The 57,671-nt window shown below is 35.2% G+C and carries 54 protein-coding genes (2 of these 54 cut by a window edge); 46 read left to right on the top strand and 8 right to left on the bottom strand.

Annotation, left to right across the window (positions count from 1 at the left end):
• On the top strand, positions 1–498 hold the 3' portion of the coding sequence (gene mazG / locus GA0061081_RS01970) for a nucleoside triphosphate pyrophosphohydrolase (protein ID WP_209435340.1). The gene continues 306 nt to the left of window position 1, outside the view; the window shows 498 of its 804 coding nt (coding positions 307–804); its start codon lies beyond the left edge, outside the window; the stop codon is at positions 496–498.
• Positions 491–931, top strand: a complete 441-nt coding sequence (locus GA0061081_RS01965) for a phage holin family protein (RefSeq protein ID WP_091346579.1) — start codon at positions 491–493, stop codon at positions 929–931. Before mazG ends, GA0061081_RS01965 begins: the two co-directional genes overlap by 8 nt.
• A 168-nt stretch (positions 932–1,099) precedes the next feature.
• Here GA0061081_RS01965 and GA0061081_RS01960 read toward each other — a convergent pair whose 3' ends face one another.
• A complete protein-coding gene (locus GA0061081_RS01960) occupies positions 1,100–1,588 on the bottom strand; it encodes a hypothetical protein (RefSeq protein WP_091346577.1) in 489 nt (162 codons plus the stop codon).
• Between the two features lie 983 nt (positions 1,589–2,571).
• Between GA0061081_RS01960 and GA0061081_RS01950 the strand changes: the two genes are divergently transcribed.
• Positions 2,572–3,963 (top strand): hypothetical protein, encoded by a 1,392-nt coding sequence (locus GA0061081_RS01950; protein WP_091346573.1) that lies wholly within the window; start codon positions 2,572–2,574, stop codon positions 3,961–3,963.
• A 181-nt stretch (positions 3,964–4,144) separates the two neighbouring features.
• Here the strand turns inward: GA0061081_RS01950 and efp are convergent, their stop codons facing one another.
• Entirely contained in the window at positions 4,145–4,711 is a 567-nt protein-coding gene (gene efp / locus GA0061081_RS01945; protein WP_091346571.1) for an elongation factor P, read from the bottom strand.
• 34 nt (positions 4,712–4,745) lie between these two features.
• Between efp and epmB the strand changes: the two genes are divergently transcribed.
• The 6 genes from epmB (at position 4,746) to nudC (ending at position 9,277) form a co-directional block, all read left to right on the top strand.
• Positions 4,746–5,777, top strand: a complete 1,032-nt coding sequence (gene epmB, locus GA0061081_RS01940; RefSeq protein WP_091346570.1) for an EF-P beta-lysylation protein EpmB — start codon at positions 4,746–4,748, stop codon at positions 5,775–5,777.
• Between the two features lie 217 nt (positions 5,778–5,994).
• On the top strand, positions 5,995–6,135 hold the full coding sequence (rpmH, locus tag GA0061081_RS01935) for a 50S ribosomal protein L34 (protein WP_025314679.1): 141 nt from the start codon (positions 5,995–5,997) through the stop codon (positions 6,133–6,135).
• A gap of 11 nt (positions 6,136–6,146) precedes the next feature.
• Complete coding sequence (rnpA, locus tag GA0061081_RS01930) at positions 6,147–6,503, top strand: ribonuclease P protein component (RefSeq protein ID WP_091346568.1); 357 nt, start codon at positions 6,147–6,149, stop codon at positions 6,501–6,503.
• A 47-nt stretch (positions 6,504–6,550) separates the two neighbouring features.
• Entirely contained in the window at positions 6,551–6,793 is a 243-nt protein-coding gene (gene yidD / locus GA0061081_RS01925; protein WP_091346565.1) for a membrane protein insertion efficiency factor YidD, read from the top strand.
• On the top strand, positions 6,793–8,421 hold the full coding sequence (yidC, locus tag GA0061081_RS01920) for a membrane protein insertase YidC (RefSeq protein ID WP_091346563.1): 1,629 nt from the start codon (positions 6,793–6,795) through the stop codon (positions 8,419–8,421). The genes yidD and yidC overlap by 1 nt, the downstream gene beginning before the upstream one ends.
• A 52-nt stretch (positions 8,422–8,473) precedes the next feature.
• The gene (gene nudC / locus GA0061081_RS01915; protein WP_091346561.1) at positions 8,474–9,277 is read left to right on the top strand and encodes an NAD(+) diphosphatase; all 804 of its coding nucleotides are present in this window, start codon (positions 8,474–8,476) and stop codon (positions 9,275–9,277) included.
• 32 nt (positions 9,278–9,309) lie between these two features.
• Here nudC and GA0061081_RS01910 read toward each other — a convergent pair whose 3' ends face one another.
• The 3 genes from GA0061081_RS01910 to hemB form a co-directional block, all read right to left on the bottom strand.
• Positions 9,310–10,128 (bottom strand): hypothetical protein, encoded by an 819-nt coding sequence (locus tag GA0061081_RS01910; protein WP_141683314.1) that lies wholly within the window; start codon positions 10,126–10,128, stop codon positions 9,310–9,312.
• 63 nt (positions 10,129–10,191) lie between these two features.
• Complete coding sequence (locus GA0061081_RS01905) at positions 10,192–10,962, bottom strand: transposase (protein WP_091346557.1); 771 nt, start codon at positions 10,960–10,962, stop codon at positions 10,192–10,194.
• 301 nt (positions 10,963–11,263) lie between these two features.
• The gene (gene hemB, locus GA0061081_RS01900; RefSeq protein WP_091346555.1) at positions 11,264–12,274 is read right to left on the bottom strand and encodes a porphobilinogen synthase; all 1,011 of its coding nucleotides are present in this window, start codon (positions 12,272–12,274) and stop codon (positions 11,264–11,266) included.
• Between the two features lie 184 nt (positions 12,275–12,458).
• Here hemB and rpsU point away from each other — a divergent pair, with 184 nt between their 5' ends.
• The 15 genes from rpsU (at position 12,459) to GA0061081_RS01825 (ending at position 30,070) form a co-directional block, all read left to right on the top strand.
• Positions 12,459–12,674: a 30S ribosomal protein S21 gene (gene rpsU / locus GA0061081_RS01895; RefSeq protein ID WP_091346553.1), complete on the top strand. Its 216-nt coding sequence runs from the start codon at positions 12,459–12,461 to the stop codon at positions 12,672–12,674.
• A gap of 142 nt (positions 12,675–12,816) precedes the next feature.
• Complete coding sequence (gene dnaG, locus GA0061081_RS01890) at positions 12,817–14,598, top strand: DNA primase (RefSeq protein ID WP_091346551.1); 1,782 nt, start codon at positions 12,817–12,819, stop codon at positions 14,596–14,598.
• An 81-nt stretch (positions 14,599–14,679) separates the two neighbouring features.
• Positions 14,680–16,521, top strand: coding sequence for an RNA polymerase sigma factor RpoD (rpoD, locus tag GA0061081_RS01885; RefSeq protein ID WP_091346550.1), 1,842 nt, complete (start codon positions 14,680–14,682; stop codon positions 16,519–16,521).
• A 63-nt stretch (positions 16,522–16,584) separates the two neighbouring features.
• Positions 16,585–17,556 carry a bile acid:sodium symporter family protein gene (locus GA0061081_RS01880; protein ID WP_091346548.1) on the top strand — a complete coding sequence of 324 codons (972 nt, stop codon included), beginning with the start codon at positions 16,585–16,587 and terminating at the stop codon, positions 17,554–17,556.
• Between the two features lie 69 nt (positions 17,557–17,625).
• Positions 17,626–19,140, top strand: a complete 1,515-nt coding sequence (gene pitA, locus GA0061081_RS01875; RefSeq protein WP_091346546.1) for an inorganic phosphate transporter PitA — start codon at positions 17,626–17,628, stop codon at positions 19,138–19,140.
• A 65-nt stretch (positions 19,141–19,205) separates the two neighbouring features.
• On the top strand, positions 19,206–19,658 hold the full coding sequence (gene uspA / locus GA0061081_RS01870) for a universal stress protein UspA (RefSeq protein WP_091346543.1): 453 nt from the start codon (positions 19,206–19,208) through the stop codon (positions 19,656–19,658).
• Positions 19,659–19,832: 174 nt separating this feature from the next.
• Positions 19,833–20,588 carry an SDR family oxidoreductase gene (locus GA0061081_RS01865; protein ID WP_091346541.1) on the top strand — a complete coding sequence of 252 codons (756 nt, stop codon included), beginning with the start codon at positions 19,833–19,835 and terminating at the stop codon, positions 20,586–20,588.
• A gap of 141 nt (positions 20,589–20,729) precedes the next feature.
• The gene (locus GA0061081_RS01860) at positions 20,730–21,059 is read left to right on the top strand and encodes a hypothetical protein (protein WP_091346539.1); all 330 of its coding nucleotides are present in this window, start codon (positions 20,730–20,732) and stop codon (positions 21,057–21,059) included.
• Positions 21,060–21,412: 353 nt separating this feature from the next.
• A complete protein-coding gene (gene thrA, locus GA0061081_RS01855; protein WP_091346537.1) occupies positions 21,413–23,869 on the top strand; it encodes a bifunctional aspartate kinase/homoserine dehydrogenase I in 2,457 nt (818 codons plus the stop codon).
• Positions 23,870–24,808, top strand: a complete 939-nt coding sequence (gene thrB / locus GA0061081_RS01850; protein WP_091346535.1) for a homoserine kinase — start codon at positions 23,870–23,872, stop codon at positions 24,806–24,808.
• An 85-nt stretch (positions 24,809–24,893) separates the two neighbouring features.
• Positions 24,894–26,183: a threonine synthase gene (thrC, locus tag GA0061081_RS01845; RefSeq protein ID WP_091346533.1), complete on the top strand. Its 1,290-nt coding sequence runs from the start codon at positions 24,894–24,896 to the stop codon at positions 26,181–26,183.
• Positions 26,184–26,497: 314 nt separating this feature from the next.
• The gene (gene nrdR / locus GA0061081_RS01840; RefSeq protein ID WP_091346531.1) at positions 26,498–26,950 is read left to right on the top strand and encodes a transcriptional regulator NrdR; all 453 of its coding nucleotides are present in this window, start codon (positions 26,498–26,500) and stop codon (positions 26,948–26,950) included.
• A gap of 8 nt (positions 26,951–26,958) precedes the next feature.
• Complete coding sequence (ribD, locus tag GA0061081_RS01835) at positions 26,959–28,074, top strand: bifunctional diaminohydroxyphosphoribosylaminopyrimidine deaminase/5-amino-6-(5-phosphoribosylamino)uracil reductase RibD (RefSeq protein WP_091346529.1); 1,116 nt, start codon at positions 26,959–26,961, stop codon at positions 28,072–28,074.
• Positions 28,075–28,268: 194 nt separating this feature from the next.
• The gene (locus tag GA0061081_RS01830) at positions 28,269–29,084 is read left to right on the top strand and encodes a DeoR/GlpR family DNA-binding transcription regulator (RefSeq protein ID WP_091346527.1); all 816 of its coding nucleotides are present in this window, start codon (positions 28,269–28,271) and stop codon (positions 29,082–29,084) included.
• A gap of 11 nt (positions 29,085–29,095) precedes the next feature.
• Positions 29,096–30,070, top strand: coding sequence for a sugar kinase (locus tag GA0061081_RS01825; protein ID WP_091346525.1), 975 nt, complete (start codon positions 29,096–29,098; stop codon positions 30,068–30,070).
• A 236-nt stretch (positions 30,071–30,306) separates the two neighbouring features.
• Here GA0061081_RS01825 and hemW read toward each other — a convergent pair whose 3' ends face one another.
• Entirely contained in the window at positions 30,307–31,434 is a 1,128-nt protein-coding gene (hemW, locus tag GA0061081_RS01820; protein WP_091346524.1) for a radical SAM family heme chaperone HemW, read from the bottom strand.
• A gap of 196 nt (positions 31,435–31,630) precedes the next feature.
• Here hemW and GA0061081_RS01815 point away from each other — a divergent pair, with 196 nt between their 5' ends.
• From GA0061081_RS01815 to pgl, 4 genes are all read left to right on the top strand, one after another.
• The gene (locus GA0061081_RS01815) at positions 31,631–32,503 is read left to right on the top strand and encodes a D-hexose-6-phosphate mutarotase (protein WP_091346522.1); all 873 of its coding nucleotides are present in this window, start codon (positions 31,631–31,633) and stop codon (positions 32,501–32,503) included.
• 181 nt (positions 32,504–32,684) lie between these two features.
• On the top strand, positions 32,685–32,969 hold the full coding sequence (rplY, locus tag GA0061081_RS01810; RefSeq protein WP_091346520.1) for a 50S ribosomal protein L25: 285 nt from the start codon (positions 32,685–32,687) through the stop codon (positions 32,967–32,969).
• 169 nt (positions 32,970–33,138) lie between these two features.
• Complete coding sequence (zwf, locus tag GA0061081_RS01805) at positions 33,139–34,599, top strand: glucose-6-phosphate dehydrogenase (RefSeq protein ID WP_091346518.1); 1,461 nt, start codon at positions 33,139–33,141, stop codon at positions 34,597–34,599.
• 13 nt (positions 34,600–34,612) lie between these two features.
• Entirely contained in the window at positions 34,613–35,311 is a 699-nt protein-coding gene (pgl, locus tag GA0061081_RS01800; RefSeq protein ID WP_091346517.1) for a 6-phosphogluconolactonase, read from the top strand.
• 251 nt (positions 35,312–35,562) lie between these two features.
• Here the strand turns inward: pgl and GA0061081_RS01795 are convergent, their stop codons facing one another.
• A complete protein-coding gene (locus tag GA0061081_RS01795; RefSeq protein ID WP_091346515.1) occupies positions 35,563–36,927 on the bottom strand; it encodes an MFS transporter in 1,365 nt (454 codons plus the stop codon).
• 1 nt (position 36,928) lies between these two features.
• The gene (locus GA0061081_RS01790; protein WP_091346513.1) at positions 36,929–37,591 is read right to left on the bottom strand and encodes a cytochrome P450; all 663 of its coding nucleotides are present in this window, start codon (positions 37,589–37,591) and stop codon (positions 36,929–36,931) included.
• Between the two features lie 253 nt (positions 37,592–37,844).
• Here GA0061081_RS01790 and GA0061081_RS01785 point away from each other — a divergent pair, with 253 nt between their 5' ends.
• The 18 genes from GA0061081_RS01785 to lpxC all read left to right on the top strand — a co-directional run.
• Positions 37,845–38,666 (top strand): AraC family transcriptional regulator, encoded by an 822-nt coding sequence (locus GA0061081_RS01785; protein WP_091346511.1) that lies wholly within the window; start codon positions 37,845–37,847, stop codon positions 38,664–38,666.
• Positions 38,667–38,781: 115 nt separating this feature from the next.
• The gene (locus GA0061081_RS01780; protein WP_141683313.1) at positions 38,782–39,543 is read left to right on the top strand and encodes an IS5 family transposase; all 762 of its coding nucleotides are present in this window, start codon (positions 38,782–38,784) and stop codon (positions 39,541–39,543) included.
• Between the two features lie 416 nt (positions 39,544–39,959).
• Positions 39,960–40,406 (top strand): division/cell wall cluster transcriptional repressor MraZ, encoded by a 447-nt coding sequence (gene mraZ, locus GA0061081_RS01775; protein ID WP_091346510.1) that lies wholly within the window; start codon positions 39,960–39,962, stop codon positions 40,404–40,406.
• A 16-nt stretch (positions 40,407–40,422) separates the two neighbouring features.
• On the top strand, positions 40,423–41,358 hold the full coding sequence (rsmH, locus tag GA0061081_RS01770; protein WP_091346508.1) for a 16S rRNA (cytosine(1402)-N(4))-methyltransferase RsmH: 936 nt from the start codon (positions 40,423–40,425) through the stop codon (positions 41,356–41,358).
• Positions 41,351–41,734, top strand: coding sequence for a cell division protein FtsL (gene ftsL, locus GA0061081_RS01765; protein ID WP_091346506.1), 384 nt, complete (start codon positions 41,351–41,353; stop codon positions 41,732–41,734). The genes rsmH and ftsL overlap by 8 nt, the downstream gene beginning before the upstream one ends.
• Positions 41,734–43,512, top strand: coding sequence for a peptidoglycan glycosyltransferase FtsI (gene ftsI / locus GA0061081_RS01760; protein WP_091346504.1), 1,779 nt, complete (start codon positions 41,734–41,736; stop codon positions 43,510–43,512). The genes ftsL and ftsI overlap by 1 nt, the downstream gene beginning before the upstream one ends.
• A 13-nt stretch (positions 43,513–43,525) precedes the next feature.
• Positions 43,526–45,076 carry a UDP-N-acetylmuramoyl-L-alanyl-D-glutamate--2,6-diaminopimelate ligase gene (gene murE / locus GA0061081_RS01755; RefSeq protein ID WP_091346502.1) on the top strand — a complete coding sequence of 517 codons (1,551 nt, stop codon included), beginning with the start codon at positions 43,526–43,528 and terminating at the stop codon, positions 45,074–45,076.
• Positions 45,073–46,449: a UDP-N-acetylmuramoyl-tripeptide--D-alanyl-D-alanine ligase gene (gene murF, locus GA0061081_RS01750; RefSeq protein WP_091346501.1), complete on the top strand. Its 1,377-nt coding sequence runs from the start codon at positions 45,073–45,075 to the stop codon at positions 46,447–46,449. Before murE ends, murF begins: the two co-directional genes overlap by 4 nt.
• A gap of 4 nt (positions 46,450–46,453) precedes the next feature.
• Positions 46,454–47,536, top strand: coding sequence for a phospho-N-acetylmuramoyl-pentapeptide-transferase (gene mraY / locus GA0061081_RS01745; RefSeq protein WP_091346499.1), 1,083 nt, complete (start codon positions 46,454–46,456; stop codon positions 47,534–47,536).
• 25 nt (positions 47,537–47,561) lie between these two features.
• Positions 47,562–48,896, top strand: a complete 1,335-nt coding sequence (gene murD / locus GA0061081_RS01740) for a UDP-N-acetylmuramoyl-L-alanine--D-glutamate ligase (RefSeq protein ID WP_091346497.1) — start codon at positions 47,562–47,564, stop codon at positions 48,894–48,896.
• Positions 48,893–50,044 (top strand): cell division protein FtsW, encoded by a 1,152-nt coding sequence (gene ftsW, locus GA0061081_RS01735; RefSeq protein WP_091346495.1) that lies wholly within the window; start codon positions 48,893–48,895, stop codon positions 50,042–50,044. The genes murD and ftsW overlap by 4 nt, the downstream gene beginning before the upstream one ends.
• A complete protein-coding gene (murG, locus tag GA0061081_RS01730; RefSeq protein ID WP_091346492.1) occupies positions 50,044–51,096 on the top strand; it encodes an undecaprenyldiphospho-muramoylpentapeptide beta-N-acetylglucosaminyltransferase in 1,053 nt (350 codons plus the stop codon). The genes ftsW and murG overlap by 1 nt, the downstream gene beginning before the upstream one ends.
• 163 nt (positions 51,097–51,259) lie before the next feature.
• Complete coding sequence (murC, locus tag GA0061081_RS01725) at positions 51,260–52,708, top strand: UDP-N-acetylmuramate--L-alanine ligase (RefSeq protein WP_091346490.1); 1,449 nt, start codon at positions 51,260–51,262, stop codon at positions 52,706–52,708.
• Positions 52,709–52,710: 2 nt separating this feature from the next.
• Positions 52,711–53,619, top strand: a complete 909-nt coding sequence (locus GA0061081_RS01720; RefSeq protein ID WP_091346488.1) for a D-alanine--D-alanine ligase — start codon at positions 52,711–52,713, stop codon at positions 53,617–53,619.
• Between the two features lie 15 nt (positions 53,620–53,634).
• A complete protein-coding gene (locus tag GA0061081_RS01715) occupies positions 53,635–54,468 on the top strand; it encodes a cell division protein FtsQ/DivIB (protein WP_141683312.1) in 834 nt (277 codons plus the stop codon).
• 21 nt (positions 54,469–54,489) lie between these two features.
• Positions 54,490–55,743 (top strand): cell division protein FtsA, encoded by a 1,254-nt coding sequence (gene ftsA / locus GA0061081_RS01710; protein ID WP_091346484.1) that lies wholly within the window; start codon positions 54,490–54,492, stop codon positions 55,741–55,743.
• An 81-nt stretch (positions 55,744–55,824) separates the two neighbouring features.
• Positions 55,825–56,964: a cell division protein FtsZ gene (ftsZ, locus tag GA0061081_RS01705; protein ID WP_091346482.1), complete on the top strand. Its 1,140-nt coding sequence runs from the start codon at positions 55,825–55,827 to the stop codon at positions 56,962–56,964.
• Positions 56,965–57,031: 67 nt separating this feature from the next.
• On the top strand, positions 57,032–57,671 hold the 5' portion of the coding sequence (gene lpxC / locus GA0061081_RS01700; protein ID WP_091346480.1) for a UDP-3-O-acyl-N-acetylglucosamine deacetylase. It continues 275 nt past the right edge of the window; the window shows 640 of its 915 coding nt (coding positions 1–640); it begins with the start codon at positions 57,032–57,034; its stop codon lies beyond the right edge, outside the window.

Below are 57,671 nucleotides of genomic sequence, written 5' to 3'. Positions count from 1 at the left end.
AATAAGGTTGAAAAACCTAACTGGGAACAACTTAAACAAAAAGAGCGCGATCAAAAAGCACAATACTCATTGCTTGATGATATTCCCCAAGCAATACCCGCCTTAATGCAAGCTGAAAAAATTCAAAAACGCTGCGCCTCGGTTGGTTTTGATTGGCATGATATAAAACCTGTGCTTGATAAGGTAAAAGAGGAAATTGGTGAAGTTGAGCAAGAGCTTGAACAAAACAAACAAGATCCACAAAAAATTGAAGAAGAGTTAGGAGATTTATTGTTTGCTACCGTCAATTTAGCTAGGCATTTAAAGATTAAATCAGAACTCTGTTTACAGCAAGCTAATAAAAAATTTACTCGGCGATTTCAGCAAGTAGAATCGATACTTAAACAAAAAAATTTGTCTTTAATTGATGCAACGCTTGAACAAATGGAAGACGCGTGGCAAAGTGTTAAACAATTAGAACAGATTAAACTCAATAGCGAAGTGGATAAAAATGACTGAACAAAAAAATGAACTGTATCAAGAAATCGAAGCTTGGGCACAAAATGCCATTTTAAATAGCCCGACTTGGAGTATTAATCAGCTCGATTATTCTGAAAAGAGCATCACTGTTGTTGAAATGATCATCAGTGAACTGGCTGAAAAGAACTTCAGCATATCAGAAGAACAACTCAACATGATATCGCAAGAATACGGATGTTATTTATTACTCACCGCCCATAAATTATATGGTGGCGAGTTTTATTGGAACGAAGAGTTTGAACAACCCATGTTAATTTGCTGTGAACCTGATGCCATGATAGTCCTTATGACATGGAACAAGGTCAAAGGGCGCCTAGTGGGGGATAAAGCCGATCATATTGCCTATTTCCTAGATGAGTTTGGTAAAGCTACCTTTCAACCAGAAAAAGGCACTCATATAGTTTATTTATAATAAAAGTAATTATTTTTAAAGTTATTTACCAAGAAAACTAAGAAAGCAGATAAATATTAACAAACTCTAAAATATTGCTGAATTAGTTGTGTGATAGCCTCGAGCCTGTGAGGCTATACTAATACTTGGCACACTAAAAGCAACGTTATTACTGTCTAAATAACTTAATTATTCATAAATAGTTGTTAATCGAGAAAATCTTGTTCTTAATGAAATATAATCTTTTGAAAAATAATCAAATTTAACTTTAATTTCTTGGTTTATTAATTTAAATTTCATGATAACATAAGGATTAGAACTAAATTTAGCAGATAATAAATCATCATAATTAAGCCTTGATACAATTTTATTTGTATCTTGATCTGTAAAACAGATTTGTTTATTTATTCGATCAAAATACATAAAATTTTCATAGGCTCTATCGCAATAAAAATTCGAACGCACAAACTCATCCTTAAACTCACTTTTAAAAATTGTAATATGTTTATTAATAATAATATTTGTGTATTTAATAAATACCAGATAGTAAGCTAAAACGCCAATAATGATAAATGTGAGTCCAATATAATAATTTTTGAAGAAAAAGCTACAAACAGAAATAGCCCACAAAAGCACAAAACACCCGCTAGTAACTGATCTTATAATTGAAAATAACACTGACATCTCCTTTGTCTTTTGTATAGATTATATTTTGTAAGGAATATTCAATATAATCAATCTATAATTTTTATACTTAATCGTATAATAGCCTAAATATTTTGTTTTTTTTCAATGTCTACTAAGAGCGGTAAGGTTTCCAATGTTTTGAGATTTTTTGGGGGAAGGGATAAATAATATCAGTGATAATGTCCAAGTTATGTTATTTTTATGTAAAATCTTATAACGCCTAACCACATATCTCTGATTGATATGCGAACCTACTTCAGTTGTCGGCACATTCTGACGCCGGAATAATACAAATAAACATAGCATTAGGTGATAATTGAGTTTCTTTTTTTGTTAAAAGCAACTCAATTACCACCCAAAAATCGGTCAGGAAAGGTATTGATTTTATTGAAGTTTTTATTTATCTGTTTTCAAGAAAATCAACAACTTATATTACTTTGACAAAGTGCCGAAAACTAACAAACCAGCAAAACCGAAAATAGCATGCCCTATAGCAGTCATTTAACACCCAAAAATCGGTCAGAAATGGTATTGATTTTATTAGATTTTTTATTTAGTAGTTTTTATTCAAAAAAACACCACCAAAACTATTCCCCAAAACACGCCAACAAAAGCTTAACCCATCTTATTAACAAAACTTTACAAATTTTTAACAAAAAAACTGGCGCATTATTATTCAACAGGTTATAATTTCACCGCTTTTAAAGCAAGGGAACGCTCATTAGTTGAGTGAATAATTATAAAAAATTGAAATAAAACAAAAAATTAATTGACAGGTTAATCGTTATGCGCTATCATAATCGGCATCTGGCATCTGGCATCTGGCCTGCCAAACCTATGTCTTAAATCTACTTCAATTTCACCGTAGTCTAAATCAGACTCAATTCTCATTTTTATCATCGAAGTTACCGAAATCATCGAGCTTAGCGAACTCGCCAAGGCCGAAACTTTTATCTTCCTTATCAAAGTCATCGTTGCTCTTTGCACCGTTGTTGCTATTGCCGTATTCGTTTGATTCACAGGCGTTATCGGCTTATACCTCAAGGGTAATTGAAGGCTCTGCACCGTATTTAACGTATGATAACGGTAGAACCAAAGCGACAACAACCGCTGATTTACTCAGTATTACATTATCAGATAATCGAACATTTACGCCATCCAATGGTTCAAGTGCGACCAACCCCATTGTATTACCCGTCGCAGGTCAAAGTTTTACTGATATTCATATGATGGTGCCACCATCAACCAATTCTGTTAGTTTAAATGATTTAGTGACAAGTTATCATTATTGGGGCGATGATGATGGGGATGGGCAGGGAGCAAATGGCGTTACGGCAACAGGCAGTTTATCGGTTGCTATCACCGATAAAAACAACCGAACTGTGGGGCGTGGTACCGTTTTAAGTCTTTGTCATGCTCCTTATAGAGTCGTATTAAGTAGTAGTGCGGGGAGTTTAATCACACAGTACGGCGTACCTAATAGCAGTACATTCAGTGGTAGCTCGGCAACCTATTATATCACTCCACCACCATCGCCTACTATCTGTTATGCAAGGCCGAATCTGATATTTGGTGGACAAGACACCAATACATCAACTTGGGACCCAACAAAAGGTCATCTTACTCAGTCTACCGATCCTGCATCTTACAATCGTAACTTTCCTACAACGGGTGCGGATGGTTTATATTTTGATTTAAATATTGCTGGGATTGATGCAAGTCAGCTCACTTGGGTGCCTGTCACTCATGAGGGCATTACAGCAACAGTGACAAGGGTAACCGCAAATGATAGTTGGCTTCCTAATGGTTCAGAAGTCGTCACGCGTGTAACGCTAACAGGTCCAGAGGCAAGAAGTCAAAATTATATTGTTAGCTATGGCTCAATTGGCAAACCACATTTACCTGCGACATTTGAGTTAGTAGGTAGAGATAGTGGTGGTAGAGCGGTAATCAAATATGGGTTTGTATTGAGGATGTGGTTTGTTCACCGAGGATCCGTACAAGAAAACTATCAGGGTCACGCGATTAAACCTTGGTGTAGTAGTTTTGGATATAGGATTCCAATGTCAACTGAACTGGCAGGAACCCGCGGTAAGTACGGGAGTATTTCTCATCGTGTAATAGGAGGTTTATTTAATGAGTGGGGTAATGTAAGTCATTACGGCGTAGGCTTTAGTAGCGGCCGATATTGTACTTATAATAGAACCGACTCGCCTCGGATATATATTTCTCCTTCAGGCAGTATAAGTAATACTATGTTGAGATCCATTAGTAACCCTAATGATTGCTATGCCCGCCGCTATCCCGGTGGCATTAATCTTAGTGGGGTTTGTGTTTACCCTACCACTTACTTATCCCTTCAATGAGGGGAACTTTTATATGACGAAAAATAATGGGAAAACTATTAAGGCAAGTAGCCCCTAAATCTGTAGGGAGGGCATTAAGCCGATGAAGTTGGTGTATTTGGGCTGCTAAAAGTAGCCAAAAAAAGAGAGGCCAAAACCCTCTCTTTTTTTACGATAAATGCTAACTTACGCTGTGCGTTATTTATTTAACGCGTGATACATATTCACCTGAACGAGTATCCACTTTAAGCACTTCACCAATTTGTACAAATAAAGGTACACGAACAACCGCGCCAGTTGATAATGTCGCTGGTTTGCCGCCAGTTCCGGCTGTGTCACCTTTTAAACCTGGATCGGTTTCGATCACTTCAAGTTCAACAAAATTCGGTGGTGTAACTGCAATCGGTTGGCCATTCCATAATGTTAAAATACATTCTGCTTGATCAACTAACCATTTTGCATTGTCGCCAACTGCTTTGGCGTCAGCCGATAGTTGTTCAAATGTGTCGTTATTCATAAAATGCCAAAACTCGCCATCGGTATAAAGGTACGTTAAATTCATGTCAATAACGTCAGCCGCTTCAACTGATTCGCCAGATTTGAACGTTTTGTCGACTGTTTTGCCTGAAAGTAATTTTTTAATTTTTACGCGGTTAATAGATTGCCCTTTACCCGGTTTATAAAATTCATTTTCAACAATGACACACGGCTCGCCATCTTGCATTATTTTAAGACCAGCTTTAAACTCATTAGTACTATAAGATGCCATAAAAGCTCCAACTAAAATTCTGAATTACAAAAAAATGAACCACATTATACAGCAAAAAATTGAACCACAAAATAATAAAGATAAATGGATTGTTGATCTTGCCAATGTTGTGACCGATATCAATATTCTATATTCTTATTTAGAGTTGGATGCGGATACGATTTCGAGCCTGATGCAGCAGGCAAGAAAGCAGTTTCCTCTTCGAGTGCCGATGGCGTTTATTCGCCGGATGAAAAAGGGCGATAAATCAGATCCACTTTTGTTACAAGTACTTTGTCATGATGACGAGATGCTAAACGTGGATGGCTATAGCCACGATCCCTTGCAAGAGCAGGATAATGTCATTCCGGGATTGTTGCATAAATACCATAACCGTGCGTTATTAATTACGAAGACAGCCTGTGCGATTAATTGCCGTTACTGTTTTAGGCGGCATTTTCCTTATCATGATAATCAAGGCAGTAAACAGAATCTTGCTGTGGCGCTTGAGTATATTGCTAATCATCCTGAACTTGACGAGATTATTCTGTCAGGAGGGGATCCGTTAATGGCTAAAGATCATGAAATGGCTTTTTTGATCGACGAATTAGAAAAAATCCCTCACGTTAAGCGGTTGCGGATTCATACCCGTTTAGCGGTGGTAATTCCGTCGCGCATTACACCTGCGTTATGTCAGTTGTTTGCTAAAAGTCGGTTGCAATGTGTAGTGATTACTCACATTAATCACCCAAACGAGATTGATGATGATGTCGCTCAGGCGGTTTCGTTATTGAAACAACACGGTGTGACGATGCTTAATCAGAGTGTTTTGTTAAAAAACGTTAATGATAATGCCGATGTGTTGGCGATGTTAAGTGATCGGCTTTTTGATGTTGGTATTTTACCTTATTACATTCATTTGTTAGATAAAGTACAAGGTGCAGCTCATTTTTTTGTGGATGATGAGTCCGCCAAAGTTATTATGAAACAACTTGCCGAGCAAGTATCTGGCTATTTAGTGCCTAAGTTGGCACGCGAAATCGGTGGCGAAAAAAGTAAGCGTGTACTTGCTTTTACTGATGAGTGAATTGAGTTTGTTTTTGTAAGTTGTTGTTTTGTAATGTGTTTACTTTATTTAGTTTTGTCGTATCACAATAAAGTGCTAATCGAATTTATTCGTATTTATCTGTTAAAATCTCATTGACGAGAAATAAAATAGGCACTATAATTCCGACCTCTTTAATTAATGCTGTGGAGTTTTACTCTGCAACTTGTTGATAAATTAGATTTGGATATAAATCGTCATGAAACGCACATTTCAACCATCAGTATTAAAACGCAATAGAACTCACGGTTTCCGTGCTCGTATGGCAACTAAAAACGGTCGTCAAGTTCTTGCTCGCCGTCGTGCTAAAGGCCGTGTTCGTTTAACTGTTGCTAGCTGATTTAAAGTTGGGTGATTAAGCTCGCTTTTCCTCGGGAGTTGCGCTTGTTAACTCCCTTTGATTTTAATCATGTCTTTCAAGAGTCTATTCGAGTTGGCTCCCCCTTTCTTACCTTAGTTACACGAAGAAATAGCTTAGATCATCCTCGGTTAGGGTTTGCTATAGCTAAAAAGCAGGTGAAACGAGCTCATGAGCGTAATCGTATTAAACGACTGGCTAAAGAGTATTTTCGTCATCATCAACATCAGCTTCCTAATATCGATTTTATTCTGATGGCTAAACAGCCTGTTGTAGACTTAGATAACCAACAAATCGTTGAGACACTTAATCAATTATGCCAACGGATCATCGCCAAACAAAAGGGTTAAATAAATTTATATTGATTATCAAATTGCATGTTTGTGCATGTAAGGATATGATAGTTAATGTTTTTGTGTTTTTGATTCGTGTATATCAGCGTGTTATTAGTCCTTTACTGGGTCCTAAATGCCGCTTTACGCCGACATGTTCGCAATACGCAATAATTGCACTAAGACGCTTTGGGTTAATAAAAGGTGGTTGGCTAACAGCTAAACGTGTATTAAAATGTCACCCTTTACATGAAGGAGGAGAAGATTTTGTTCCTCCCAAAACTAAAACCAATAGAGAAAAACACTAATGGGATCGCAACGTAATATTTTAGTCATTGTTTTACTTTTTTTATCTTTTTTTATTTGGAAAGCGTGGGAAGAAGACCATGCACCAAAACCCCCCGTCGCTAATCAGTTGACACAATCAGTCAGTGAAGATGATTCAACCGATGGTTCAGCACAAGGTAAAACAATTACCGTTAAATCTGACGTATTGTCACTCACTATTAATACCTATGGTGGTGATGTGCAAGCTGCTCAATTGCTAAAATATGAGCAAACACTTCACTCAGGTACACCTTTTCAATTATTAACATCACGCCCTGATTTTGTTTATATTGCTGAAAGTGGTTTAACCGGTAAAGATGGTCCTGATAATGCGACTCAAGGCTCAAAACGCCCTGTCTATCAAACCGCGCAAACCGAATATGTTTTAGCTGATGGGCAAGATGAATTGCGAGTACCACTAACTTATCAAGTTAACGGCGTTACTTATACTAAATATTATGTATTGCATCGTGGTAATTATGCTGTTGATGTTCAATATGATATTAATAACCAAAGTGGTGCGCCAGTTGAAGTGTCAATGTACGGTCAATTAAAACAAACCGTTAAATTACCAGATGATATTCCAACTGAAGGCGGTAATGGGTTAGGGCAAAGTGCATTCCGTGGTACTGCTTATTCTAGTTCTAGTACTAATTATAGCAAATATAGTTTTGATGAAGTTAAAGATAAAGCTTTAACCGTTGAAACGCAAACAGGTTGGGTTGCGATGTTGCAGCACTATTTTGCATCGGCATGGGTGCCAGCGCAGGAGCAAAATAACTTGTTTTATACGCGCTCAACCGCTAAAAACTCACAAGCAACCATTGGCTTTAAAGGTGAGCCAACGGTTATTCAAGCTGGTGGTAATCAGTCTATTACTGCAAAACTATGGTTAGGACCAGAAGTTCAAAGCCAATTGAAAGAAACCGCTAATCATCTTGATTTAATTGTTGATTATGGTTGGTTATGGTTCTTGTCTCAACCGTTATTTTACTTGTTGAATTTTATCCATAGTTTTATTGGTAATTGGGGCTTTTCAATTATTGTTATTACATTTATTGTGCGTGGCCTTTTGTTCCCATTAACGCGAGCCCAATATCGTTCTATGGCTAAGATGAAGCTATTGCAACCTCGCTTACAGGCTTTGAAAGAGCGTTATGGTGATGATAGACAAAAAATGAGCATGGAAACAATGGCGCTTTATAAGCAAGAAAAAGTGAATCCATTGGGTGGCTGTTTGCCTTTAATTATTCAAATGCCGATTTTCTTGTCATTGTTCTATATGTTAGGCAATACAGTTGAACTACGTCATGCTCCATTTGCTCTTTGGATTCATGACTTGTCAGCACAAGACCCATATTATATTCTGCCATTATTGATGGGTGGTACCATGTTCTTAATTCAGAAGATGTCACCAACACCAGTCACAGATCCGTTACAACAAAAATTGATGACTTATATGCCATTAATCTTTACGGTATTTTTCTTGTGGTTCCCATCGGGATTGGTTTTATATTATATCGTTAGTAACTTGTTCACAATTGCTCAGCAACGTATTATCTACTGGGAACTTGAAAAAAAGGGACTTCACGAGAAGAAAAAGAAATAGTATAAATAAAGGAGGGGTAAAATCCTCCTTTTTTATTTTGGGTGTTAATAGTATGAATATACAGCAACAATTTAATTTAACGGGTAATGAAACCGGCTACTGGTTTGTTAGTGCCAATGGTCGGTTATGGTTGCCTAATGGCGAGGTGCCTGTTGGTTGTGCTAGAGAATTTGGTTTTACTAACCAACTTGCTCAGCCAATCGGTGAATGGAATGGGCAAATAGCTTGGCTGATTTGTCATGAAATAAAAAATGCGATGAGTTCAATTCGTCCATTACTTAATAGCACTGATCCCTCATTATTTAATATGGCTGGTCGGGCTGTGCAACTTGCTGAGTTTTACCGCTCACATAAATATTGTGGATATTGTGGGCATGAAATGTATCTCAGTAACACGGAATGGTGCTGTATGTGTGACCATTGTAAAGAGCGTTATTATCCACAAATTTCGCCATCGATTATTGTGGCAATTCGTCATAATAATAGAATTTTGTTAGCTAAGCACGTTAGGCATAATCAAGATAACTTATATACTGTTTTGGCTGGTTTTACTGAAATTGGTGAAACCATGGAAACGGCAGTTGAACGTGAAGTCTTTGAAGAGTCGAAGATTAAAATTAAAAATATTCGCTATGTTGGCTCACAACCTTGGCCTTTTCCAAATTCGCTTATGATGGCTTATTTAGCTGATTATGATAGCGGTGACATAGTGGTAGATAAAAACGAGCTTATTGAAGCAAACTGGTACCATTATACACAGTTACCTAAAATCCCAGAGTATGGCACCATTGCAAGACGTTTAATTGAAGATACGATTGTTCTATGTCGTGAATATGATGAATTCGGTGAAAATTAACCATATTCACTTAAGTATCAATAGGCGTAGGTCTATTGATATTCAATCGTACGAGTTAGCTCAACCGTTTCGGATTCAACCCCTGTTTTGACACAAACAGCCTTGGTCCAATCTTGATTTTCATTGTAGTTAGTGTAAGTACAGGTTTCGGTTAATTCGACTTCTTGTTCATTTTTATTATTAATGATGATCTCACCATTTGATGTTAACTTGTATGTTTTGAGAATGGTTTTTTCTATTTGGTTGTTTTCGTTATAAATGATCTCTTTTTCTTGCGCTAAAATTGGGAATTTTGTTTTCTCATCGACTGGAACATATGCATTATATAAAATAAGCTCTACATGGTCATTTTCATAAATAATTTTGTTGTTAAAAATGACGTTATTTTCTGCAAAATGGGACAAAGTTGTTTCAACTAAATGGCCTTGTTCATCAAACTCAGAATTTTCGACAATATCACCGTCATTGTTTTTCATTCCAAGAATATTTTTTTGTGCATCAAAAATAATATCGTATTGCTCTCGGTTATTACCATAAATGTATTTAGCTGTATCATAATTGACTTCGCCATACAGTCCGTCTAAATCATAATTAGCAACATAACCTTGTGCGTTATAGTTAATGACTTTATTTGATGAGGCTCCCGTTATTTTTTGTTGTTTAATTAATTTGCTATTTGGTAATAGCTCGGGTTCAGTATGAAAAAGATAACTATTAATGACAGTTGTTGCTAACTGCTGAGATGATTTTTCTGATATTTTTTCATCCGGTTTTTTTTTATCGTCACAACCGCTAATTAATAATGTACTGCTAATAACGCATATGTATAAAAATAGACTATTCTTTTTCATAAAGCTCATCCCTATTTATCCTATTGTTTGAAAATATTAATAATAAAACGTTAAACTAAGTAGTTATTTATGCCTACACCAAATGGCAAGTGCTTCACAATGCCAATCTTTCATCATGTTGCACCAAATGTAACGCCATTTACGAATAGTATCGTTGTGAAAATTGAGCGTTTTTTCTATTTGTACGTTATTAGCACCAGAAACCAGAAGTTCAATAAATTGTAACCATAATTCAGGTTTTGGCATGCGGTTCAAACGAGTATTGCTTAAAGTGTTAAAACTATGTCGGCAGCGTTTACAGCGATAGCAAGTTCGAGATCCGACTTTGGTTGTTTCATTGGAACCACAATGTATGCAAATTGGATTTTGCTCATTTAATAAAGTGGTTACTTTTTCTTTTATGGTTTTATATTGTTCTGCTAAAGTTGGAATTAATGTAGTTTGCTTTTGATGAGTATACCACTTCTGTAATGAAGGGTAGTGGATCTGAAGATAATTAATTATTGCACGCTCTCGACGCATTACTTTTTCGATTGAAATTTCAAGACTTTTAGCAATATTGGGATAACTAATATTTTTTATACGACTAGTGAAAATCACTTCTAACCAATTAAATGGTGCAAGGCGATTGAAAGGAGTATTGGTTGAAACGGTAAAATATTTATGACAGTCTTTACAGCGGTATGTTTTAGTCGGTTGTGAACGGATTGAATAAAACTTTGTATTTTTGCAAAACGGACAAACGTCTACATGTTGTGATATTATTTTTTCTAGGACATGATGAAATGCTTTTAATTCGTCATGTAATTCGTTTGGTACAAGTTCATAAATCATTTTTATTCTCTTATTACTTATCCTAGCAAATGTTATCAACACTTTACTATAAACATATGGCTTTCTTGATGCTATTCTACACGTTTTACGGAAAACGTATTCTTAAAACTGTTTTAATATTAACCTATTTTTAAATTTTTGAAATTAATAAAAATGGGTAAATGCATGAATGCTAAATACGTTTATATAGCAATTAAATTGCCTCCTTACTTATTTTTTGCTTATAGTCTTAGGCGCACGTTTATTTAGGTGAAGCTTATTAAAATAAAAAGCGCCTTTTCCATTATTTAAATAAACTTTGTTATTGTTGATGTAACCATTCAGCCACTTGTTTGGCAAAATAAGTTAAAACACCATCGGCTCCAGCACGTTTAAAGCAAAGTAAAGATTCCATAATGGCTGACTTTTCATTTAACCAACCGTTTTGAATTGCTGCTGTTAACATGGCATACTCGCCAGAAACTTGATAGGCAAAAGTAGGAACAGCAAAGGTTTCTTTCACTCTTTGCACGATATCAAGATAAGGCATGCCTGGTTTAACCATGACCATATCTGCACCTTCGCTTAAATCTTGATAGATTTCTTGTAATGCTTCATTGCTATTAGCGGGATCGAGCTGATAAGTTTTTTTATTGCCACCTTTAATATTTTTGGCAGAGCCGACAGCATCACGGAAAGGACCGTAAAAACAAGAGGCATATTTGGCTGAATAAGCCATAATTTGGGTGTTAACAAAACCGTGTTTTTCTAGTTCATGACGTATTGCTCCAATGCGTCCATCCATCATATCGCTTGGCGCAATAATATCCACTCCAGCTTCTGCTTGCATTAAAGCTTGCTTCACCAGTGTTTCAACAGAAATATCATTTTGCACATACCCTTGCTCGTCAATAATACCGTCTTGCCCATGCGTTGTATAAGGGTCAAGTGCGACATCTGTAAGTATGCCAAGCTCAGGAAATTCTTTTTTTAATGCTCGAACAGCTTTTGGTACTAAGCCATTTTTATTATATGACTCTTGTGCAAGTAATGATTTTTTTTCCGATTCAATAGCTGGAAATAAGGAAAGAACAGGAATTCCTAATTTTGCGATTTGTTCTGCTTCTTTTAATAATACATCAATACTCATTCGGTTAACGTTTGGCATTGAGGTAATCGGCTGTGTAATATTATTACCTTCAACAATAAAAACTGGATAAATTAAGTCATTGACTGTCAAGTTATGCTCTGCAACCATTCGTCGACTAAAATCATGGGCACGATTACGGCGTAAGCGACGATTTGGATATAGGCCAGTAATTAATGAAGGCATGAAAAACTCCTGTTTATTCTTAATAGCTATGATTTATTATCTGATGCTATATGTTGATTAGCAAATTAATTTTCTCTCTTACAATAATTCTATTTTTTACTTTACAAAATATATTAATTAGAGGTAAAATTGCGCACTAATTTTAATCCCTTGTGATATTAAACAAATTTGAGGTGAGAGGCACATGCCAGTAATTAAAGTACGTGAAAATGAACCTTTCGATGTAGCGTTACGTCGTTTTAAACGTTCTTGTGAAAAAGCAGGAGTTTTAGCTGAAGTTCGTAATCGTGAATTTTACGAAAAACCAACAACTGTTCGTAAACGCGCAAAAGCGGCCGCTGTTAAACGCCATGCTAAAAAATTAGAAAGAGAAAACGCTCGTCGCACTCGTCTATATTAATATTTTAAGATTATTTATACTGAAAACTTGAATTGATATTAAAATCAATTTGCTATATTTTTAATATAAAGAATTCTAACAAGCCGTATTTTTGATACGGCTTGTTTTCTTTCTATAACGCAAAAATTGGTTAAAATTCATAATGAAAGGTCATATTCCTCGCGATTTTACTTTAGATTTGATAGCTCGCACAAATATTCTTGATGTGATCGGCAAACGCGTAAAAATGAAAAAAAAAGGAAATAATTACTTTGGTTGTTGTCCTTTTCATGATGAAAAAACCGCTTCTTTTTCGCTAAGTGAAAAAAAACAAATTTATTATTGCTTTGGCTGCGGAGTATCTGGCTCAGTAGTGAATTTTTTAATGCAATATGAGCATTTGTCTTTTCCTGAAGCAATTGAAGAATTAGCTAGTATGCAGGGGATTCGAGTTCCTTATATAGACAGCGATAATAATCAAATCGATCAATCTAAACAAATTGAATCTCGAAATGTTCGTCGTGATCTATATGCATTAATGGCTAAAATCACCAATTTTTATCAACAACAATTAACATTACCAACATCGACAGAAGCCCGTAAATACCTTGAACAACGAGGATTGAATGCTGAAATTATAGCCAGGTATAAAATCGGTTTTGCACCTAATGAATGGCGGCTAACATCACAAAATGTGGTTAAAAGTCATTCTGAAACAGTGCTTTATGAGCGAGCTGGCATGTTAGTGATCAACGATAGCGGTAATCGATATGATCGTTTTCGCGGGCGGATTATGTTTCCTATCCGCGATAGACAAGGTAATGTGATTGCATTTGGTGGGCGAACCATTGTTAATGATTCAGCTAAATATATAAATTCACCTGAAACACCGATTTTTCATAAAGGATATCAGTTGTATGGCCTTTATGAGGCTCAAGAGATTAATCGTAATCCTCAGCAACTTGTAGTGGTTGAAGGGTATATGGATGTTGTTTCTTTAGCTCAATATGGTATTGATTATGCTGTTGCCGCGTTAGGCACGGCAACATCAGAAGAACATATTAAATTATTATTTAGGGCAACAGATTCTGTAATATTTTGTTATGACGGTGATAACGCTGGAAGAAGTGCAGCTTGGCGAGCACTTAATGTTCTCTTGCCTTGCTTGATAGATGGCAAAAAAATTGCTTTTGCTTTTTTACCGCAAGATGAAGATCCAGATAGTCTTGTTCGTAAAATTGGTAAAGACGGTTTTGAAAATTATTTAAGTGAAGCTTCAAATTTATCAAAATTTTTATTTGATGAGCTTTTGAAACAAGTTGATTTAAAAACACCTGAAGGAAAAGCTAAATTGAGCTCATTAGCTTTACCGTTGTTTGATCAAATTAAAGCAAAGGCATTTAGATTAAATTTATTACAACAACTTGGCAATTATTTAGGTTTACTTGATGTTTCTCAACTAGAGCAATTATTGAGTACGATTCGTTCTAAAGGCGATGAAAGAGTAAATGAAAACGTTCCTGCATCACGCATCAAATTAACTACGATGCGAGTGTTAATCGGTTTATTACTTCAATATCCTAATCTTGCTACGCAGGTTTCTGATATCAATGTGATTCGTCAGGTTAAAATGGCAGGTATTGATATTTTTATTGAATTACTTGAATTATGTCAACGTTACCCTAATATAACGACAGCACAAATATTAACAGAGTGTATAGATAGGCCTTTTTATAAGCAGTTAAGTCGCTTGTCTACATGGGATTGCCATTATCAAGATGATGAAATAGATTCAATTTTTTCACATACTTTAAAAGAGTTATATGATAATATACTCGCCCAAAGGCAAGATGAACTGATCGCAAAAGAGAGAGTCTCTGGTTTAAGCACTGCAGAGAAAAAAGAATTGGCGACCTTAATACTTGTTTTATCAAAAAAAGACTAAATATATAGGGTATATGTAGAACCCAACTAGTACTTTACATATATAATATAGATGACCAAATAACTAAAGTGGATACCTTTTATGGAGCAAAATTCTCAGTCACAGTTAAAACTCCTGATCATCCGAGGTAAGGAGCTAGGATACCTGACCTATGCAGATGTCAACGATCACTTGCCTGAAGAGATTATTGATTCAGATCAGATTGAAGATATTATCCAAATGATTAATGATATGGGGATTCAAGTTCTTGAAGAAGCCCCAGATACTGATGAGTTATTACTTTCAGATAATGTCCCCGATGAAGAAGCCGTTGAAGCAGCAACAGCATTAGTATTATCTAATGTTGAGTCAGAAATTGGTAGAACAACCGATCCAGTTCGTATGTATATGCGTGAAATGGGAGCGGTTGAACTGTTAACACGTGAAGGCGAAATCGATATCGCTAAACGTATTGAAGATGGCATTAATCAGGTTCAAACTTCAGTATCAGAATATCCGGAAGCCATTACTTATCTTTTAGAGCAATATAATTTAATCGAAAGTGGGCAAGTTCGTTTATCTGATTTGATTACAGGTTTTGTTGATCCAAATGCTGAAGAAGCTGCTGATGAACTGCCTGAAGATTTAGTGGTTAGTGAAGCCGAAATCGAAATTGATGATAGCGATGATGAAAACGAGGATGAAGAAAGTGATGCTTCAACTGATGATGACGTTTCTATCGATCCTGAAGTTGCAAAAGCTAAATTTGCTGAATTAAAAGAGCAACATGATAAAACTTCCGCTGCTATTAAAAAATATGGACGAGCTCATAAAAAAGCACAAAAAGAGATCGAGAATTTATCTGAAATCTTCAAACAATTCCGTTTAGTTGCTAAGCAGTTTGATATTCTTGTCAATAACATGAGAAGCATGATGGAGCGCGTTAGAACTCATGAACGTGCGATTATGAAAATTTGTGTTGAACGATGCAAAATGCCGAAAAAACAATTTATGACTTATTTTACCGGCAACGAAAATAACATGGATTGGTATAAGAAAGCATTAAATTCTAAAAATGCATTTGCGGTTAATTTAAAAGATTTTGATGAGCAAGTTGCTGCTCAAGTAAATTTGTTACAACAAATAGAAACCGAAACCAATCTATCTATTGAGCAAATCAAAGATATTAATCGACGCATGTCTATTGGTGAAGCTAAAGCTCGCCGTGCTAAGAAAGAAATGGTTGAGGCTAATTTACGATTAGTTATCTCTATTGCGAAAAAATATACCAACCGCGGATTACAATTTTTAGATCTTATTCAAGAAGGTAATATTGGTTTAATGAAAGCGGTTGATAAATTTGAATATCGCCGTGGCTATAAATTTTCAACCTATGCAACTTGGTGGATTAGGCAAGCCATTACCCGCTCTATTGCTGACCAAGCGAGAACAATTCGAATTCCTGTGCATATGATTGAAACAATTAATAAGTTAAATCGTATTTCGCGTCAAATGTTACAAGAAATTGGCCGTGAACCAACGCCTGAAGAATTGTCTGAACGTATGCAAATGCCAGAAGATAAAATTCGTAAGGTACTTAAGATTGCTAAAGAGCCTATTTCAATGGAAACACCTGTTGGCGATGATGAGGATTCTCATTTAGGTGACTTTATTGAAGATACGGCTCTCGAACAACCGTTAGATGCGGCAACTTCTGAAAGTTTACGTAGTGCAACGCGTGACATTTTATCTGGATTAACACCAAGAGAAGCAAAAGTGTTGCGTATGCGATTTGGTATTGATATGAATACAGATCATACGTTAGAAGAAGTCGGTAAACAATTTGATGTAACCCGTGAACGTATTCGTCAAATCGAAGCTAAAGCATTACGGAAATTACGTCACCCAAGTCGTTCCGATGTGCTTCGTAGCTTTTTGGAATAAACTTTTACATCTAAATATATCGCCACTTTTGTGGCGATTTTTTTAATTCATGACGCGAACACTATGAATATACTGCAACGTTTTAAAATTGATCCATTTTTGTTGGTACTTATTTGTGTTGTGGTTACAGCAAGTTTGTTTCCTTGTGAAGGACAAGCTAAAATCATTTTTGAACACCTTACTACTTTTGCCATTGGTCTGCTATTCTTTATGCATGGCGCTAAGCTGTCCTTGCAATCCATTGTTTTAGGTATTAAAAATTGGAGATTACATTTGTTAATTTTTGCAACGACATTTGTGATTTTTCCTCTATTAGGCTTGATGATGAAATTTCTTGTACCCTCTTTTTTATCTCAAGAACTTTATTTAGGATTTGTATATCTATGTGTTTTACCTGCAACAGTTCAATCTGCGATAGCGTTTACTTCAATTGCCAAAGGCAATGTGGCTGCTGCAATTTGTAGTGCCTCAGCATCAACATTATTGGGTGTGTTTATTTCTCCTGTTTTAGTAGGTTTATTAATGAATACCCAATCTTCTGGTGCTATGAATATGTTAGACGCTATTACATCTATTATGCTAAAGCTAATGTTACCATTTGTGCTTGGTCATTTATCTAGGCGCTTTATTGGTAAATGGGTTGATAAATATAAAAGTGTCATTTCTAAAACCGATCGACTTTCGATTCTATTAGTTGTATATGTTGCCTTTAGTGATGCCGTTGCAAACGGCATTTGGTCTCAAATTAGTTTGTTATCACTTCTAGAAATTGTTTTGTACTCTATTATGTTATTAACTATTGTTTTATTAATAACAACTTATGGTTCAAGATTATTTGGCTTTAGCAAAGAAGATGAAATTACTATCGTGTTTTGTGGTTCGAAAAAAAGTTTAGCAAGCGGTATTCCTATGGCTAGTGTTATCTTCCCAATATCAATAATGGGAGTCATTATTTTACCATTAATGATTTTTCATCAAGTTCAATTAATGGTTTGTGCTGTGTTAGCAGCCCGTTATGCAAAACGAAAAATGTAAAAATTTGTTTTGCTCATTGCTCTATTCTCAAGGATAATAGGCACGCTATTAACAACAGAGAGATATGTTATGTTACATCTATTTGCTGAATTAGAATTTTCGACCATTATGCTATTGGTTTTGGCGCTGTTTTTTGTTCTCTTTTATGAAGCAATTAATGGATTTCATGACACAGCTAATGCTGTTGCAACAGTAATTTATACAAGAGCATTAAAAGAACAACTTGCTGTTTTTATGGCTGGTATGTTTAACTTTTTTGGCGTTTTGCTTGGCGGTCTTAGTGTGGCTTATGCTATCGTTCATTTGTTACCTACTGATTTATTACTCAATGTAGGTTCATCACATGGGCTTGCTATGGTCTTTTCTATTTTATTTGCGGCTATCATTTGGAATCTTGGAACATGGTATCTTGGTATTCCAGCGTCAAGTTCCCATACCCTGATTGGTTCAATTATCGGTGTGGCACTTACTAACGCATTTATTATGGATACATCAATAATAGAAGCGCTTAATATTCCTAAGATGATTCATATCTTTTTATCATTAATTGTGTCCCCTATTGTTGGTCTTGTGGTTGCGGGCTTGATGATCTTTTTGCTGCGGAAATATTGGACACGTAAAAGCCAAAGTAAAAAAAGTAGTAAAAAACGAGAACGTATTTTCATGACGCCAGAGCAACGTGAAAAACTCTATGGTAAAAAGAAACCTCCTTTTTGGATTCGTATTATGCTTATAATTTCAGCCGCTGGTGTGAGTTTTTCGCATGGTGCTAATGATGGTCAAAAAGGTATCGGCTTATTGATGTTAGTATTAATGGGGATTGCACCTGCTGGCTTTATTGTTAACATGAGTGCTTCTACTTATGATATTGCAAATACGCGCAATGCAATTCACAATATTCAAGAGTACTTTGTTACTCATAACGATGACTTAAATACGATAATTGGTACTCAACCTGCGTTAGACACCAGTATTCCAGAAGGTGATTTGAATAAATATCATTGTGATTATTCACGTTCATTTGTCACATTAGGGATTGCTAATCATTTATTTAACAAAATAAATGATTACGACTCGCTAACTGTTGAACAACGGTCACAAACTAGACGTATATTGTTATGTCTATCTGATACGGTATCTCATGTTGCCAAACAACCGAATGTATCATCAGAAGACAAACAATATCTTAAATCTTTAAAAAATGATTTACTTAAGACGGTAGAGTATGCCCCAATTTGGATTATTGTTGCGGTTGCCTCGGCATTAGCTGTAGGGACGATGATTGGTTGGCGTCGTGTGGCTATTACTATCGGTGAAAAAATTGGTAAAAAAGGAATGACTTACGCTCAAGGCGTATCGGCACAAATCACAACAGCTTTATCCATCGGAATTGCAAGTTACACCGGCATGCCAGTATCGACAACTCAAGTTCTTTCTTCATCTGTTGCCGGGACGATGATTGTTGATGGAGGTGGTGTACAAAGTAAAACTATTAAAAATATAGCCCTAACATGGATTTTAACACTTCCGATTTCTATTTTGTTATCTGGGTCACTTTTTTGGCTTGCTCAAAAATTAATTTAGTAGTAAAACTAGTGTATTGGTTTTCAATTTTTTAGGGCATTAACAATAGGAAGGAGTAAAGTATTATGGCTTATAAACATATATTAGTCGCAGTTGATTTATCACCTGAAAGTGAGGTTCTTGTCGAAAAAGCCGTGTCTATGGCTAGGCCATATAATGCTCAAATATCGTTGATTCACGTTGGTATTAATTATTCAGACCTTTACACGGGTTTAGTTGATATCAATATGAATGATATGAAAGATCGTATTGCCGAAGATGCTCATATTGCTTTAAATAAACTCGCCGATGATGCCGGTTACCCTATTGCTCATACTCTTTCTGGTAACGGTGAATTTGGTCAAGTATTAATTGAAGCTATTCATGAATATGGTGCTGATCTTGTAGTGTGTGGTCACCATCAAGATTTTTGGAGTAAATTAATGTCTTCTGCTCGTCAACTTATTAATAATACTCACATTGATACTTTGATCGTTCCATTAAAGGATGAAGAACCAGCCGAAGAGCAAGCTAAATGAAGTTTTAAATACCAACCCGCTTAATTAGCGGGTTTTTTATAGGTATCGTATAACTATTTTGGATTTTAAGAAAAATAAGTGTGTGTTTTAGTCTATTTACTATTGCTTATTTATGCTTATTGTTGGTTATCGAAATGTACTTAAATTGTGATTTAGCCTATAAGGAGAGCTAATATGAATATCGCTTTAGTTACTGGGGCATCCTCTGGATTTGGACAAGCTATTTGTCGTAAGTTAATTGCTGATGGTTATAAAGTTGTAGGCGTAGCTAGACGTGCGGATAAACTACAAAAACTTGCAGATGAGTTAGGCGTTAATTTTTTACCATTACCATTAGATATAACCCACAAAGATGCAGTAGGTTCTATTTTGTTACAATTGCCTAAAGAATTTCAACCAATTGATATATTGATTAATAATGCAGGTTTGGCATTAGGTTTAGAACCTGCTTATGAAGCAGATTGTCGTGATTGGGAAACAATGATTGAAACTAACATTATTGGATTAGTGAATTTAACTCGCCAAATTTTACCAGAGATGGTTGAGCGTAATTTTGGTTATATTATTAATCTAGGATCTGTTGCGGGTACTTATGCCTATAAAGGTGGAAATATTTATGGTGCATCTAAGGCCTTTGTTAAACAGTTCAGTGCTAATTTGCGTACAGATTTATTAGGTAAAAATATTAGAGTTACCAATATTGAACCTGGATTGTGTGGCGGTACAGAGTTTTCGAATGTACGATTTCATGGTGATGAGCAGAAAGCAGCTGCGGTTTATCAAGGCGTTGAATTTATTACTCCAGAAGATATTGCTAATACGGTTTCTTGGTTGATTAACACGCCAACTCATTTTAATGTTAACTCAATTGAAATAATGCCTGTTGCACAGGCTTCGGCAGGGTTGTCTGTTTGTAAAAAAAATAACTAATAATGTATCCATTGGTTTTGAATATTTCTAGTGTTTTTTATTGAGGATTAAAAAAATAGGTTTGTAAAACAAAATAGACTTGCACTTCTGTTAATGGGTTGTTATTCTTTTGTCTTGTGATTTTGATTGAGGTTTATGGCAATGACATTTTCTGAAGTAACGAAAACATTTGCGACAAGTTTGCCTGGTACAGATAGTTATGTAAAACTAAGAAAGGCAATGAGAACTCTAATTCAAGAAGACCCAAAAAATGCTTCGGTTTATTTTTTGATTTTTGGATTTGCTCGCACATATGTTATGTTATACGAGGATCAGGAAGTATCTCCTCAATTTGCTGAAGATAATCAAAAATTAATGTTATCGTATCTCAATATTTTAGATGAAGCATTAAAGAAACAAGATGCTCAGAGCATATATCAAGCATTGAATAAAGTTGTTAATGAGTATGAAAACAGCAAAAAAGTCTTTTAAAGTAACAGCCTGACATGCAAGTGTCAGGCTGTTTTTTTTAGAGATTAATTTAATATTTTTAGGAAAATTATGATAATTTCAACCAATATGACAGGCATTATTAATACCTTAGGTACTATTACGCGATCTAGGGCGGGTTGATTTTTCCAAAAAATATTCAAAAACCCGCCCTTAAAGGCGGGTTTTTATTTTGTGTAAAAGTAAAGTTGTTAATATAAGCAAAGTAAAAAGTGAAGAATTAAAGATGGAAATAGCGTGATAACACTACAAAATTTTTAATATCTATAAATAAGTACTACAACAATATATTAAATAATAATGGGCATTAATTAGGATAATAAGTAGGGTGTGATATGAAAGTTTTAAAATTTGGAGGAACATCTGTTGCTAACGCTGAACGTTTTTTGCGCGTTGCAGAGATTATTGAAAATAATGCGAAGCAAGAGCAAACTGCTACTGTTTTATCTGCACCTGCTAAAATTACCAATCATTTAGTTGCAATGGTGGAAAAAACAGTCGCAAAGCAAGATATACAAAGTAATATCTATGATGCAGAGAAAATTTTTGCTGAATTATTGGATGGTATTACAAAAGCACAACCTAATTTTGCTTATGATGAAATGAAGCGTTTTGCACTTGATGAATTAAACACTATTAAGAAATTGCTTGAAGGTATTGGTTTACTTGGTCAATGTCCAGACAGTATTAATGCATCAATTATTTGCCGAGGTGAAAAGCTCTCTATTGCTATTATGCAAGAACTTCTTAAAGCTAAAAATCATTTAGTGACCGTGATTAATCCTGTTACCATGTTAGTTGCAGAAGGTACCTATTTAGAATCAACTGTTGATATTGCTGAATCTTCACATCGAATTAGTGAAATGCATATTCCACAAGATCATATTATTTTAATGCCAGGGTTTACTGCAGGTAACGAGAAAGGCGAGCTTGTTGTACTTGGTCGTAATGGTTCGGACTACTCTGCTTCGGTATTAGCAGCGTGTTTACGTGCTAATAGCTGTGAAATATGGACAGATGTCGATGGTGTTTATACTTGTGATCCACGTATTGTTCCAGATGCAAAATTACTTAAAACGATGTCTTATCAAGAGGCGATGGAACTTTCATATTTTGGTGCAAAAGTACTTCATCCTAGAACTATTTTACCTATTGCGCAGTTTCAGATTCCTTGTTTAATTAAAAATACTAATAACCCTGATGCACCAGGAACACTTATTGGTGCCAATGTGGTTGATTCAACAACACCTGTAAAAGGTATCACTAATTTAAATAACATGGCAATGATCAATGTCTCAGGTCCTGGATTAAAAGGGATGGTTGGCATGTCGGCTCGAGTTTTTTCTGCAATGTCTTATGCTGGCATTTCAGTTGTACTTATTACTCAATCATCATCTGAATACAGTATTAGCTTTTGTGTACCTCAAACTGAACTTTATCGAGCAGAAGAAGCATTAAGTGATGAATTTTTCTTAGAATTAAAAGATGGATTACTTGAGCCAATTGAGATAATAGAAAAACAGGCAATTATCTCTGTTGTTGGTGATGGTATGCGTACATTACGAGGATTATCAGCAAACTTTTTTACAGCTCTAGCTAGGGCTAATATTAATATTGTCGCTATTGCGCAAGGTTCATCTGAAAGGTCGATTTCTGTCGTTGTGGATAACGATGTTGCAGTAATGGGCGTACGGGTTGCTCATCAAATGTTGTTTGGTACAGATAAAATGTTAGATGTATTTGTTGTTGGTGTTGGTGGCGTAGGTGGAGCTTTGATTGATCAAATCAGACGACAACAAGAATGGCTAAAAAACAAACAGATTGATTTGCATGTTTGTGGGCTATTTAATTCTAAACATAGCCTGCTTAATCGTGATGGTATTGATCTTAATAATTGGCGAGAGCAAATCAAACACAGCGAAAATGACTACACATTAGATAGTATTATTGAGTTTTCAAAAAATAATAGATTACTCAATCCAATTTTAGTGGACTGCACTTCTAGTAGTGAAGTATCTGATAAATATGCAGACTTTTTAGCTAATGGTTTTCATGTTGTTACGCCAAATAAGAAAGCGAATACGAGTTCAATGGCCTATTATTTGCGTTTACGCCAAGAAGCGGCAAAAAGTAAACGCAAGTTTCAATATGATACTAACGTAGGAGCAGGATTGCCTGTCATTGAAAATCTGCAAAATTTATTAAATGCAGGTGATGAGCTAATCAAGTTTTCAGGAATTTTGTCGGGATCTCTTTCTTTTATATTTGGTAAACTTGATGAAGGAGTGTCGCTGTCAGATGCAACTAAACTTGCTAAAGAAAAAGGTTTTACTGAACCCGATCCTCGTGATGACTTATCGGGCACGGATGTCGCTAGAAAATTATTAATTTTAGCGCGAGAAGCAGGATTACAATTAGAACTAGATCAAATCAATGTCGAATCAGTTCTACCAGCTGAATATGCACAAGGTAGCATTGATGAATTTATGGCTAAATTGCCGCAATTAGATGCAGAGTTTAAAATAAAATATGAACAAGCAGCAAAAGAAGGCAAAGTGTTACGTTATGTTGGTAGCATTGAAAATAATCAATGTAGCGTTAAAATCGAGACGATTGATAGTGATGATCCACTATATAAAGTAAAAAATGGTGAAAATGCATTGGCATTTTATACCCGTTATTACCAACCAATTCCGCTAGTGTTACGTGGTTATGGGGCTGGGAATGATGTCACCGCCGCGGGGGTTTTTGCTGATATTTTGCGCACAACATCAGGCAAAATTGGAGGCTAAATGAATCATAAATCATTAACAGTTTACGCGCCTGCTTCGATGGCCAATATTAGTGTTGGTTTTGATATATTAGGTGCAGCAATTAGCCCAATTAGTGGTGTGATGCTTGGTGATTGTATAACGGTTGAAACTGCCAAGGAATTTTCTCTTACTAGCAAAGGTCAATTTGTTAAAAAATTACCACGCGATCCCAAATATAATATTGTGTTTCAATGTTGGCAACGCTTCTGCCAAGCAATGGGTAGAACGTTACCAGTTAGTATGACACTTGAAAAAAACATGCCAATTGGATCTGGATTAGGCTCAAGTGCCTGTTCAGTAGTCGGATCATTTGTTGCTTTAAATGCGTTTTTTGATAAACCATTTAATCAGTTTGAATTACTTTCGATGATGGGTGAGCTTGAAGGGCGGATTTCAGGTAGTGTACATTATGATAATGTTGCACCCTGCTATTTAGGCGGTATGCAACTTATCCTTGATGAAATGGGTATAATTAGTGAATCTATACCTCATTTTGAAGATTGGTACTGGGTTATGGCATATCCTGGTATAAAAGTATCAACCGCTGAGGCTCGTGCAATTTTACCGGCTTTGTATCAAAAAGCAGATTGTGTTGCACATGGTCGATATGTTGGTGGATTTATTCATGCCTGTTATACCAACCAATCAGAATTGGCAGCATCAATGTTATGTGACAATATTGCCGAACCTTATCGTAAACAGTTATTACCTAACTTTGATGAAACACAAAAACGAGTCAAACAGCTAGGTGCATTAGCGTCGGGGATTTCAGGTTCAGGCCCAACGATGTTTGTTGTGGCAGATAAGCTTGAAACTGCAAGGCAGATCGAATCACTACTTCAGCATTGTTATTTACAAAATGATGAAGGTTTTACTCATATTTGTAAAATAGATACTCAAGGAGCAAAAGTTATTTAATTTGATTTTTTCTTCAATTTCTTACTGATTAAGCTGATATCAGAAAGAGTGAACAATGAAAGCATAAAGATAATCGGAAAATATTATGAAATTGTACAACTTAAAAGATCATTCACAGCAAGTTAACTTTGCACAAGCAGTACAGCAAGGATTGGGAAGAGAGCAAGGTTTATTTTTCCCTGAAACACTACCTAAATTTTCTGCAAATGACATTGAATCACTATTAAAACTAGATTTTGTTACTCGTAGCGCCAAAATCTTATCTGCTTTTATTGGCGATGAGATCAGCTTTGATGATATGCACAGGCTAGTTAAAAATGCATTCCAATTTCCTGCACCTGTAAAATCGATAGAAGCTGACATCGGTTCACTAGAACTCTATCATGGGCCAACGCTCGCATTTAAAGATTTTGGTGGACGTTTTATGGCGCAAGCATTAGTGCAAGTTGCTGCAGATAAAAAAATTACTATTTTAACCGCTACATCTGGTGATACTGGAGCTGCTGTAGCCCATGCATTTTATCATTTACCTAATATTCGGGTTGTAATTTTATATCCTGAGGGAAAAATTAGCCCATTACAAGAAAAACTTTTTTGTACACTTGGTGATAACATCCATACGATTGCGATTCAAAGCGACTTTGACGCTTGCCAAGCATTAGTTAAAAAGGCATTTGATGATGAAGAATTAAAAATTAACATTGGTTTGAATTCTGCTAATTCTATAAATATTAGCAGATTACTAGCACAAATTTGTTATTACTTTGAAGCTTACGCACAACTAACGCCTAAGCAACGAGAACAACTTGTGATTTCAGTACCAAGCGGTAATTTTGGTGATTTGACTGCTGGTTTACTAGCAAAAACAATGGGCTTACCAATTAAACGTTTTATTGCTGCAACTAATGCAAATGATACCGTGCCACGATATTTAGAAACTGGGAAATGGGAACCTCACGCAACAGTTGCAACGCTATCTAATGCAATGGATGTTAGCCAACCCAATAATTGGCCTCGAATTGAAGAGATTTATGCCCGTGAAGGTTGGGATCTTAAATCACTTGGTCATGCAGGCGTGTCAGATGAAATTTCTAAACAAACAGTTCGTGAACTTGATAGCATGGGTTATTTGTCTGAACCACATGGTGCAATTGCTTACCGCGCACTGCGTGATCAATTGCAAGAGGGAGAATATGGTCTTTTCTTAGGTACCGCCCATCCGGCTAAATTTAAAGAAGTGGTTGAAGATATTCTAGGTAAATCTATATCACTTCCTAAAGCATTAGCTGAACGGGCCGATATGACGTTACTTTCTCATTATATGCCTGATGATTTTGATAAATTGCGGAATTTTTTAATTAAATTAGATTGGTAGGTTGTTTTCCCGTCGCTATTTTAGCGACGGATTCATTTTTATAGGCTTTCAATAAATTTTATCCATTTAATTCATCAGTTGATTTTATTAATATTTAATAAATATTTAGTATAACTATTAGCAATGATGTTTATTTTTTTAGTTTATCCTCCCTTAAAATAAGTGCTTAGTGTAGATTATGGGCCGATAAAATTTGTATAAACAGTAATTTTGAATTGAACATATTAACCCGACTTGTTATAAAAGAATCCTTGTTTAAATTAATATTTTCGGCTATTTTAGTATGAATTATAACATTGTTAGGATATTTTTTTATGTACTGCCCGTTTTGTAATGCAGATGATACAAAAGTGATTGATTCTCGGCTTGTTGGAGAAGGCTTTCAAGTCCGTCGAAGACGACAATGTGTCGAATGTAATGAACGTTTTACGACATTTGAAGTCGCTGAATTAATAATGCCAAATGTTATTAAAAGTAATAAAATTCGAGAACCATTTAATGAGGATAAGCTGCGTAATGGTATCAAAAGGGCTCTTGAAAAGCGTCCAGTTGGTTTTGATGCCATTGAAGATGCAATTACACGTATAAAGTCTAAACTTAGAGCAACCGGTGAACGTGAAGTTCCTGCAAAATTAATTGGTGACTATGTGATTGAAGAACTCAAACATTTGGATAAAGTTGCTTATATTCGTTTTGCCTCGGTTTATTTTAGCTTTGATGATATTGAGCAATTTAGTAACGAAATTGCGAAATTACAACAAAAATAATCATTTATATGAACATAACTTGTGATAACGATCGATTTTATATGCAACAAGCAATAGAACTTGCTAAGTTAGGTCGTTTCACCACAACCCCAAATCCAAATGTTGGTTGCATAATTGTTAAAGATAACCAGATTATTGGTAAAGGCTATCATAAAAAAGCAGGACAACCACATGCTGAAGTATATGCGCTACAAATGGCTGGTGATGAGGCGAAAGACTCTACTGCTTATGTAACGTTAGAACCTTGTAGTCATTTTGGTAGAACTCCTCCTTGTGCAGATGCTTTGATTAAAGCGCAACTTAAACGTGTTGTTATTGCAATGCAAGACCCTAATCCAACTGTTGCTGGTAATGGTATTAAACGATTAAGTGATGCGGGAATTGAAGTCACAGTGGGAGTTTTAACTGAACAGGCCGAAGAACTTAATAAAGGTTTTTTGAAACGGATGCGAACAGGTATGCCGTACGTACAACTTAAATTGGCAACATCATTAGATGGTAAAATAGCCATGGCATCAGGTGAAAGTAAGTGGATTACTTCGAGTGTTGCAAGGCAGGATGTACAAAAATTTAGAGCACAATCCTGTTGTATTTTAAGTACCAGAGCTACGGTACAATCGGATAACGCTAGTCTTACAGTTCGAGATGCCGAATTACCTGATGATATCAAGCAAATTTATTCTTCCGAAAAGATTCGGCAACCAGTGCGTATTATTATTGATAGTCAAAATAAACTCACAGGGAATGAAAATATCTTTAAGCAATTAGGTGAAACATGGATCGTGCGGAAGCAAGATATGCCTGTTACTAAACCAAATACAAAGTTAATCATCGAATCATCAGCGAATAAGAATATTAATTTGACTAAATTATTTTCTTTATTAGCTAACAACAATCAAATAAATTCTATTTGGGTTGAAGCTGGCGCTCACCTAGCAGGGGCATTGATAGAGCAAGATTTAGTTGATGAATTGATTATCTATTATGCGCCTAAATTACTAGGCCATAATGCGAAAGACATGTGTATATTGCCTAACTTACAGAATTTGTCAATGGCACCAAAGTTTCGAGTTAAATCAGCTACTATGGTCGGTGAAGATTTACGAGTTATTTTAAAAAAGTGAACCTCATCTCAGTTGTAAAAAGTGTTGAGTTTCTTGAGTGATAATTTAATTGTTAACTTATTTACTTTTGGTCTTAAAACGAAGATAAATGTTAAAAATTCGCATGTTAATCTTTTGTTTGAGGTTGATAAGTTGTATGATAAATTTTATTATCATTAATATTAAGTAGTCATCTGTAACATAGGAAGTGAACATTGGCTAGAGTATCTTCAGCCTTATTGAAACGTCGATTGGAAATCGCAGAAATTGTTCGTATACGTGGTGAAGTTAAAGTTGAAGAATTATCTGAGCAGCTTCAGGTTTCAAATGTAACAATTCGCCAAGATCTAACTTATCTAGAACAACAAGGTTATTTGAAACGTTTTTTTGGTGGTGCAAGTTATATTTCACCTGAGGACTTTATTAATAGTACACCAAATATATTTTCCTGTCAGCGTTATTCAGGAATTAAAACTGATAGTGGTGACGTGAATTTTGTAAAAACTTGTTTAAGTTATATTAATGATGGCGATACTCTTTTTTTGAGTCATGGACGTTTAATTAGAAAGTTAATTCCTTTTTTGCATAATAAAAAGTCATTGAAAGTGATTATGAATGATATTAATAATGCACAATTGGTTAAAGAATTTTCCGATGCTGAAGTAATTCTTATCGGAGGGGTTTTACTTGAGGGAAATGTTTTACAAAATAATAATCCTTTAACTCAATTTTCCATTTCACATTTTATTTTCGAATTTTCCGCTATCAATACGAATAATCACTTGGTGATTGAAAATATTGAACATCAGAAAACTTATCAACAAATACTAAAAATTGCTGACCATACCATTGGTATCTTGCCACCTCAAGAAGAGATTTGTGATAGTCACAGTATTGGAAAATTAAAACACATGGATGTCGTTATATTATCAAGACATGCTGTTACGGAATATCATCAACAATTGATAGACTCTAATTTTAAGCAGCTTGCAGTAAATAAATATTGTGTGACTTATCATAATCTACTTTAGGTATAAATAATATGAATGTTAAAATTTGTACAATTGGAGAGTTGCTTGTTGAATTTATTGCAAAAGAGCCCAATCAACGGTTTTATGAAACTGGTGAATTTACAGGTCCTTATCCCAGTGGTGCTCCAGCAATATTTGCTGATCAGGTGGCAAAATTGGGGGTTCCTGTAGTTTTTTTTAGTTGTGTTGGCAGAGATGTATTTGGGAAAATGTGCATTGATCGACTAAAACAGGATGGTGTTATTATTGATGGTATTACTATTCATAATAAAGCTAATACAGGTAGCACTTTTGTTGTTAATAAAAATATTAGTGAAAAAGATTTCATTTTTAATATTCCCAATAGTGCCTGCGGTTTAATTTCATTCCACCATATTAATGAAAACTTAATAAATGATTGTAATCATTTACATGTTATGGGGTCATCATTATATTCTTTTCGTGCCATTGATGCGATGCGTAAAGCGCTTGATCTTATCAAGAGTAATGGAGGAACAATTTCTTTTGATCCTAATTTACATAAAGAAATGTTAGATATCCCTGAAATGGCGCAATCTTTTGATTATATTTTGGAGTATGCTGATATATTTTTACTTAGTAAATGCGAAGTGCGTTATTTTGCAAATAATAATGATGAAAGCGAAAAGGAAACTATATTAAGTCTGTTTAAAAAAGGCATTAAACATATAGTGATCAAAAATGGAGTTCAAGGCGCTAATTATTATGGATATGACGAACAAAATAACTTTAAAATGATTCATGTTGATGGTTTTTTTAGGGATATAGTTGATTCTAGTGGGGCAACTTGTTGTTTTGACGCAACATTTGTAAGTCTAATGTTAGCAGGTTTTTCTATCGAAAAGGCATTAGAATATGCAAATGCAAGTGGTGCGTTAGCTGCTGCTAAAAAAGGTCCGATGGAAGGAATATCATCCCTTATTGAAATTGAAACATTCATCTCTAAAAATACACCTAGATCGGTTTAATTTCATCAATATTTATTTTTCTAACCTAAAAAAATCCCAATAACAATGTTATTGGGAAAACATAAGGAATAGGAAAACAATGAAATAAATGCATTGTCGGATTGTATTATGCACTTTTTATTGGTAAATGTGTGTAAAGGGAAGTGAATTATTACTTAAATAGTTAGTGCTTATTTTGTTAAATAACCGTAAAGAAAGATTTTTTTATTATCTTAAAAAGTAACTCATTAATTTAACTATAAAAAAAGTTCTAATAGTGAATTAAGAAATAACTTCCCATAATCAGTTATTTGCCAGTTTTGTTTGTTTTCAATTAAATAATTTCTTTCAATGGCGGTTGTTATTTGTTTCTCTACTGTTTGTAAAGGTAAATAAGTCCGTTGTTCAAATTCTTGTTTAGGTGTGGGTTCAAAAAGCCTAAAACGATTCATAAAAAATTCAAAGGGTAGATCTTCTTTTGGTACCGTATAATATTTATCCAAATAACGTCCTTCTAAATAACCTTTTGGATGACGTGTCTTTATGGTGCGAATAACTTTGCCATCAGGTTGTGTTAATTTACCATGAGCACCACATCCAATGCCTAAATAGTCTCCAAATCGCCAATAATTTAAATTATGTTGGCATTGTAAATCCTCTTTAGCATAAGCCGAGGTTTCATATTGCTGGTAACCATGTTTTGTTAATAATTGATGACCTCGTTGATAAATTTCCCAAAGTTTATCGTCATCAGGCAAAACGGGAGGCTTTGATCCAAATAGTGTATTGGGTTCAATAGTCAATTGATACCAAGACAAATGAGGTGGTGCGATAGCAATGGCTTGTTCTAAGTCATATATGGCATCATCAATACTTTGATTTGGCAAGCCATGCATTAAATCTAAATTAAAACTTCTTAAATTTAATGTTTGGGCTAGTTTTCCTGCTGTGATTGCTTCTTTGGGATCATGTATCCGCCCTAATTTAACCAGCTTATCGGCTTGAAAACTTTGCACACCGATTGATATGCGATTTATACCTGCTTGTTGATAACCATTAAATCTTTCTATATCTACAGAATTTGGATTGGCTTCAATGGTAATTTCTGCATTCTTATTTATGGGGATAATCTTATTTATATTCAATAATAATTTATCAATCAATTCAGCAGAAAACAGGCTCGGTGTACCTCCGCCAATAAAGATTGAATGAATTGAACGGTTTGAACAAAAAACAGCATCATGCTGTAAATCTTTAATCAAATGCGCTATATAGGCTTTATAATCTGGCGTTCTTTTAACGGTATGTGAATTAAAATCACAATAAGGACATTTTTGTACACACCATGGCATATGAATATACAAACTCATTGGGATTTTATACATAAACGTAGCCTTTCCTGAAACTTTTTAACAAAAATAACCCGTGTGTTATCTTATTTTTATAGCCTGCCATTTTACTCCAATTTATTAAAAAAAGCTTTTGGCATCTATAGTGTTTTTATTATTAAGTTAAAAAGCGTACAATTATCGATATGTTTCGATATTAATTGTTGATTAAATTTATTATTTAGGAGTAAGTATGAGTATATATAAAGCGATTTTAGATAGTGGCTTATCAGGCGTATCACTAAGCTCATCGGTTAAGCAATCGACTTATGGTGAACTCCCTATTGTGGTTATTAACCATAAAACTTGCAAGGCAGCGGTTACATTACAAGGTGCTCATTTGTTATTTTGGCAGCCTGCTACTGAACAAACTCCCGTTGTTTGGCTAAGCGACAAAACAAATTTTAAACAAGGGGTGGCTATTCGAGGTGGGATACCGGTTTGCTGGCCATGGTTTGGTCAGTTAGGAAATCCTTCTCATGGTTTTGCGCGTATTGTTGAATGGCAATTAGATTCTTGTAAAGAGGATGACAATGGTGTTGATCTCATTTTGTCACTCACGAATAATCAGCAGACAGAACCTTATTGTCGCCAACCTTTTACTGTGTCATTAAATCTTCATTTAGGTAAAACTTGTGAAGTTACTTTAAGCTGTTTTGCTGACTTTGATATAACTAGTGCGCTACATACTTATTTTGGTATTGATAATATTGACCATGTTGTCGTCAAAGGTTTGGGGGAAACTTATCAAGAACGACTTGCTGTTGAAAACAAACCAGTGACAGTAGGTCAATTGACTTTTAATCAAGAAGTCGATCGTATTTATACTGATGCGAGTAAACAACTAACGATAACTGATGGCATCCGAACAATTCGATTAACCAACACTAATGTCAGTGATGTAGTTACTTGGAATCCATGGATAAATAAAGCTAAAGCAATGGCGGATTTTGGTGATGATGAATATAAATCAATGGTTTGTGTTGAAGCCGGTTGTATTACAAAACCATTGAAATCATCTCCCAATAAGAAATCAACTTATGGTTTTCTTATAGAGGTGATCTAATCGTTCATATTTTATGCCACATACGCAATCAATGTTTTACTCAATTTGCATATGATTAATTGATTGCGTTTATAGGGATAACACTTTATAATCCACAACACTTTTTAAAGTGCTAGTTTGATAGTCAACTACTGGGTCGCCTGTAATTGGCTTTTATTTTTAATAATTAAGAGAAATAAATATGTTTACATTCAAAGCTGAAGTTAGAAAAGAGCATGGTAAGGGTGCGAGCCGCCGCCTGCGTCACGCTGGTCAATTCCCAGCCATCATTTATGGTGGAACTGAACCTGCAATCTCTGTTGTGCTTGATCACAACCAAATCTTTAATATGCAAGAGAAACCAGAATTTTATTCTGACGTGTTAACTGTTGAGGTTGACGGCAAAGCAGTTAAAGTCAAAGTACAAGCAGTTCAACGTCATGCGTTTAAACCAAAATTAGTTCATATGGATTTTGTACGCGCGTAATTTATGTAGTGGAATATTATCCATACTTGTTTCAAACAAAAGGTCACCACAGAGGTGACCTTTTTGTTTTAGAGCTAATGCAGGCTAATGCCTATTGTTATGATTTATCCTGTACACTAACCATCCAACATAATAGAATGATTATATTACACCATCCTAGGAGAAAACCATGTCTGATATCCCAGCTTGCGATTTAGTTATTTTTGGTGCTAAAGGGGATTTGACTAGACGTAAATTACTACCGTCTTTATATCAATTAGAAAAGTATGGAAAACTACCTGAACAGACCAAAATTTTAGGCGTAGGGCGCGCTGATTGGGATCATGCTGCTTATTGTGAGGTAGCAAAAGATGCGTTAACCTCATTTATGCCGGAGCCGCTAGACGATAGTATTTGGCAACGATTTAGTCAACGATTGGATTTTCATAAACTAGATGTTAATGATAGCGCTGGTTTTGAACGATTGAAAAATAAACTGGATTCAGGTCATCCCGCTATTTTCTATTTTGCAATGCACCCAGGTACTTTTGGGACTATTTGCCAAGGTTTAGCTGCTGCTGGATTAAATCAATCGCAAAACCGTATTGTGATGGAGAAGCCGCTTGGAACTGATTTGCAATCATCTCGCGAAATCAATGATTCGGTGGCTAAATTTTTTAGCGAATCGCAAGTCTATCGTATTGATCATTACTTAGGGAAAGAATCAGTACTAAATCTCTTAGCCTTACGTTTTGCTAATACAGTGTTTGCGTCATTTTGGGATCGTAATTCTATTGATCATGTCGAAATTACGGTAGCAGAACAAGTAGGTATTGAAGGTCGCTGGGGATATTTTGATAAAGCTGGTCAAATGCGTGATATGGTACAAAATCATCTATTACAAATCTTAACTATGATTGCCATGTCACCACCTGCTGACCTTAAAGATGATAGTTTACGTAGTGAAAAGATAGCTGTACTAAATGCCCTTAGACCAATTGATAAAACCAATATACGCGAAAAAGTGGTTCGTGGACAATATACAGCAGGATTTGTTAATGGTGTTAATGTACCGGGCTATTTAGAAGAAGACGGTGCAAATCAAAAAAGCAATACCGAAACATTTGTTGCCATTCGAGTTGATATTGATAACTGGCGTTGGGCGGGCGTCCCATTTTATTTACGTACAGGTAAACGTTTACCGAGCAAATGTTCTGAAGTTGTTGTTTATTTTAAACCATTACCGCTTAATCTATTTAGTGAATTTTATCCACAATTACCACAAAATAAATTGACGATTCGTTTACAACCTGATGAAGGAATGGATATTGAAATTCTAAACAAAGTACCTGGGTTAGATAGCACTCATAATCTGCAAACCACTAAACTTGATTTAAGTTTCAGCGAAACTTTTCACCAACAAAGCGCTGATGCCTATGAGCGTTTATTACTTGAAGTTATGCGGGGGCGCCAAGCGTTATTTGTTCATCGTGATGAAGTTGAAGCAGCATGGAAATGGGTTGATTCAATTATTAGTGCATGGGAAACAGAAAAAGAACCACCAAAAACTTATCAAGCTGGAACTTGGGGACCCGTCGCATCGGTTGCCTTAATCACTAAAGATGGGCATTCATGGCACGAATTTGAATAAAGGAAAAGTAACTATGTTTACGTTAAATAAATATCAAAATAGTCAGTTATTGATCGAAGATCTAACCTCACATATTGTCAATGAATTAAAACAGGCAATTGTACAAAAAGGACATGCTTCTATTGCGGTTTCGGGAGGTAAAACACCTATTCCATTATTTGTTTCATTAAGTCAACAAAATATAGAATGGAGCCGAGTTTTTATTACATTAGTTGATGATAGATGGGTTGATGATAATGATGATGCCAGTAACGAAAAGTTAGTGATGACGCATTTATTACAAAACAATGCAAAATTGGCTAATTTTGTCGGTTTAAAAAACAGTTGTGATAATCCATTTGATGGCGCCGAAATGACTGACAAGATGTTAGATAAAATTCCGATGCCATTTGATGTAATTGTTTTAGGTATGGGCGAAGATGGACATACAGCTTCATTATTCCCAGGGGCAGCTAATTTAGCGGCCGGTTTAGATATGAAATCAGGTCGAAAAGTTGTCGGGATGACACCATTAACAGCGCCACTTGATCGTATTACTTTAACGTTACCTACTATTTTAAATAGTAAAAATATCTATCTACATTTAGTTGGTGAAAGTAAAATGCAGGTATTAGAACAAGCCGAAAAAGATCATAATGTTAATCAAATGCCTATTCGAGCTGTTTTGCAGCAGGACAAAGTGAATGTCACAGGGTTTTGGACTGCATCTTAAATTTTCTTCAGTTTTGTTTGCCAACTTGCGTCGGTAATGAATTTTTACAATAAATTTTGCTTCCAAAGCACAGTGTAAGTGGTTTAGAAAATTAGTTTAAACAGAAAAAATACCTTATTCAAGTTGAAACCTGCGTCAGCGGTTGAGACTCTTTATAGTACATGCAATTGTTCAACACTGAATAAGTGGCTTAGCAGTATCGCTGAATAAGCGAAAAAAAACGGAACTCACATGTTCCGTTTTTTTGTATACTAAATCCTTGTATTCACTCGGCCAAAGAAAATATAGACAATAACCGCTAGAAAACCAAAAGCCAGAGACACAAAAAACATTGCCTGATAAGCGCAGTTTATTGAAATTATTTGATGTTGAGTGAGGTTGATTAATATTCCTGATAATATGCCTCCAAATGCACCACCAATTTGCTGTGTAACACGCGTGATAGCGCTCGTATCCTTAATTTGATTTTTATCACAGAACTCAAATGGAGAAGAGAGAACAGCAATCGTGGCGACGCCTAATCCGGAACCTCGAACAGTAAAACCGATAATTTCAAAGGCGTTGCCACCTACTTGAATTATTAATATACTTATTGCTGATATTATTAATCCTACACCAATAATTAGAAATGAATTTATCTCACTTAGAGATTTATAAATAAATTTTCTAGCCAACCAGGCACCTACACCTTGTAGAGCTAGCAACATACCAATATATGTAATAGATATATTATCATTTATTGCTTGTATTAAAGGAAAAAAAATCATGAAACCAAAAAAGATAAGTGACGTCAGAAATCCCATAATTATTGCGAACGAATATTGAATACAACTAAATGAACTTAAATCGATCAGTTTACTGTCTGACTTGTTATTAATAATAAGCGAAACCATCATCAAACCAATACCTAAAACTAGCATAATAATATTAAAAATATCAAAAAAATGCCCAGAAGTGATATTTTTAATAGAGATGAAAAATATTATTAAAGCAATTAAAAATGTCATTAATACATAAATATTCATATTGTATTTAGACGTTTTATTATCAGGCATTGTCGTTCTACCAAATAAAAAAGCCATAAGTACTAAAGGTATGTTGATAAAAAAAGCTATTCTCCAATTTAATTGTTCTGATATGATTGCTCCAAAAATTGGCCCTAGTGCAGGGGCAAAGACTGACGGAATAGCAATCAATGCCATAACCGGCTTTAGTCTTTCCTTACCAAAATAAGTTGCTATTGTAGATTGAGTAATAGGAATTAAAATTCCTGCACCAAAACCTTGTAAACATCTATACAAGATTAAAGAAACCAGATTATATGAAAATCCAACTAATATAGAACCAACAAGAAAGACAAAAATTGAGCATACCCATGCTTTCTTGAGTCCAAAATTTTCATGTACATAAGGTGATAGTAATATGCCAGCTGCGCAAGCAAGCATATATATAGTAACAGCCCATTGCATATAAGCATAAGAGGCATTAATGTCATTCGAAATTGAGGGTAAAATAACATTAACAATACTGCTATCTAATAATGGCAATATACTAGATAGTGTCATAGCAAACACTAACTTTCTTTCTGAGGTTGTCAGGTCAATCGATTGTTTCATATTAAACTCTTTCCAGATTATATTGAGTTGCGCCTAGTGTATATATTTCACTGAACGTTGGTGGTGTAATTTCTTTGTAATTTTTAAGTATTGAAACTAATTTTTGAAGGGCGATATTTAATTGTATATTTGTAAATTGAGCACCAATACAAGCATTAATTCCCACTCCATATGAAAGATGTCCCTTAAATTCTCTTCGTGGATTGAATGTGTTTGGATGTTCAAAATATTTTTCATCTCTATTTGCTGATGGTATTAAGGAAAATATTAAATCTCCTTTTTTTAAGTTAACACCTTCAACACAACTATCATCCTCGACTTGGCGTGGAATTAAATGAACAGGTGGTGTAATACGTAAGCTTTCCTGCAAGATACTATTAGTGCTGCAATCATTGGAGATAACTAGATCAATATAAGATTCATTTCTATAAAAGTGATAGATACAATTTGCTAAAACTTTATCAACTGGTTCTGAAGCTGCAAGTAAAATGTTTAATGAAAGCGCGACTATCTCACTATCACTTAATATTTCACTTTCATTACTATTATGAATAATAAAAGAAATAATATCATCTCCAGCACACTTTTTACGTTCATCGATTAAATCCAATATCACTTTTTCCAATTCTTCAGATGCAAATAGTGCGATATCTTCAGTAAACATGTTTTCCTTTCATTTCATTTTATACCTCTTTCTAGACAGCTAGTTACTAAAAATATATATAACATTAATAATTTCAATTGTTTATATTAAATAATATTTTTTTAAATCATTCATGATTTATTGCTAATTTATTTTTAATATATATAGTTATATTTATTTTATTTGAATTAAGTTGGGCTAATTTAGGATAGTTAGTAAAACAAAAATTTACTAACTAATTCCAGCCACAAAATATTACTTAGAGGCCATATAAATGAATATTTCACTCATTTCGCCAGAGGTCGCTTCTTCTGATAGCGAACCTATGATTATATCGGCATCACTCAAATCCCCATCAGTGAAAGTAACAGAACGTCATCATCATTCGAGAGGACAACTAGCTGGTACATTACAAGGTTTAATTTCAATTGAAGTGGAAAGTAGTCAATGGGTAATACCCGCAACTCATGGTATATGGATACCTCCAGATACACAGCATTCTCTTCTCGGATCACATGGGCCATTCTACGGATGGAGTATCTATATACAAAAAAGCGAATGTAATAATCTGCCGAATAAATCCTGCATGCTAGAATTATCTACTCTATTGCGTGAAGCAATTACCCGAACCATGACATGGAATAATTCAGAATTGCAACCCGAGCATAAGCGATTGATGGCAGTGATTGTCGACGAGATTAGTATAATACCTCAAGTTGATATAGCACTCCCAATGCCAAAAGATATTCGTTTGTTAAAAATTGCTTTAGCTTTGTCTAATAATCCTAGTGATGATAGAAACATTAATGAATGGAGCGTTTGGGCTGGGATTTCTCGACGCTCATTAACTCGTCGATTTACAAATGAAACTGGATTTAATTTCACAGAATGGCGACAGAAACTACGTATGTTAAAAGCTTTAGAGTTGCTTGTTGCGGGCAGACCTATCACAGAAATTTCTTTAAATTTAGGTTATGATAATATTAGTGGTTTTATTGCTATTTTCCGTCGAAATTTCGGGGTAACTCCAGGTAACTATCAAAAAGCGATGAGAAATAACCGCCCATGGAGAAACTTTAATGACACTATCATTTAAAATGATAATTATATTAATGATAAATTAGGGCGTGTTGATCTTTCGTGATTATTTTTTAGACGGCATGATGTGAGTTATAATAATTCTGCAAAAAACAACCATAACTCGATTCATCATGCCAAGAACAATGCTAACAGATAAACGGTGGGAAAAGCTACTACAAATAATGAAAAATACCGGCCGAGTTTATAATAAATCCGAGCATCGGATGACGTTTGAAGGGCTCCTTTTCCGAATGAGAACCGGTATTCCTTGGCGAGATTTGCCAGAAGAGTTTGGTGAATGGAGCACCGTCTATAGACGATTTAATTTGTGGTCTAAAAAAGGAATATTAGTTGATATTTTCAAACATTTATCACAACTAGCGGATTTTGAATGGGTGTTCCTAGATGGCTCGATTATCAGGGCTCATCAACACAGTACAGGCGCTGCAACGGAGCATTCCGAGCAAATAGGTCAGAGCTGTGGTGGTCATTCAACTAAAATTCATCTTGCGGTTGATAGTGGTGGTTTGCCTATTTGTTTTGAGCTATCTGAAGGACAACGACATGATATCACTTATGCAGAAACCCTAGTTGAAAAACTCGATGAAGTGAATACAGTGATAGCCGATAAAGGTTATGACAGCGAGCCTTTTTGGTGCTTTGTTCGTCAAAAAAGCGGACGAACGGTGATTGCTAAACGTAATTATGGTAAGGATATAGATAAAAGCAGTATAGATAGGTGCCTTTATCGCTATCGTCATTTAGTCGAGAATGCCTTTGCTAGAATCAAGCAATATCGTCAAATATCAACTAGATACGATAAGTTAGAAAGGAATTATGCCAGTATGGTATCACTGGCATTTATGTTAATGTGGCTGCCAATGTATTGTTGAGCAATTTATGTACAGCAAAGATCAACAGCCCCTAATATTTTTTTGATATAGATAATTTTTTGTGTCGTAAAAACTAGCTAATTCACTCATCTAATGTTGCTTCGCCTACTCCAAAATGTTTAGCTAACTCGCCAATAAAAAGATAGGCATTGGTTAAGGCACAATTTACCAATTGTTGTTTTAAACTGTCCTTTAAATTTTTTAACTATAATATGTTTCCCTCTATGATTTTTTGTGATATTTGTTCATTTTTAGGACAAATATCAATCTTTTATAAATAATTAACCAAGTACCTATTATTTTATAAAATTTTGTGGTAAAAAGTGGGGTTAAGTGGTAAAAATAGGGTTGTTTATTAACACGTTGATTTATATTGATTAAAAACTAATGAAAAATTAATAAATAATGGTACTTTTATGTTTAGTGGTGCAATTTCGGTCAATTTAGATAATAAAGGACGGTTAGCAATTCCTACTCGTTACCGTGAACCTTTATCTGAAGGTATTGTTTGCACAATTGGTTTATACCATTCTTGTTTGACGCTTTATTCTCTATCTGAATGGAAATGTATTGAGCAACAGCTTGCAACATTATCAACGATTGTAGAAGCTGAACGTAGAATTAAGCGATTGTTATTGGGTTATGCAACTGAGTGTTTGATGGACAATTCAGGTCGAATTTTATTGCCACCTACATTACGTACTTATGCAAAATTAGAAAAAAATACAATGTTTGTTGGTCAATCTAATAAATTTGAAATTTGGGATGAGACAATTTGGTATCAACAAATAAGCGACGATATTGCTGCGTTACCCACAGATATTGAAAGTTTATCAGATAATTTAAAAAGTTTAACTATTTAATAAGAGTAAAAGATTAATGGATTATCAACATACAACAGTATTATTAAACGAAGCTGTAGAAGCATTAAATATAAAAAAAGATGGCATTTATGTTGATGGTACTTTTGGGCGAGGAGGTCATTCTCGTTTAATACTTGAACAACTTGGAGCACAAGGACGATTGATTGCTATTGATCGTGATGAGCTTGCTGAGCAAGCCGCTTTGCAGATAGAGGATTCAAGATTTACTTTTATTCGTGGAGAGTTTTCAAATATATATCAATATATTAGTGAATTAGAGCTATTGGGTAAAATTAATGGTGTTTTGTTAGACCTCGGTGTTTCATCACCACAACTTGATGATCCCGAAAGAGGATTTTCTTTTATGCGTGATGGGCCGCTTGATATGAGGATGAATAACCATAAAGGTTTGACAGCAAGTGAATGGTTACTCAGCAGTGACGAAGAAAATATTACATGGGTATTAAAGACATTCGGTGAAGAGAAATTTGCCAAACGCATTGCTCGAGCGATCGTGGAACAGAATAAAGTTTCACCAATCACCCGTACATTGGAGTTGGCTAATTTAATTGAAAAAGCAACACCAAGAAAAGATAAAAACAAGCATCCCGCTACACGCAGTTTTCAAGCTATTCGTATTTATATTAATAGCGAATTGGAAGAAGTTGAGCAAGTATTAAATAGTAGTTTATCTGTTCTTGCCAATCATGGAAGGCTTGCTGTTATTAGCTTTCATTCTCTAGAAGATAGAATTGTAAAGCAATTTATTAGTAAACAGAGTAAAGGTCCGAATTTACCTGAACGATTACCACTGACAGAACAACAAATTAAACAATATGGTGGTGCTAAATTCAGATCTCTTGGCAAAATTAAGCCAAATACGATTGAAATTAATAATAACCCACGTTCTCGAAGTGCAATATTAAGGGTGGCAGAAAGGAAAAATGAATAGTAACCAATATAATGAGACTTTTCCAGATAAAACCTACATTGATAAAGATCCTCAAAAAAAACCGAGTAGGAGTTTATTTGGTTTAATTATTGGTGATTTATTTGCTCATCAAAAAATTTCATTGATATTACTTGTAATGATTATTATTTCTGCTGGTGCTGTATTAATAACAACGCAGCAGGTTCGTAAACAGCTATTTGAACGCGAGCAACTTTTGTTAGAACAAGATGTTTTAGAAAGTGAATGGAGAAATTTGGTTATTGAGGAAAATGTACTTGCTGATCCAAAGCGTGTTGAAGAAAAAGCTAAGAACCAATTAGGTATGTCTTATGTGACACCACAAAATGAAACAGTTATTGTGATAAAGAGTAAATAATGAAACCTGTCACTAAACATCAAAAAGATAAAGTTAAAAAGATTGTAAAGGTAAATAAAGCCAATAAGCTGAATAGTAAAAAACAGTTTTTTACACTGAATCGTTTTTACATTGTATATGGTTTTATTATTTTTGCGATTATTTGTCTTATTATTCGAATGGCACTATTGCAAATTATTGAGCCTGATAAACTTATTGCTGAAGGCAATAAGCGTTCTATTCGTCACCAAGAAATGGATGCACCAAGAGCCATGATCACCGATCGTAATGGTCGAGCATTAGCAGTAAGTGTGCCGATGTTTGATGTTTGGGCGGATCCTAAAATTGTGGTACAAAAAGGTGGTGTTAAAGCACATGATATTCGGTGGCAAGGGTTAGCTAAAACGTTAAATATCCCTATGTCAACATTAGAACAAAAACTAGGCAATCCATCAATGCGATTTGTTTATTTGTCTAAACAAGTAACACCAACAATATCTGACTATTTAAAAAAACTGAAATTACCGGGAATATCATTTGCAAAAACATCTAAACGCTATTACCCAGCGGCAGAAAATATAGCTCAATTAATTGGTTTAACAGATATTGATGAAAATGGCACTGAAAAGGGGTCTGAAGGTATCGAAAAAAGTTTCAATAAGTGGTTAATTGGAGAATCTGGGCAAAGAATAGTTAGGCGTGACCGAGTAGGCCGTGTTATTGAAGAATTAGAGCGAACGGAAAGTGAAACAGCATCAGATTTAACTTTAAGTATTGATGAACGTTTACAATCTTTAGTTTATAGTGAACTAAGTCAGGCAGTTGAGTTTAATAAGGCTGATAGTGGTACTGCGGTTTTAATAGATGTGCATACCGGTGAGATTTTAGCGATGGCAACCAGTCCATCTTATAATCCAAATAATCGTTCATCAATTGATTATAGTTTATTGAGAAATAGAGCTGTTACCGATGCATTTGAGCCAGGTTCTACAGTTAAACCTTTAGTTGTGATGGCAGCCTTAGAGAAAAAAATTGCGGATTTGAATACTATTGTTGATACCAGACCATTTTTAGTAAATCGTTATGAAATTAAAGATGTATCGTATCAAAAATCATTGAATTTGGCTGGTATTTTAGAAAAATCAAGTAATGTAGGTGTGAGTAAATTAGCCTTACAAATGCAGTCTAATGAGCTTGTTGAATATTATAGTCGTTTTGGGTTAGGTCAACCAACAGGCCTTGGTTTGGGTGGTGAAGTTAGTGGTTCAATTGCGGCTGATAGAACCCGAAAGTGGGCAGATATTGAGCGGGCAACTTTTGCTTTTGGATATGGGTTAAGCGTGACTCCTCTACAATTAGCAAGGGCCTATGCAACTATTGGTAGTTATGGAGTTTATCGCCCTGTTTCTATTTTAAAAGTGACCGAACCTGTTAAAGGTGAGCGAGTTGTAGAAGAAAAAATAGCTAAAACAGTAGTTCAATTAATGGAAGCGGTTGCAGTGACTGGTGGTGGGACCAAGGCATCTGTTCCTAGCTATAGTGTAGGTGTAAAAACTGGTACAGCTAAGAAATTATCTGGCGGACGCTATGTTAATCAATATCTTGCTTATACCGCAGGTATCGCACCAGCTACAGGGCCAAAATATTCATTGGTTGTTGTTATTGATAACCCTAAAGCTGGTCAATATTATGGTGGTTCAGTTTCAGCTCCTGTATTTAGTCGCATTATGGGTGGCGTGTTAAGAACCATGAATGTTCAGCCTGATCGCCAAGTTGATGGACAAATGATTATTTATTAATAGGTAAAAAATGATGGCTACAAGCACGTTTAAAACATTATTTGAATTATTAGGTGGGAATCAAAATTTAGAACTGGACGATTTTCCGCTTAATCATTTGCGTATTGATAGTCGTAATGTGAAAAAAAATGATGTTTTTGTTGCTATAAAGGGGCATTCTGTTGATGGTCGTGCATTCATCCCTCAAGCTATTTCAGCCGGTGCAGTCGCTGTGCTAGTCGAAACAAATAGCAAATTAAGTGATTTAAAAATAGATTATCTTGAGCATGATAATTTATTTGTAATCCCACAAATTAGTGTTTTTCAACTTTCACGGCGTTTGTCTGTGATTGCTAATGATTTTTATCATTCTCCTTCTAAAAAATTATCCGTTATTGGTGTAACCGGAACAAATGGAAAAACAACTGTTACACAACTCATTGCTCAATGCACAACATTACTCAACGATAAAACGGCAATTTTAGGAACTATTGGTAATGGTATTTATAATCAACTTGAACCAGCTGTAAATACAACCGCATCGGCAATAGATGTACAATCTTTATTATCTGATTTTGTAAAAGAACAAGTAAAAGTTGTAGCGATGGAGGTTTCTTCTCATGGACTTGTAATGAATCGAGTTAAAGGTTTAAATTGTGCAGCAACAGTCTTCACCAATTTGAGTCGTGATCATCTTGATTATCATAAAACCATGAGTAAATATGCAAAAGCAAAATGGTCATTATTTAGTCCTGATGAAAAAGAAAGGTTAGTTGAAACTTCGGGAAAATCGATTATTAATTATGATGATAAATATGGTAAACGATGGATTGAAAAGCTTTCACATGTGACAGCTGTATCATGCCAACCGAAATCATTATGTCGGTTAAAAGCTTTAAATAGACCTTATGTTGGTGTTTCTATGATCGAATATAATGATAAAGGCGCTAAAATTCATATGGAGTCAAGTTGGGGAAATGCCATTATCAATAGTCGGTTATTAGGTGAATTTAATGTTTCTAACTTATTAATATCTATTGCCACATTACTAACACTTAATTATCCATTTTTTGCTGTAGTGAATATGGCTTGCTTTCTTAAGCCGATTTGTGGTCGGATGGAAGTGTTACATGAAAAAAATAGCCCTACAGTCATTGTTGATTATGCGCATACGCCAGATGCATTACAAAAGGCATTACAAGCGAGCCGGATCCACTGCCAAGGAACGTTATGGGTTATTTTCGGTTGTGGTGGTGATAGAGATACAGGGAAAAGACCATTAATGGCAGAAATTGCGGAACAATTTGCTGACAAAATTGTGCTAACTAATGATAACCCCCGAACCGAAGATGAAATCAAGATTATTCACGATATTCAACAAGGTTTACATAGCACTGACAACATACAAATAATCCCGGATAGAGTTCAGGCTATTACACAAACATTATCGCAAGCCAAAATTAATGATGTGATTTTAATTGCAGGTAAAGGTCATGAGGACTATCAAATAATTGGTAAAACTAAATATCATTATTCTGATCAAGAAATAGTGAAACAGCTTTTAGGAGCAGAGAATCGATCATGATTCCATTAAAAATTAAAAAAATAAAAGAAGTTGTGAATGGTCAGTCTTATTATATTCAAGATGAAAATAAGGTTATTGATTCTATTTGTACAGATTCCAGAAAAATTACCCCACAGTCACTGTTTATTGCATTAACTGGTGATAATTTTGATGGGCATCAATTTGTTTCACAGGCAATAAAAGATGGTGCTATTTTGGCTATTGTTAATCATAAAATAGATGATGCTTCAATACCACAAATAGTCGTCGATGATACTCGGCAATCACTCGGACAAATTGCCACTTTTATTCGAGAACAGAGCCAAGCTAAAATTGTTGCTTTAACTGGCTCATCAGGAAAGACTTCCGTTAAAGAGATGACGGCGGCAATTTTACAACATTGTGGGCAAACACTTTACACGCAAGGTAATTTTAATAACGATATTGGTGTACCATTAACATTATTTCGCTTAACCGAGCAAGACCAATTTGCAGTGGTAGAGCTAGGTGCTAATCATATTGGCGAAATTGCCTATACAACTAATATAGTTAAACCGCAAAGCGCTTTAATTAATAATATTGCCGAGGCCCATATTGAAGGTTTTGGTTCACTTAACGGCGTGGCAACGGCTAAAGGTGAAATTTTTGCAGGCTTACCTCAAAATGGCATTGCTATCATTAATTTAGATAGTTGCTCTGATAGATGGTTTACTCAGCTAACAAACAAAAAAGTTTGGACTTTTTCATTAGCAAATTCATCAGCAGATTTTTATGCTAGTAATATTCAACATACTGAAAGTACGACCTTTACATTGCATACGCCAAAAGGTGAATGCTCAATTCTCTTACCGCTAGTTGGATTGCATAATGTGTCAAATGCGATCGCTGCATCCGCTTTAGCAATTTCTGTTGGTGCAAATTTGGATCAAATTAGAAACGGTTTAACAACTTTAAAACCAGTAAAAGGTCGATTATATCCAATAAGATTAAACCAAACTCAATTAATTTGGGATGATTCTTATAACGCCAACGTTGGGTCAATGTCAGCGGCAGTTAAGGTATTAGCAAAACAACCAGGGTATCGAGTTTTAGTCGTTGGTGATATGGGGGAACTTGGTAATGAGGCTGAAAAATATCATCGACAAATCGGCGAGCTTGCTTATCAAGAAAAGCTAGATTGTGTCGTTAGTGTCGGTAAATTAAGTCAATATATTAGTCAGTATAGTGGTGTAGGTTATCATTTTAATAATAAACAAGATGCAGTAAATTTTCTGTTAATGCTCTTAAATCAACATCCCTCTTTAACAATGTTAGTTAAAGGTTCGCGTAGTGCGAAAATGGAAGAGCTTATCGAAAAAATTCAAATTGAACAACTCAAAATGAATCAGGATTAAAATTATGTTGGTGTGGATATCAGAATATTTAGTTAAATATTTTAGTTTTTTTAATGTTATTTCTTATTTAACCGTAAGAGCAATTTTAGCGTTGTTAACCTCATTGTTAATTTCATTAATAATGGGGCAAAAAGTCATTGATTGGTTGCAGAAATTACAAATTGGCCAAGTTGTTCGCCATGATGGACCTGAATCTCATTTAAGTAAAAAAGGTACACCAACAATGGGAGGTACATTAATTCTTGCATCAATTTCGATCTCGGTATTTTTATGGGCAGATCTTCGTAACCCTTATGTTTGGCTGGCATTATTTGTATTGATTGGCTATGGAATTATTGGTTTTGCTGATGATTATTTAAAAGTTATTCGTAAAAATACAGCGGGTCTTATTGCAAGATGGAAGTATTTTTGGCAATCGGTCATTGCATTAATTGTTGCTTTTGGTCTTTATGTTTATGGAAAAGATAGCTCAGTAACTGTACTAGTTGTGCCTTTTTTTAAAGATGTTATGCCACAGTTAGGATTATTATTTATTCTTTTTACCTATATTGTCATTGTGGGGGCTGGCAATGCTGTTAATTTAACCGATGGGCTGGATGGATTAGCTATTATGCCGACAGTCTTTGTTGCTGCTGGTTTTGCTCTAGTATCTTGGGCAACTGGCAATGTTAATTTTGCTGCTTACTTACATATTCCTTATATTAAATTTGGTGGTGAATTGATGATTGTCTGTACCGCAATTATTGGTGCTGGGTTAGGTTTTCTATGGTTTAATACTTATCCTGCTATGGTTTTTATGGGTGATGTCGGATCGCTTGCATTGGGGGGGGTGTTTGGCATTATAGCTGTTTTATTACGACAAGAATTCCTATTATTGATAATGGGTGGCATATTTGTTGTAGAAACATTATCCGTAATTTTGCAAGTTGGTTCATATAAATTAAGAGGTAAACGGATATTTAAAATGGCACCGATTCATCACCATTATGAATTAAAAGGTTGGCCAGAACCTCGTGTTATTGTACGTTTTTGGATTATTTCATTAATGTTGGTATTAATCGGTTTATTAACTTTGAAATTACGTTAATTTAAAAACAGCTCAGGATTGAATCATGGTTAGCTATCAAGGTAAAAATATTGTTATTGTCGGATTAGGTATCACTGGTCTTTCTTGTGTGAATTATTTCCTTGCTCAAAATATTATCCCAAAAGTAATCGATACTCGTTTAAAGCCGCAAGGATTAGAACAATTAGATAACCGAATTAATTATCACTTGGGAGATTTAAAAATTGATTGGTTGCTAAATGCCGATTTAATTATCGTTAGCCCAGGCATTCCATTATCAACCCCTGAATTACAAAAAGCTAAAGAAAAAGGCGTAGAAATTATAGGTGATATTGAACTTTTTTGTCGTGAAGTTAATGCCAAATCTAATAAAAAAATTGTTGCTATTACTGGCGCAAATGGTAAAACTACTGTTACTACATTAATTGGTGAAATCATTAAGTCAGCAGGTATTAGTGTTGGTGTTGGTGGTAATATAGGACAGCCTGCATTATCTTTATTAAACCAAGATTACGATGTATATGTTTTAGAACTATCGAGCTTTCAGCTAGAAACGACTTACAGCTTAAAAGCAACAGTTGCAACAATTTTAAATATTTCAGAAGACCATATGGATCGTTATCCTCTTGGTTTAATGCAATATGTTGAGGCTAAGCACCGAATTTATCATAATGCAACATACTGTGTGATTAACAATGACGACCAATTAACCATTCCAACAGATAAACAAAGCGATATAGTTTCATTTGGTGTTGATAAAGGTAATTATCATTTAGATAACCACTATGAGCATCTGATTGTACAAGATCAACCTTTGCTAGCAACAAAAATGATGAAATTAACTGGATGTCATAACTATCTTAATGCACTAGCAGCTTTAGCGATAGCTGATAAATTAAATATTTCACGACAATCAAGCATTGCAACAATTGCTTCATTTCATGGTTTACCACATCGGTTTGAATTAGTGTTGGAAAAGAATGGTGTAAAGTGGATTAATGATTCCAAAGCAACCAATGTTGGTAGCACTGAAGCCGCTCTAAACAGTGTGGTTTGCAAAGGAAAATTATATTTATTATTAGGTGGAGATGGGAAATCTGCTGACTTTTCGTTATTAATTCCTTACTTAAAAAATAGGAATATAGAGGTTTTTTGTTTTGGTCGAGATCGTTATTTACTTAGTAAATTAGCTCCAAATATAACAACAATCACAGAGACAATGGCTGAATCAATGCAAATTATTGCTAAAAAAGTGGTATCAAATGATGTGGTTCTACTTTCTCCCGCTTGTGCAAGTTTAGATCAGTTTAAAAGTTACGTTGAACGAGGAAAACAGTTCGCATATCTTGCTGAACAATATACTCAAGGGAGTGGAATATGACATTATTTTGGTTAAAAAAACAAGTTAATCCACATATCCCATTTGACAATCAGTTACTTTGGACTGTGCTTGGTTTAATGATTTTTGGCTTAATAATGGTAACATCGTCTTCAATGTCATTTAATGATAGTAATCCATTCTTTTATACACAACGAGAGCTTATTCAGTTAGGAATATCGTTATTTTTAATGTCTATTACGTTGTATATTCCGATGCAACGTTGGCAACAGTTCGGTTCAGTGTTACTAATCATTGCTATTATTATGTTAATTGTTGTATTGGGTATAGGTTCTTCAATTAACGGTGCATCGCGTTGGATACCTTTAGGGGTATTTAATTTTCAGCCTGCAGAGCTTTCAAAATTAGCACTATTTTTATTTTTAGCTGGTTATTTATCGCGTAAATCTGAAGAGGTACAAAGTGGGTTTTGGGGTTTTTTTAAACCAATGGTTGTTATGGCCGTACTCTCTATTTTATTACTTAAGCAACCTGATTTAGGTACTGTTATCGTTTTATTTATGGTAACTATTGGTATCCTATTTATTGCTGGTGCCCAATTGTGGCAATTTATTGCTATTTTGCTAACAGGTGTTGGTGCAGTGATTTGTTTGATTTTATACGAGGCTTACCGTTTAACTCGACTGTTAACCTTTCTTGACCCTTGGCAAGATGCAACTGGTTCAGGTTATCAATTAGTTGCCTCATTAATGGCAATTGGTAGTGGAGGAATTACGGGACAAGGTATGGGCAATTCTATTCTGAAATTAGGTTATTTACCTGAATGTCATACCGATTTTATTTTTTCGATTATTTCAGAAGAGTATGGATATATAGGTGTAGTTGTTTTATTGTCATTACTTTTCTTCTTGACATTTAAAGCTCTCGCAATTGGTTATCGAGCACTGAATGAGGGGGTATTATTTTCGGGTTATTTAGCCTGTGAAATTGGAATATGGTTTGGTTTTCAAACATTTGTTAATGTTGGTGTTACATCTGGTATGTTACCAACTAAAGGATTAACATTACCATTTATTAGTTATGGTGGTTCAAGCCTTATTGTGATGAGTATTGCGGTTGCAATATTACTCAGAATAGATTTTGAATTTAGGCAACAACAAGCGCAAGCAAGAATAAGGTTAGTGAAATAATGAAAAAATTATTAGTTATGGCAGGGGGAACAGGTGGACATGTCTTTCCCGGTATTGCTGTTGCGCATTATTTGATGAAGCAAGGTTGGCAAGTAAGATGGTTAGGTACTGCTGATCGAATGGAAGCACATCTCGTTCCTGAAAATGGTATAGAGATCGACTTTATCGAAATATCAGGGCTAAGAGGAAAAGGTGTGATGGCATTATTAAAAGCACCTTATAAAATTCTAAAAGCAGTTTTACAAGCAAGAAAAATTTTGAAAGCCTATCGTCCAGATGTTGTGTTAGGTATGGGCGGATATGTTTCTGGTCCTGGAGGGATCGCAGCAAAAACACTTGGCATACCGATTGTATTACATGAACAAAATGGTATAGCTGGTTTAACTAACAAGTGGCTAGCTAAAATTGCGACTAAAGTTTTGCAAGCATTTCCTAGTGCTTTTCCTAACGCTGAAGTCGTAGGTAATCCTGTGCGTAGTGATCTTTTAACTGTTGTAAAACCCGAAGAAAGGTTCAAAGATCGTAATGGACCAATCAGAGTATTAGTCATGGGCGGAAGTCAAGGTGCGAAGATTATTAATGATATTGTGCCCCAGGTGATAACTAAATTATCAGATGAATATGTAGTATGGCATCAAACAGGTAAAGGAATGTTGGATTCGGTAATTCAGTCTTATCAAAATTGTGATATGGCTAATAATAAAGTGACAGAGTTTATATCTGATGTTACAGATGCATACAATTGGGCAGATATTGTGATTTGTCGTAGCGGAGCATTGACTGTTAGTGAAATTGAAGTTGTTGGTATTGGTGCTATTTTTGTTCCGTTTATGCATAAAGATCGTCAGCAATTTTGGAATGCAAAATCATTAGCGGATATAGGTGCCGCGGATATAATAGAACAACCAAATTTTAATGTTGAATCATTATCAAAGTTATTATTAAATTTGAATCGCGACAAGTTACTAGAAATGGCAATTAAAGCTAAAAGTTTATCTATTGTAAATTCCACTGAGAAAGTAGCGGAATCCCTTAACTCAGTGATAAAATAACTAGTTTTTGGTATTATTGTGTAATAATTTTGTAAAAAATTTTTAGTTTATGTAGGTATTTGAGTCAATGATTTGTTTGGACTAAAAAATAACTAGGATACAAATGTTCAATGTTGATATGACAGGGTACACTACATAACAAAGAATGATTAGGAGTTCTATAGTGAATACAAAGGAATTAGCTAAATTAAGAGCCATTATTCCTGAAATGAAAAGAGTCAAACATATCCACTTTGTGGGTATTGGTGGCGCAGGTATGGGCGGTATTGCAGAAGTTCTAGCCAATGAAGGCTATGAAATTAGTGGTTCAGATATTGCTGAAAATGCTGTGACTCAACATTTAGAAATGTTAGGTGCTAAAATTGTTATTGGTCATGCGGCTGAAAATGTGATTAATTCAAGTGTGGTCGTTATATCTTCTGCTATTTCACAGGATAATATTGAAGTAATTGCTGCACGTGAAGCGCGCATACCAGTGATCCAACGCGCGGAAATGTTGGCCGAATTAATGCGTTTTCGCTATGGAATCGCTATTGCTGGTACACATGGTAAAACAACTACTACCGCGATGGTTACAGCTATTTATGCAGAGGCAAAACTTGACCCAACTTTTGTCAATGGAGGCTTAGTTAAAGCGGCTGGAACTCATGCGCAATTAGGCAGTAGTCGTTATTTTATTGCTGAAGCCGATGAAAGTGATGCATCATTTCTTCATTTGCAGCCAATGGTCTCTATTATAACAAATATCGAACCAGACCATATGGATACTTATCAGGGTAGTGTTGATAACCTCAAACAGACATTTATTTCATTTTTACGTAATCTTCCATTTTATGGTTTAGCGATTATGTGTTATGACGATTCCATCAATCGTGAATTATTGCCGATTGTTGGACGTAAAGTCATTACTTATGGGTTTAGTGAAGAGGCTGATGTAGTTATTAAAAATTATCGTCAAGAACGAGGGGTTAGTTATTACACCGTTTGCCGCCCAGATCGCCAAGATTTAAATATTGAGTTAAATGCACCAGGTAAACATAATGCTTTAAATTCGGCAGCTGCAATTATTGCTGCAACTGAAGAGGGTATTGATGATCAGTCAATTATAAATGCATTAGCTAAATTTGCTGGCACAAGTCGACGTTTTGATTTATTAGGTGTTTTTCCTCATGCCGATGGTGCAGATATTATGATGGTTGATGATTATGGTCATCATCCTAGTGAAGTTAATGCAACAATTCAGGCGGCAAGAAATGGTTGGCCTGAGCGAAGACTTGTCATGTTATTTCAACCTCATAGATATACACGTACTCGTGATTTATTTGATGATTTCGCACAAGTGCTTTCTCAAGTTGATGCACTTGTTATGTTGGATGTCTATTCAGCGGGAGAACAACCGATTGCAGGTGCAGATAGCCGATCTTTGTGTCGTTCAATTCGTAATCGAGGTAAAGTTGATCCAATTTATATTTCTGATTTAGATTTATTGCCTGAAATTATGCAAGAAGTATTACAAGGCGGTGATTTATTAATTACACAAGGAGCTGGTAGTGTTGGTCGTATAGCGCGCCAATTAGCCAAAACTCAATTATCTTCAAAAGAGGTTTTATAAAAATGGTTGATAAAGTAGCTGTATTGTATGGCGGTACTTCTGCCGAGAGAGACGTATCACTTAAGTCAGGAAAAGCTGTACATGCAGGATTATTGGCAAATGATATTGATGCGCATCTTATTGATACTAAATATCATCCTATTACTAATTTAAAAGAAGAAGGATATACAAAAGCTTTTGTTATTCTGCACGGACGTGGTGGGGAAGACGGTATTGTGCAAGCAATTTTGACTTATCAAAATATCCCTTATACAGGTAGTGATGTTTTGTCATCAGCATTAACAATGGATAAATTGAAAACTAAACTAGTTTGGAAATCGCTTAATTTACCTGTTGCTGATTATGTTATGGTAGAAAGATCGCAATCAATTGATACAAATGCTATTGTTAAGCAGCTTGGTTTACCATTGTTTGTTAAACCAAGTCATGAAGGTTCAAGCGTAGGGATGGCTAGAGTCAATGAAGCATCTGAATTGGAAGAGGCCATTAATGCAGCTTTTAAATATGACAGTGTTGTGATGGTTGAGTCATTTTTAGCCGGTTCTGAATTTACAGTGGCTATTGTAGGTGAAGAAGTTTTACCATCAATTCATATTAAACCTACAAGCAAATTTTATGATTATGATGCTAAATATTTATCTGATACGACTCAGTATTTTTGTCCAAGTGGTTTACCAGATGATAAAGAACAAGAAATTCGTAATTTAGCCTTAGATGCTTATAAAGCTGTAGGATGTCGAGGATGGGGAAGAGTTGATATAATGTTTAATGCTAATCAAAAACCATTCTTACTGGAAGTCAATACAGCTCCTGGTATGACAGATCATAGCTTGGTACCAATGGCTGCTAAACAACATGGCTGGTCATTTAATGAGCTTGTTGTCAGAATTTTAAATTTGGCAACCCTATAATTGGCCCTTATTGTTATGAAACAAGTTAGACAGGCGGCGCATAGACGAGAAGATAAAAATAGAAGGCGGCTGCTTATCTTTCGTAATACAGAGCAATTAGTAGGCTTTTTGTTCTTAATTATGATTATTCTTATTAGTATTTGGGTTGTTAAAAGCTTTAAAAATTGGATGGATGATCCCGAACAAATGGTATTGTCGCAATTAACGTTAAGTGGCGAACACACTTATACAACTGAGGGTGATCTTAGGGAAGCTATTTTAGGGTTAGGATTGCCTAATACTTACATTGGACAAGATGTTAATGATATTCAACAAGAAGTAATGCGATTTCCATGGGTTAAGCAAACGAGTGTACGTAAACAGTGGCCAGATAGGTTAATTGTCTATGTTGAAGAATATAAACCAGTTTTTTATTGGAATGACCTATTTTTACTTGATGAAAATGGTAATGTTTTTAGCGTGCCACTTGACCGTATTACCGAGTTACAATTGCCAAGACTATATGGTCCTGAGGGTAAAGCTAAATTGGCGTTAGAAACTTATTATAAATTAGAAAATCTTTCTAAAAAATTAGCGAATAATCAGTTGGCATTACATATTAAAGCGGCTATAACAGATGAGCGTAATGCATGGCAATTGATGGTAAAACAGTGTGTATCTGGTTTTTGTCTTGAAAATCAGGAAATAAAGTTGTTGTTAGGTAATGAAAATATTGAACAGCGATATCAACAATTTATTAAATTATTTCCAGAAATTCAATCAAGAGTTCCAGAAAATGAAAGAATAATGGTAGCTGATTTACGTTACGAAAATGGTATTTCAGTACAAAGAGAAAAAATGGTGCAGTAAGGAATAAATTAAGGCTGGAGTATGAAAGCAACAGAAAAAAAATTGGTTGTTGGGCTGGAAGTTGGTACATCCAAAGTACTTGCCCTTGTTGGTGAAGTTCTTCCTGATGGTATAGTTAATATTATTGGTGTGGGACATTGTCCATCAAAAGGGGTTGATAAAGGTGGTGTGAACGATCTAGAGTCCGTCGTTAAATCAATCCAACGAGCAGTTGATCAAGCTGAACTTATGGCTGATTGCCAAATATCTTCAGTATATTTAAGCCTTTCTGGTAAACATATCCGCTGTCAAAATGAAATAGGCATGGTGCCAATAGCGGATGAAGAAGTTACTGCAGAAGATGTAGACAATGTTGTTCATACTGCAAAATCAGTCAGAATTTTAGACGAGCATCGTATTTTACACGTCATTGCGCAAGAATATTCTATCGATTTACAAGAAGGTATTAAAAATCCTATTGGCCTATCTGGAGTAAGAATGAAGGCCAAAGTGCATTTAGTTACCTGCCATAATGATATGGCTAGAAATATAGTGAAGGCTGTTGAGCGTTGCGGATTGAAAGTGGATCAACTGATTTTTTCTGGATTGGCTTCTAGCTATGCAGTTTTAACAGATGATGAAAAAGAACTTGGTGTCTGCGTAATTGATATCGGTGGCGGTACAATGGATGTAACGGTTTATACTGGTGGTGCCTTACGCCATTCTGTTGTCATTCCTTATGCTGGTAATGTTGTTACTAGTGATATTGCCTATGCGTTTGGTGCGCCGCCTATGGATGCAGAAAACATTAAAATTCGTTATGGGTGTGCTGTAGGTTCACTAATTGGCAAAGATGAAGTCATCGATGTACCAAGTGTTGGGGGAAGACCGTCTCGTTCATTACAACGACAAACACTCGCCGATGTCATTGAACCTCGTTATTCCGAACTACTTTCATTGGTACAAAAAGAGTTACTTGCATTGCAAGAAGAACTAAAAAAACAAAATGTTAAATATCAATTAGCGGCAGGTATTGTTTTAACTGGCGGTGCGGCTCAAATAAAAGGAATGGTAGAGTGTGCCGAAAAAGTTTTTCAAAATCAAGTTCGTATCGGGCAACCATTAAATATATCAGGCTTAACCGATTATGTACAAAAACCTTATTGTTCAACAACTATAGGGCTATTGCATTATGGAAAACAAAGTTTATTAAGTGATGATGCAAAAGACAGTAATAAATCATCATTAAAAGGGATAGCTAAACGATTGACCGGTTGGTTTAAAAAAGAATTTTAGCTAGTATATTTCAAGAACTTCGTGGACATTGTAGACGATTATCTGTACAATGTTCCAAGATCGTAAATTTGGAGATAAGTTATGTTTGAGCCTATGGTTGCAGATGATGAACCAGCAGCAGTCATTAAAGTTATTGGTGTCGGTGGTGGCGGTGGTAATGCTGTCGAGCATATGATTGCTGAACATATTGAAGGTGTTGAGTTTTTTGCGGCAAATACAGATGCGCAGGCATTAAAACGAATTAAGGTAGGTCAAACTATCCAAATCGGTACTAATGTCACTAAAGGGCTTGGTGCAGGCGCTAATCCAGAAGTCGGTAGAAATTCTGCTGAAGAAGATCGTGAGGTTATTCGTAGTGCTATTGAAGGTGCGGATATGGTCTTTATCGCAGCAGGAATGGGTGGGGGAACAGGAACAGGTGCGGCCCCAGTCGTTGCGGAAATAGCAAAAGAGTTAGGTATTCTAACCGTTGCTGTTGTCACTAAGCCTTTTGGCTTTGAAGGTAAAAAGCGTATGGCTTTTGCTGAACAAGGCATTTCTGAATTAGCAAAGCATGTTGATTCTTTGATTACTATTCCAAATGACAAACTATTAAAAGTATTAGGTCGAGGTGTTAAATTACTTGACGCTTTCGCCGCTGCTAATGGTGTTCTAAAAGGTGCGGTACAAGGTATTGCCGAACTTATTACTAAACCTGGTCATATTAACGTGGACTTTGCTGATGTAAGAACAGTGATGTCTGAAATGGGATATGCTATGATGGGTTCTGGTCGAGCTAGTGGTGATAATCGAGCGGAAGAAGCTGCTGAAATGGCGATTTCTAGCCCTTTACTTGAAGATATCGATTTATCTGGTGCTCGAGGCGTATTAGTCAATGTAACCGCAGGGTTAGATCTTGGCTTAGAAGAATTTGAAACAGTAGGTAGTACAGTTAGGGCATTTGCTTCTGACAATGCGACAGTGGTTGTTGGTACAACTTTTGACCCAGATATGTCTGATGAAATTCGAGTAACAGTGGTTGCAACCGGTATTGGTATGGATAAGCGTTCTGAAGTTAAAATACCTAAACCTGTACCACGCAATGAATTATTTACTCCAAATAATACGTTGGGGCAACAAGAAGAAAAATTGGCTAAAGTTGTTAATGAACCAACAGTTTCTTCTATTGAAGATCATAAAATTTTAGATATTCCTGCTTTCATCCGTAAGCAAGCGAATTAAAGTTGAACTTATTTGATTTTTTATTGTCAAAGTCAATAGGAAATACAAGTAAAAAAGTAGGTGCAAAGTGAAACAAAGAACATTAAAAAAGACTATTCAAGCAACTGGTGTTGGTTTACATACCGGCAAGAAAGTTACTTTGACATTACGTCCTGCGCCTGAAAACACAGGTATTATTTATCGTCGTACTGATTTAAATCCATATGTGGATTTTCCTGTGGATGCAAAATCAGTGCGCGACACAATGCTTTGTACTTGTTTAGTAAACGAAGACAATGTTCGTATTTCAACTGTTGAGCATATCAATTCTGCTTTAGCAGGGCTAGGTATTGATAATCTTATTATTGAAGTTAATGCCCCTGAAATACCAATTATGGACGGTAGCGCAAGTCCTTTTGTTTATTTGTTGCTTGATGCAGGTATTGCTGAACAAAATGCGCTTAAAAAGTTTTTGCGAGTAAAAGAAGTAGTTCGAGTTGAAAATGGTGATAAATGGGCTGAGGTAAGACCTTATAGTGGTTTTAGATTAGATTTCACTATTGATTTTCATCATCCAGCTATCGATAGTAGTTCTCAACGTTATCAATTGGATTTTTCATCTGAATCGTTTATTCGTCAGATCAGTCGTGCAAGAACTTTTGGTTTTATGCGTGATATTGAAGCTTTACAGTCTAAAGGTTTATGTCTAGGTGGTAGTTTAGATTGTG

Origin of the sequence: Gilliamella bombicola (assembly GCF_900094945.1) — a bacterium.
Classification (GTDB): domain Bacteria; phylum Pseudomonadota; class Gammaproteobacteria; order Enterobacterales; family Orbaceae; genus Gilliamella; species Gilliamella bombicola.
Note: the sequence above shows the minus strand (reverse complement) of the source record. Positions and strands in the feature narration are given on the sequence as shown.

Excerpts from the sequence above, each read along its gene's own strand:
- GA0061081_RS01965 (WP_091346579.1), top strand. The coding sequence starts at position 491 with ATGACTGAACAAAAAAATGAACTGTATCAAGAAATCGAAGCTTGGGCA.
- efp (WP_091346571.1), bottom strand. The coding sequence starts at position 4,711 with ATGGCATCTTATAGTACTAATGAGTTTAAAGCTGGTCTTAAAATAATG.
- epmB (WP_091346570.1), top strand. The coding sequence starts at position 4,746 with ATGAACCACATTATACAGCAAAAAATTGAACCACAAAATAATAAAGAT.
- rpmH (WP_025314679.1), top strand. The coding sequence starts at position 5,995 with ATGAAACGCACATTTCAACCATCAGTATTAAAACGCAATAGAACTCAC.
- yidD (WP_091346565.1), top strand. The coding sequence starts at position 6,551 with ATGATAGTTAATGTTTTTGTGTTTTTGATTCGTGTATATCAGCGTGTT.
- yidC (WP_091346563.1), top strand. The coding sequence starts at position 6,793 with ATGGGATCGCAACGTAATATTTTAGTCATTGTTTTACTTTTTTTATCT.
- nudC (WP_091346561.1), top strand. The coding sequence starts at position 8,474 with ATGAATATACAGCAACAATTTAATTTAACGGGTAATGAAACCGGCTAC.
- GA0061081_RS01910 (WP_141683314.1), bottom strand. The coding sequence starts at position 10,128 with ATGAAAAAGAATAGTCTATTTTTATACATATGCGTTATTAGCAGTACA.
- GA0061081_RS01905 (WP_091346557.1), bottom strand. The coding sequence starts at position 10,962 with ATGATTTATGAACTTGTACCAAACGAATTACATGACGAATTAAAAGCA.
- hemB (WP_091346555.1), bottom strand. The coding sequence starts at position 12,274 with ATGCCTTCATTAATTACTGGCCTATATCCAAATCGTCGCTTACGCCGT.
- rpsU (WP_091346553.1), top strand. The coding sequence starts at position 12,459 with ATGCCAGTAATTAAAGTACGTGAAAATGAACCTTTCGATGTAGCGTTA.
- dnaG (WP_091346551.1), top strand. The coding sequence starts at position 12,817 with ATGAAAGGTCATATTCCTCGCGATTTTACTTTAGATTTGATAGCTCGC.
- rpoD (WP_091346550.1), top strand. The coding sequence starts at position 14,680 with ATGGAGCAAAATTCTCAGTCACAGTTAAAACTCCTGATCATCCGAGGT.
- GA0061081_RS01880 (WP_091346548.1), top strand. The coding sequence starts at position 16,585 with ATGAATATACTGCAACGTTTTAAAATTGATCCATTTTTGTTGGTACTT.
- pitA (WP_091346546.1), top strand. The coding sequence starts at position 17,626 with ATGTTACATCTATTTGCTGAATTAGAATTTTCGACCATTATGCTATTG.
- uspA (WP_091346543.1), top strand. The coding sequence starts at position 19,206 with ATGGCTTATAAACATATATTAGTCGCAGTTGATTTATCACCTGAAAGT.
- GA0061081_RS01865 (WP_091346541.1), top strand. The coding sequence starts at position 19,833 with ATGAATATCGCTTTAGTTACTGGGGCATCCTCTGGATTTGGACAAGCT.
- GA0061081_RS01860 (WP_091346539.1), top strand. The coding sequence starts at position 20,730 with ATGACATTTTCTGAAGTAACGAAAACATTTGCGACAAGTTTGCCTGGT.
- thrA (WP_091346537.1), top strand. The coding sequence starts at position 21,413 with ATGAAAGTTTTAAAATTTGGAGGAACATCTGTTGCTAACGCTGAACGT.
- thrB (WP_091346535.1), top strand. The coding sequence starts at position 23,870 with ATGAATCATAAATCATTAACAGTTTACGCGCCTGCTTCGATGGCCAAT.
- thrC (WP_091346533.1), top strand. The coding sequence starts at position 24,894 with ATGAAATTGTACAACTTAAAAGATCATTCACAGCAAGTTAACTTTGCA.
- nrdR (WP_091346531.1), top strand. The coding sequence starts at position 26,498 with ATGTACTGCCCGTTTTGTAATGCAGATGATACAAAAGTGATTGATTCT.
- ribD (WP_091346529.1), top strand. The coding sequence starts at position 26,959 with ATGAACATAACTTGTGATAACGATCGATTTTATATGCAACAAGCAATA.
- GA0061081_RS01825 (WP_091346525.1), top strand. The coding sequence starts at position 29,096 with ATGAATGTTAAAATTTGTACAATTGGAGAGTTGCTTGTTGAATTTATT.
- hemW (WP_091346524.1), bottom strand. The coding sequence starts at position 31,434 with ATGTATAAAATCCCAATGAGTTTGTATATTCATATGCCATGGTGTGTA.
- GA0061081_RS01815 (WP_091346522.1), top strand. The coding sequence starts at position 31,631 with ATGAGTATATATAAAGCGATTTTAGATAGTGGCTTATCAGGCGTATCA.
- rplY (WP_091346520.1), top strand. The coding sequence starts at position 32,685 with ATGTTTACATTCAAAGCTGAAGTTAGAAAAGAGCATGGTAAGGGTGCG.
- zwf (WP_091346518.1), top strand. The coding sequence starts at position 33,139 with ATGTCTGATATCCCAGCTTGCGATTTAGTTATTTTTGGTGCTAAAGGG.
- pgl (WP_091346517.1), top strand. The coding sequence starts at position 34,613 with ATGTTTACGTTAAATAAATATCAAAATAGTCAGTTATTGATCGAAGAT.
- GA0061081_RS01795 (WP_091346515.1), bottom strand. The coding sequence starts at position 36,927 with ATGAAACAATCGATTGACCTGACAACCTCAGAAAGAAAGTTAGTGTTT.
- GA0061081_RS01790 (WP_091346513.1), bottom strand. The coding sequence starts at position 37,591 with ATGTTTACTGAAGATATCGCACTATTTGCATCTGAAGAATTGGAAAAA.
- GA0061081_RS01785 (WP_091346511.1), top strand. The coding sequence starts at position 37,845 with ATGAATATTTCACTCATTTCGCCAGAGGTCGCTTCTTCTGATAGCGAA.
- GA0061081_RS01780 (WP_141683313.1), top strand. The coding sequence starts at position 38,782 with ATGCCAAGAACAATGCTAACAGATAAACGGTGGGAAAAGCTACTACAA.
- mraZ (WP_091346510.1), top strand. The coding sequence starts at position 39,960 with ATGTTTAGTGGTGCAATTTCGGTCAATTTAGATAATAAAGGACGGTTA.
- rsmH (WP_091346508.1), top strand. The coding sequence starts at position 40,423 with ATGGATTATCAACATACAACAGTATTATTAAACGAAGCTGTAGAAGCA.
- ftsL (WP_091346506.1), top strand. The coding sequence starts at position 41,351 with ATGAATAGTAACCAATATAATGAGACTTTTCCAGATAAAACCTACATT.
- ftsI (WP_091346504.1), top strand. The coding sequence starts at position 41,734 with ATGAAACCTGTCACTAAACATCAAAAAGATAAAGTTAAAAAGATTGTA.
- murE (WP_091346502.1), top strand. The coding sequence starts at position 43,526 with ATGGCTACAAGCACGTTTAAAACATTATTTGAATTATTAGGTGGGAAT.
- murF (WP_091346501.1), top strand. The coding sequence starts at position 45,073 with ATGATTCCATTAAAAATTAAAAAAATAAAAGAAGTTGTGAATGGTCAG.
- mraY (WP_091346499.1), top strand. The coding sequence starts at position 46,454 with ATGTTGGTGTGGATATCAGAATATTTAGTTAAATATTTTAGTTTTTTT.
- murD (WP_091346497.1), top strand. The coding sequence starts at position 47,562 with ATGGTTAGCTATCAAGGTAAAAATATTGTTATTGTCGGATTAGGTATC.
- ftsW (WP_091346495.1), top strand. The coding sequence starts at position 48,893 with ATGACATTATTTTGGTTAAAAAAACAAGTTAATCCACATATCCCATTT.
- murG (WP_091346492.1), top strand. The coding sequence starts at position 50,044 with ATGAAAAAATTATTAGTTATGGCAGGGGGAACAGGTGGACATGTCTTT.
- GA0061081_RS01720 (WP_091346488.1), top strand. The coding sequence starts at position 52,711 with ATGGTTGATAAAGTAGCTGTATTGTATGGCGGTACTTCTGCCGAGAGA.
- GA0061081_RS01715 (WP_141683312.1), top strand. The coding sequence starts at position 53,635 with ATGAAACAAGTTAGACAGGCGGCGCATAGACGAGAAGATAAAAATAGA.
- ftsA (WP_091346484.1), top strand. The coding sequence starts at position 54,490 with ATGAAAGCAACAGAAAAAAAATTGGTTGTTGGGCTGGAAGTTGGTACA.
- ftsZ (WP_091346482.1), top strand. The coding sequence starts at position 55,825 with ATGTTTGAGCCTATGGTTGCAGATGATGAACCAGCAGCAGTCATTAAA.